This window comes from Nocardia testacea NBRC 100365, assembly GCF_000308775.1.
Classification (GTDB): Bacteria; Actinomycetota; Actinomycetes; order Mycobacteriales; family Mycobacteriaceae; genus Nocardia; species Nocardia testacea.
Genome location: NZ_BAGJ01000086.1, coordinates 54840 through 111318 on the forward strand (window position 1 = coordinate 54840; position 56479 = coordinate 111318).

Sequence of the window (56479 nt, forward strand, 5' to 3'; positions counted from 1 at the left end):
CACTGGTTGGCGCCGGCGGGGCTCTTGGTGAGCTCCCACTCGTAACCGAACAGGATCTCGAAGAAATCGTTGGTCCACTGGGTCGGTTTGGTGGTCCAGGTGACCTCCAGGCCGCTGGTGATCGCGTCGCTGGCCTTACCGGTGCCGTGCGTGCTCTTCCAGCCCAGACCCTGCTGCTCGATGAGCCCGCCCTCGGGTTCGGCACCGACCAGCGCGGCATCGCCGGCGCCGTGGGTCTTGCCGAAGGTGTGGCCGCCGGCGATCAGCGCGACGGTCTCCTCGTGGTCCATCGCCATCCGGCCGAAGGTTTCCTTGATGTCCACGGCCGATGCCAGCGGGTCCGGATTGCCGTTCGGGCCTTCGGGGTTCACGTAGATCAGGCCCATCTGGACCGCGCCCAGCGGGCTCTCCAGGTCACGGTCACCGGTGTAGCGCTCGTCTTCGAGCCATACCGATTCCGGGCCCCAGTACACGTCCTCGTCGGGCTCCCAAAGATCGGCGCGACCGCCGGCGAAGCCAAAGGTCTGGAATCCCATGGATTCCAGCGCGACGTTACCGGCGAAGATCATGAGGTCGGCCCAGGACAGCTTCTTGCCGTACTTCTTCTTGACCGGCCACAGCAGCCGGCGGGCCTTGTCCAGGTTGCCGTTGTCGGGCCAGCTGTTCAGCGGCGCGAACCGCTGCATACCGCCACCGGCGCCGCCGCGGCCGTCGATGGTGCGGTAGGTGCCGGCGCTGTGCCAGGCCATCCGGACCATCAGCGGACCGTAGTGACCGAAGTCGGCGGGCCACCAGTCCTGCGAGTCGGTCAGGATGGCGGTGATATCGCGGCGGACCTCGTTCAGGTCGAGGGTCTCGAACTCCGCCGCGTAGTCGAAGTCGGGCTCCATCGGATCCGAGGCGGGCGCGTTCTTGCGCAGGATCTTCAGGTTGAGCTGGTTCGGCCACCAGTCACGGTTGCCGGCACCCGTGGTCGGGTGTTTGGCCGCGAACGGGCACTGGCCTGCGGTGCTGTCGGACACTGCGTTCCTTCCGGTGAAACAGGGGTCATTTCGGGCTGGGCGATACGGAACAGTCGGGGCACAGGCCCCAGTAGATGACCTCGGCTTCCTCGATGGTGAAACCGTGGTCGTCGGCGGCGGTCAGGCAGGGGGCGGTGCCGGTGGCGCAGTCGACGTCGGCGATCGCGCCACAGCTCCGGCACACGAGATGGTGATGGTTGTCGGCGACCCGGGTCTCGTACCGGGCCACCGAACCGGTGGGTTGGATGCGGCGCAGCAGGCCGGCGGATGTGAGCGCGCGCAGCACGTCGTACACGGCTTGGTGCGACACCGCGCCCAGGGATTCGCGCACCCGTCCGATGATCGAGTCGGTATCGGCGTGCGGGCTCTCGTGCACCGCGCTCAGCACCGCCAGACGCGGTGCGGTCACACGGAGCGCGGCCTCGCGCAACATGTTCTCGAACTCCGCGGTCGTGGTCACGATTCGGAGCTTACCGTTTTTCTTGAATCAATCAAGTATTAGCTTGAATCAAGATCCGAGCGGTGTGGTGGGCCCGGTCCGATCCAGGTACCGGGGGATACGATGCCCACACTTCACGAACGACGCCGATCCGCCCGGAGGATATATGCGTTCCACAGTCCGCCGCAGGGTTATCGCCGCAATCGGTACGGCCGCTCTCGGCTGCGCCGGCACGGCGGCGACAGCGGCCGCGCAACCCACCTACTACGACCCCCGGATCAGTCACTGCGACCACCTGTTCCGCACCCCACTGGACGCGCCGAGGCCGGGTGCCGCGGTGTACTGGAGCCCGTTCGGCAGCACCGGAATCGTGTGCTACGACAACGGCACCGGGGTGGCGGACTACTACCAGCGCGACCCTTCCGGCGCCTGGCGCGATATGAACGAACTCCTGCCCGGCCAGTTCTTCTACAGCATCTTCACCACCGGGATACCGGACGCCGCCCACTGGGGCTGACGCTCCCGGACCGGCCGTCCGCCGCCGGATGACGCCGCCCGGAAAGATCACGACGTCACCGAGGTAATACCGAGGTATTATCGTGTCAGTCGTGGAGTACGAATGGCACGCATCCAGCGAACCGTTCCTTCGGCACTTCGAGGTCGCGGCCTGGGAAGTGGTGGAGGTGCTGTACTCGCCGCGGCGGTGGTCGCGTCCGGCGACCACCGCTCAGGGACTGGCGGTACTCACCGTGTGGGGCCGCACCGAGGACGGGCGGCCGCTGGTGGTGGTCCTGCGACCGCGTTCGCACCCCGACCGGTGGCAGATCCTCATGGCCGCACCCATGGGGGACCGCCAGCTCGCCGAATTCACCGCATGGGAGGCGACCCGAGATGAATAACGAACACGACCCCGGTTTCCCGCGCAGCACCGCCGAAGCCGAACAGTTCCTCGACGGACTGGCCTTCGACGACACCGCGCAGGTGCCGCCGCTCCCGCCGAGCACCGACGAGGTCGAACGCGGAATGGTCACGACCTCGCTCAAGCTCCCGCAGGAAATGCGCGAGCGCCTGCGGGAGGTCGCCGCCGCGCACTGCCTCACTCCGTCGATGCTGATCCGCCAGTACATCGAACTGGGCCTGTCCAGCGAACAGCCGGAGCGCATGATCCCGCTGTCGGACGCTATCCGGGTGCTGTCCAGCCTCCGGCCCACTGCCTGAGCCCTCTCGCCACCACCGCCGGGCGCGCGGCGATCGCGCGCGCCTCCCTCCGCCCGGCGGACATCCGTTCGCGTGTCGGCCGGGCCAGCGAATGGTATGCACCCGTGCCCCCTTCCGTGTCGCCCGTCGGCGACCGCCTGCGCCGGCACCGGCCGGTCCCGGCGTGGTGAGAAGCCGGCCCGCGCCCCCGCCCCTGGTCCGGTGAACCCCTACCCGAGCGCGGCTTCGGCCGATTGCCGACCCCTGCCCCCTCGTGCCGGGCACAGAGGTCCCGCTTTTCCACTTCCCGGGCCGTTCCGGGCGGCTTTTTGAAAGGCTCCAGAAACCGGCGTTGCGGACCTCGCTCGACCTCGCATATTATGGCGTTCCGAAGCTGGTCGTCGAGATTATCGAGAATGCACTTCGACGACTGCCGGTCCGATTGCCCGAATAGTGGGCAGATCGGCACGACCAAGGATTCTCCCGATTGTCGGGGTTGCGGAGAATCCACCGGGACAACAGACGTAAAGGTTAGCCACGGCCAGAAGGCGATTTGGTGCAGCCTATGAATACCGATGATGTTCTATTCCTGCTCAGCGACCCCGACGCAACTTCGAGCCACATCCGTGACCTGCATGTATCCCATCTCGGGGAAGGTAACGATGCGTGCACTCGCAGTGCGGACTCCGCCCGCGGCGGACTCGCCGGGTGGCGGTTACACAGTCACCCGGCCCGCCGAAGAACGGTGGAATACCTGATGCGCCTCGGCAGTTTCAGGTCTTATACGGCCGACCGGCGGGTGCGCGAGGGTTTTTATAACCGCCGGGTATAGATCATTCCGGATTATTTCTTTTCGGGATCGAATGCGGGCCCGTGGGCCCGCCGCCGTCATCGCTGACGGGCAAAAATCTCGATTCGACTACATAAATGTTGTTCCAATGAAATCCGCCTGCGCATTTCAGGAGTAGTGAACCGGCTTTATCGGCCGGTTTCCCCCGATGCCGGGAAAATGGAGGACAGGTGACCCAGTCCAAGCGCAATATAGACAGCGGCCGGGGTCGGTCGGACTCATCGGAGATCGGCCCGTCCACGACAACAGGAGACTCGGCGTCGGGTAACGGTTCGGATGCGCGGCCGGACGCCGTCGCCTTCACCGGCCCGCCCCACCGCGACATCCTCCGGCTGTCGGCCGCCCAGCGAGGGATCTGGTTCGCCCAGCATCTCGCGGGTTCGTCTCCGATCTCGGTGGCCCAATATGTCGAGATCGTCGGCGAACTGCAACCGGAACTGCTGTTGGAGGCCTGCCAGGCCGCCGACCGCGAATTCGGACCCGGGCACCTCCATCTGATCGAGGTCGACGGCGAACCGTGCCAGTACGTCGACGAGACCACCGGATCACCGGCCTCGGTGGTGGACCTGCGCCGCCGTGCCGATCCGGTCGCGACCGCGCATCGTCTCATGGTCGAGGACTATTCGGCGCCACTGGACCTGCTCCGCGACTACCTCATGAAATGCATCGTGTACCAGGTGGGCGACAACCACTACCTGTGGTATCAGCGCGCGCACCATATCGCGCTGGACGGGTTCGCCGCGGTGACGATGCTGCACCGCATCACCGAGCTGTACAACGCGTGGGTCCACGGCGAGGACGCGCCCCCGGCCACCGCGAAATACCTGGGCGAGATCATCGAACAGGACCTCGCCTACCGGGGATCGGAACGATTCGACAACGATCGCAAATACTGGACCGAACACCTCGCCGGCGCCCCACCCGTGGTCAGTCTCGCCGGACGGGTCAGCAAACCCACCATCCACCCCGAACTCGTGAGCGCCTCGCTGCCGGAGGACACCGCACGTCTGCTCGACAGCGTTGTCACCGAACGCGGCACCAGCGTCACCCCGATCGTCGTCGCGGCATTCGCCGCCTACCTGGCCCGGATGACCGGAAGCGACGAAGTGCTGCTGAGCCTGCCGGTATCGGGCAGGCATTCCGCGGTACTGCGCCGTTCGGGCGGCATGGTCGCCAATGTGGTGCCGCTGCGCGTGCAGGTCACCGACCGCACCGTCGGGGAACTGATCGACGCCACCCAGAGCGAACTGACCAGCGCACTGCGCCGGCAGCGTTACCGCCAGGAGGACATCTTCCACGACATGGGGATCGCCCGCGACGAGGCCGCCTCGTTCGGTCCGGCCGTCAACCTCATGATGGTGGACAACGAGATCGTGCTCGGGGAGACCACCGGCCGGCTGCACGTACTCACCTCCGGCCCGACCGCGGACCTGTTCGTCAACATCTATCCGGGCGCGGGCCGCGACAGCACCCATATCGATTTCCAGGGCAACCCGAACATCTACAGCGCCGACGAACTCGCCGGGCACCACCGCCGATTCCTCATGTTCCTGCACGAGTTCCTCGCCGGCGGAACAGAGAATTCGGTCACCGGGCTACCGTTGCTCGAAGCACGCGAGCGCGCCGCACTGCTACCCGTGCGGGGACCCCACGGCGCCGGAACCCGGCTGCTGCCCGACATCCTGGCCGACACCGCCCGCCGCCACGGTCCCGGCAACGCCATCTGCACGCCCGGCCGCACGGTGACCTACACCGAACTCGACACCAGGTCCTCCCAGTTGGCCCGCCACCTCATCACCCTCGGGGCCGGGCCGGAGACCGCGGTGGCGATCCTGCTGCGGCGCTCGGTGGAATCGGTGGTCGCGGCATGGGCGGTCGCCAAGACCGGCGCCGCCATCGTGCAGATCGATCCGGAGTACCCGCCCGCCCGTATCCAGCACATGGTCACCGACAGCGGCGCGTCCGTAGCGATCACCGTCGAGGAACACCGCGAACGGCTACCGCAGCAGGTACATCCGCTCATCCTCGACGACCCCGGCACCCAGCGGGAATACGAGTCCGCCGCGACCGGCCCGGTCACCGACGCCGACCGGGTCCGCCCGCTGCGTCCCGCCGACCTCGCCTATCTCACCTACACGTCGGGATCCACCGGGCTCCCGAAGGGCGTGCAGGTCACCCATACCGGGCTGGCGAACCTCATCGCCGACCGCGGCGACACCTACGGCATCGACGCGGACGCCCGGGTGTCCTACGCGCTCTCACCCAGTTTCGATGCCTCGCAGGAACAGTTCCTCACCTGCTTCGCCGCCGGCGCCACACTGGTGATCGTGCCGCCGGACGTGATCGGCGGCGAACCACTGACCCGGCTGCTCGCCGAAGAACGCGTCACCCACCTGACCCTGACCCCCGCCGTGCTGGCGACCGTCGACCCCCAACCGCTCACCGAACTGCGTGTCGTGGTGGTCGGTGGTGACGTGTGCCCGCCGCACGTCATCGAACGGTGGACCGGACCGTGGTCGATGTACAACGAATACGGCCCCACCGAGACCACCATCACCGCCGCCGGAGCGCCGATAGACCCCGATCGTGATCTCACCGTCGGCGGCCCGATCCGCGGCGTCGCCGCCATGGTGCTGGACCGGACCCTGCAACCGGTCCCCAAGGGCACCGCCGGCGAACTGTATCTGGCCGGACCGGGCCTGGCGCGCGGCTACAGCCACCGTTTCGGTGAAACCGCGGCACGTTTCGTCGCCGACCCCTACGGCGACCCGGGGGAGCGGATGTACCGCACCGGCGACCTCGCCCGCTGGTCCGGTGCCGGCGACGAGATGACACTGGAACTGATGGGCCGCAGCGATTTCCAGGTCAAGATCCGCGGCTACCGGATCGAACCGGGTGAGATCGACGCCGCGCTCAGCGGACACGCCGACGTGGATCTCTCGGTCACCGTGCCGGTGCGCAACAAGGCCGACGCGACCGTACTCGCCACCTATGTCGTTCCCGTGCACGGCCGCCGGATCGACACCGTCGAACTGCAGCGCTACGCCCGCGAATCCCTGCCCCCGCACATGGTTCCCGCGGTGATCCTGCCGCTGGACAGTCTGCCGGTGAACGCGTTCGGCAAACTGGACCGTAAAGCGCTACCCGAACCCGATTTCGGGACAGCCCCGGCCGGGCGGGCACCGGCCGGCCCCCGGGAGAACCTGCTGGCCGGCCTGTTCGCCGAGGTCCTCGGGGTCGCGCAGGCCGGAGCCGACGACAGCTTCTTCGCGCTCGGCGGCGACAGCATCCTGTCGATCCAACTGGTGGCGCGCGCCAAAGCGGCCGGGTTGAGCTTCTCCACCCAGGACGTGTTCGACGCCAAAACCGTCGCCGGGCTGGCCGCGGTGGCGACCGACGCCGGGGACGCGCCGCGACTGGCCGAACTGCCCGGCGGCGGCGTCGGGCCGATGCCGCTGTCGCCGATCATGCACGCCATGCTCGGCCGCGGCCACTACGACCGGTTCGCGCAGGCCTCCCTCGTGCAACTGCCGGACCACGTCGAACACGCGGACCTGGTCCGCGCCCTGCAGGCCGTGCTGGACCGGCACGACCTGCTGCGCGCGGTACTGCGCGGCGCCGAATCGGTGGACCGGTTCGTCGACGTCCTCGACCGCGGGACCGTCGACGCCGACACCGCGCTCACCGCGGTGACCCTGACCCGGCGCGACGCCGCCGAGGTCGACAGCCACCTGCAGGCGGCCGCCGACCGGCTGGACCCCGCCAACGGAGTACTGCTGCAAGCCGTCCGGCTGCAGGACCCCACCGGCCCCGACCTGCTGTGGCTGGTGATCCACCACCTCGCCGTCGACGCGGTGTCCTGGCGCATCCTGCTCACCGAGCTCGCGCAGGCATGGGCGCAGATATCCGAGGGCGGCGAACCACAGTTCCCGGCGCCCAGCACCTCGGTGCGACGCTGGGTCCACGGCCTGGTCGAACAGGCACCGGCCCGGCGCGCGAGCGAACTCGGGCTGTGGCGCGGCATCCACGAACTGGGCGACCGGCTACTCGGACCACGCCGCCTGGACCCGCAACGCGACGTGGTGGCGACGGCGGGCCGGGTCCGGATCCGGATTCCCGCCGATATCACCGAGGCGGTGCTCACCACCGTCCCGGCCCGCTACCACGGCAACGCCAACGACCCGCTGCTGACGGCACTGGCGCTGGCCCTGGGCGAATGGCGGCGCCGGCGCGGTATGGCCGCCGGCGCGGAACTGATCTCCCTGGAAGGCCACGGCCGCGAGGAACAGGCGGTACCGGGCGCCGATCTCAGCGCCACGGTGGGCTGGTTCACCACCCGGTTCCCGATCCGGCTCGAACTGCGCGATATCGACCCCGAGGAGGCGTTCGCCGGGGGTGCGGCCGCGGGCCGCGCCGTGGAGCAGGTGAAAGAGCAGCTGCGGGCGGTGCCCGACAACGGCATCGGCTACGGCATGCTGCGCTGCCTCGACCCGCAGGGCAACACCGAACTGGGGAGCTCACCGGAACCTCAGATCAGTTTCAACTATCTGGGGCGGGTGGGTGTCCGCGAACACTCGGGGGCGTGGACACCCACCCGTGAGTTCACCTCGCTGACCGCGACGAGCGACCCCCGGATGGCGCTGCCCGCGCTGCTCGATATCAACGCGATCGCCGAACCGGGACCCGACGGTCTCGAACTGGACGCGACCTGGGAGTTCGCCGCGCAGGTGCTCGACGCCGCGGAGGTCGACGAACTCGCCGGCCTGTGGGTGCGGGCGCTGCGCGCCCTGGCCGGCCATATCCGCTCCGAATCCGCGGGCGGCTTCACCCCCTCGGATTTCGCGCTGGTCACCGTGTCGCAGGACGAAATCGACGGCTGGCTGCGCGACTACCCGTCACTGACCGATGTGTGGCCGCTGACCGCCCTGCAGGCCGGGCTGCTGTTCCACGCCATCTACGACCGCGACACCACCGACGGGTACACGGTGCAGGCGGCGCTCACCTTCGCCGGGGATGTCGACACCGACCGGATGCGGCGGGCCGCCCAGGCACTCGTCGACCGGCATGACAGCCTGCGCACCGCGTTCGTCGAAAGCGCCGGCGGGCCCCGCCAGCTCGTGCTCGGCGACACCCGGGCCGACTGGCAGTACTCCGATCTCACCGAAATCCCCAGCGGCGAGGCACGCGATCATGCCTTCCAGGACCTCGCGGACGCGGCCACGGCACCGTTCGACCCGGCGCGTCCACCACTGCTGCGGTTCCATCTCGTGCGCACCGGCACCGACGAATACCGGCTCCTGGTCACCAACCATCACCTCGTGCTCGACGGCTGGTCGATGCCGCTGCTGATCCACGAACTACTCACGCTGTACGCCGCCGGTGACGAACCGGCCGACCTCGCCGCGCCCCGCTCCTACCGGGACTACCTGCAGTGGCTGCACGGCCAGGACCGCGACGCGGCCACCCAGGCGTGGCAGCGGATGCTCGCCGGTATCGAGAGCCCGACACGGGTCACCGGACCCGCCGACCGCGCGGTCACCGCGCCCAGCGGCGAAACCGGCCGCGCGCTCGACGCCGCGACCACCGCCGCGGTACTCGACCTCGGCCGCACCCACGGGATCACCCCCAATACCGCCATCCAGGTCGCGTGGGCCCTGCTGCTCACCGCCCTCACCGGCCGCTCCGACGTGGTATTCGGCAATACGGTCTCCGACCGGCCACCGCATATCCCGGGCGTCGAATACATGGTCGGACTGTTCATCAACACCCTGCCGGTGCGGGTCCGCACCGACCCGCACGAGACCGTCGCCGACCTGCTCACCCGCGTCCAATCCGAACAGGCGTCGATGCTGGAGCACCGGCACCTCGGACTGGCGGAACTACAACGCGCCACCGGCATCGCCGACATGTTCGACACGGTGACGGTGCTGGAGTCCTATCCGCTGGACCGCGAAGGCCTGTCCCGCGATCTCGGTACCGCCGGCCTGCGGCTGCTCGATATCGACGCCCAGGACGCCACCCCGTATCCACTGAGCCTGCAGGTGGCCCCGCCGTCGCGGGACGCCTCGGACACCGAGGAGAACAGCACCTACACGGTCACCTTGCGGTTCGCCACCGACCGCTTCGACACCGACACCGCCCGCATCCTGCTCGAACGATTCGAACTGCTGCTGACCCAGCTCGTCACCGACCCCGCCCGCCGGGTCGCCGCCGTATCCGCGACCCGCGACAGCGAACGCGCGGAACTGTTCTCGGTATCCGGCGCGCCCCCGGTCGGCGAACGCACCCTGCACGACATCCTGTCTGCCACCGCGCGCCGCTACCCGGAGGCGCCCGCCGTCCGGTCCGGCGACACCACCCTGACCTACCGGGAGCTGGAACAGCGCGCCGACGCCCTCGCCCACCGGCTCACCGAGCGCGGCGCCGCCCCCGAAACATTCGTGGCCCTGGCCCTGCCGAGATCTGCCGAACTGGTCGTCGCGATCTGGGCGGTGGCCCGCACCGGTGCGGCGTTCGTCCCCCTCGATCCCGCCAACCCACCCGAACGCCTCGCGGAACTGCTGGCCGATTCGGGAAGCGCGCTCGGCGTCACCACCGACCCGATCCTCCCGCGACTCCCGGCCGGCGTGGACTGGTCGATCACCGACATCACCGACCCGATCGATCCCGCCGCCGAACCGGTCACCCCCGTACCCCTGCACACCGCCGGCGCCGCCTACCTCATCTACACTTCCGGGTCGACCGGCAAACCGAAAGCAGTGCACATCGCCCACCGCGGCCTGGCCGATGTGGTCGCCGCGCAAGCCGAGGAGTTCGCCGCGACCACCGATTCGGTGGTGCTGCAGGTCGCCTCACCGGGCTTCGATGCCTGTGTTTCCGAACTGCTGCTGGCCCACAGCAGCGGCGCCTGCCTGCTGGTCGCGCCACCGGAGGTGTACGGCGGCAGCGACCTCGAAGAACTGTTGCGCGCCCAGCGGGTCACCCACGCCATCATCACCCCCTCGGTACTGGGCACCATGGATCCAGCCGGGCTGCCCGCGCTGAACACGATCGCGGTCGTCGGCGAGGCCACCGACGCCGACCTGGTGGACCGGTGGGCGCCCGGACGCCGGCTCATGAACCACTACGGGCCCACCGAAACAACCATCTGGGCGACCGCATCCGAGGCGCTGCGCCCCGGCGAACCGGTCACCATCGGCGGCCCGATCCGCGGCGTGACCGCCGCCGTGCTCGATATGTGGCTGCGCCCGGTACCGCTCGGGGTCGCCGGGGAACTGTATCTCGGCGGGCCCGGGCTGGCCCGCGGCTACTACGACCGGCCGGCCACCACCGCCTCCCGGTTCGTCGCCGACCCACGCTCACCCCACGGCGACCGCCTGTACCGCACCGGTGACTCGGTGCGCTGGGTGCGCGGCCGCACCGGCCCCGAACTGGAATACCTGGGCCGGGTCGACCAGCAGGTCAAAATACACGGCCTGCGCATCGAACCCGGCGAGATCGACGCCCACCTGGCCCGGCACCCGGCCGTGGCGCGGGCGGCCACCGTCGCCCAGGAGGGCCCGGCCGGCGAACCGGTGCTGGTGTCCTATGTCGTACCGGCCCCCGGTACGACCCTGGATGTGGCGGCACTGCACGAAGACCTGGCCGGTTCGCTCGCCCACTACATGAACCCCGCCGCGATCGTCGAACTCGACGCGATGCCACTGACCCCCGTCGGCAAAATCGACCGCCGCGCGCTGCGCGAACACACCTTCCACGCCGAAACCGCGGCCGGCCGGCCACCGTCCACCCCGGCCGAACGGGTGATGGCGCAACTGTTCACCGAAGTGCTGCACCTCGACACCGTCTCCGCCGACAGCAACTTCTTCACCCTCGGTGGCGACAGCATCGTCTCCATGCGTCTGGTGGCGCTGGCCCGCGCGGCCGGGCTGACCCTCACCCCGCGCGATGTGTTCGAGGGCAAAACCGTCGCCGCCCTCGCCGCGACGGCCCGCCACGAATCCGACGCCGCGACCACCGCGGACCTGCCCCGCGCCGCGCACCGCATCGAGGACCGCGCCTACCGGCCGGCGGATTTCCCGCTCGTCACCCTCACCCGGCCCGATATCGAACAACTCGAACAGCGCTACGACACCCTGGCCGATGTGTGGCCGCTGTCGCCCATGCAATCCGGGATCCACTTCCACTCCACCTTCGACCCCGATGCCGCGGACAACTACACCGTGCAGACGGCGATCGGCTTCACCGGCCGCGTCGACGGCCGACGCCTCCGGGCCGCCGCGCAGGCGGTGGTCGACCGGCACGACATCCTGCGGGCCGCGTTCACCGAAACCGCCGCCGGACCGTGCCAGATCGTGCTCGACCACGCCGAGGTCCGGTTCCAGGAAGTCGATCTCGCCGTCCGCGGCCACGACCTCACCGCCGAATGGGACCGCATCGCCGCCGCCGACGCGGCCGCCGGATTCGACCTGTCGGCACCGCCGCTGATCCGCTTCACCCTCATCCGCGCCGAATCCGGTGCCGCCCGGCTGCTGATCACCAACCACCATGTGATCCTGGACGGCTGGTCGATGCCGCTGCTGTTGCGAGAACTGCTCGACTACTACGGCGCACCCGAACACATCGGCGCCGCCGGCGCCGCCCCCTCCTACCGCGACTACCTGACCTGGCTCACCCGCCAGGACCTCACCGCGTCCAAAGCCGCCTGGGCACAGGCCTACGCCGACGTGGATTCACCCACCCGCGTCGCCCGCGACACCGGACCCACCGGCACCACAGCCGCCGAGGTCACCGCCGAACTGCCGGCCGAGCACCTCGCGCGCCTGCGCACCGTGGCCGCCGACGCCGCCGTCACCGTCAACACGGCCGTCGCCGCCGCGTGGGCACTGAACCTGCGCACCCTCACCGGCGAAACCGACGTGATCTTCGGTTCCGCCGTCTCCGGACGACCACCCGAACTACCGCGTGTCGACCAGACACTCGGCATGTTCCTCAACACCGTCCCCGTCCGCGTCCGGCTCGACCCGGCCTCCTCGCTGCGCGAATTGCTGACCCATCTGCAAGACCAGCACGCCCGCATGCTCGACCACCACTATGTCGGGCTCCCCGATATCCACCGCAGCGCCGGAACGACCGAACTGTTCGACACCGCGGTCGCTTTCCAGTCCTTCCCAGTGGACCGCACGGCCCTGCAGCAACTCGTCGAATCCGCCGGACTGCAGGTGGACGAGATCACCGGTGTCGACGCCACCCCCTACCCGTTGAGCCTGGTCGTCGCACCCAACCAGGACGAGCACGAGACCGGGCAGAGCCTGCACATCACCCTGCGGTTCCTCGACCACGCCTTCGACACCGCGCAGGCACGCGCCATCCTCGACCGCTTCGTCGAACTGCTGCACCGCATCGCCCACGACCCCGCCACCCGGCTCGGCGCGCTCACCCTGCCCGACCAGCGGGACCCGGTCCTGCCGGCACCGCGCAACAGGTATCTGCCCGCGGGCACCCTGGGCGACCTGTTCGCCGCCACTGTCGCCGCCCGTCCTGACGCCGTCGCGGCCACCGCCGGCCCGGTCGCCCTGACCTACCGGCAACTCGACGCCCGCGCGAACCGCCTCGCCCGGCTGCTGCTGCGCCGCGGCGGCCGCCCGGGCACCCTGGTCGCCGCCGCGCTGCCCCGGTCCCTCGACGCGATCGTCACCATCTGGGCCGCCACGAAAGCGGGCGCCGCGTTCCTGCCGATGGACCCGAACCTGCCCGCCGACCGCCTCGAATTCCTGCTGTCCGACTCCGGCGCCACCCTCGGCATCACCGACACCGCCTCCCGGCCGCGCCTACCCGACCACGTCGACTGGCTGATCGTGGACGCCGAAACCGACGGCGGCGACCCGGCACTGTCCGCGCCGGTCACCGACGCCGACCGCGGCGGACCGATCCACCCGGCGCATCCCGCGTACGTCATCTACACCTCCGGGTCCACCGGGACCCCCAAGGGTGTCCTGGTGGCCCACCGCGCCCTCGCCGATGTGGTGGCCGCCCAACGCCGGATACTCGGCGTCGGGCCCGCCGCGACCGTCCTGCAGGTCGCCTCACCCAATTTCGACGCCTCGGTGTTCGAACTGCTGATGTCGCACGGCTGCGGCGGCCGGCTGGTCATCGCGCCCCCGGACGTGTACGGCGGGCCCGAACTGGCCGCCCTGATCCGGCGCGAACACATCACCCACGCCCTGCTGACCCCCTCCGCGCTGGCGACCCTCCCGCACGAGGGCCTCGGCGAACTCCGGGTGCTCGCCAGCGCCGGTGAACCCGTCGGCCCCGAACTGGTCGAACGGTGGGCACCCGACCGCGCCATGGTCAACCTGTACGGTCCCAGCGAAACCACCATCTGGGCCACCGCGAACGCCGCCCTCACCCCCGGCGAACCGATCACCATCGGCGGACCGATCGGACCGGTGTCGGCCACGGTCCTCGACACCTGGCTGCGGCCGGTACCGGCCGGGGTCGCGGGCGAACTGTACCTGTTCGGGCACGGCCTGGCCGACGCCTACATCGGCCGCGCCGGACTCAGCGCCGCCCGCTTCGTGGCCTGCCCGTTCGGCGAGCCCGGCCACCGCATGTACCGCACCGGCGATATCGTGCGCCGCACCGACACCGACGAACTGGAATTCGTGGGACGCAACGACTTCCAGGTCAAGATCCGCGGCAACCGGATCGAACTGGGCGAAATCGACGCCGTACTCGGCGCACGCCCCGATGTGGCGTTCGCGGTCACCGTGCCGCGCACCACCGAGGACCGGCCGGCGCTGCTGGTGTCCTATGTGGTGCCCGCCGCCGGCCACACCGTGTTCGGCGACGACCTGACCGCCGCCCTCACCGAAGCCCTGCCCGCCTATATGGTGCCCGCCGCGGTCCTCGTCCTCGACGAACTCCCACTCACCGCCAACGGCAAACTGGACCGCAACCGGCTACCGGAACCCGTGTTCGCCACCCACGAATACCGGGCACCGTCCACACCGGTGGAAAACCTGGTCGCCGAAGCCTTCCAGCACGTACTCGGCATCGCCCGCGTCGGCGCCGACGACAACTTCTTCGAACTCGGCGGCGATTCGCTCAGCGCCTCACTGGTCGTGGCACGCGTCGGAGCCGCCCTGAACGTGCGGGTCCCGGTGCGGTCGATGTTCGAAACACCCACCGTCGCCGGACTCGCCGCCCACGCCGAAACACTCACCGGCGGCGACCGGATACCTCTCACCGCCGGAGTGCGCCCCGACCCCGTCCCGCTGTCGCTGGCACAACAGCGGATGTGGTTCCTCAACCGCTTCGAACCCGACTCCGCCGCCTACAACATCCCGGTGATGCTGCGGCTGACCGGCGATCTGGACACCGAAGCCCTCGCCACCGCCCTGCGCGACGTCGCCGCACGCCACGAAGTACTGCGGACCATCTACCCCGAGACCGCCGGCGAACCCGAACAGGTGACCCTCGACGAACCAGAGATCACCCTCGACCCCGTCCACGTCGACCCGTCCGTGATCCCCGACGCGGTCGCCGAATTCATGCGCCGCGGCTTCGACGTCACCGTGCAGGTGCCGATGCGCGTCGCACTGTTCGCCCTCGACACCGACGGTCACACCACGGAATACCTGCTGGTGCTGGTGGTGCACCATATCGCCGGCGACGGCCAGTCCATGGGCCCGCTGGCCCGCGACGTGATGCGCGCCTACGCCGCCCGCACCGCCGGGCACCCGCCGCTGTGGGAACCCCTGCCGGTGCAGTACGCCGACTTCGCACTGTGGCAACGCCGGACCCTGGGCTCCGCGCAGGACCCCGCCTCGCTCATGTCGGCGCAACTGGACTACTGGCGCACCACACTGGCCGGTGCACCCGACCGGATCGACCTACCCGCCGACCGGCCCCGCCCGCCCGTCGCCTCCCTCGCCGGCGGCCGCGTCCCGCTCGACATCGACGCCGACCTGCACAGCAAACTCACCGAACTCGCCCGCGTGCACGGAACATCCCTGTTCATGGTCCTGCACGCCGCGCTCGCGACCGTACTGAGCCGGCTGAGCAGCAGCGACGACGTGGTGATCGGCACCCCCGTCGCCGGCCGCACCGAACCCGGACTCGACGACCTCGTCGGCATGTTCGTCAACACCCTCGTCCTGCGCACCCCGATACACCCCGGCGAACCCTTCACCGACCTGCTGGCCCGCACGAAAGAAACCGACCTGCAGGCCTTCGAACACGCCGACGTCCCATTCGAACGGATCGTGGAAGAACTGAAACCGGAACGCTCCGCCGACCGGCATCCACTGTTCCAGATCGCGCTGGCTTTCCAGAACCTGTCCTCGGTCGACGTGGTGCTGCCCGACGTCACCGTATCCCGCGCCGACGTCGACACCGGTATGTGCCAGTTCGACCTGCAACTCGTCGTCGACGACAACTACGGCAGAGGTGGGGCGCCGCAAGGCATCTCCGGCATGCTGATGTTCGCCCGCGACCTGTTCGACGAACCGACGGTCACCGGGTTCGCCCAGCGACTGATCCGGATCCTGGACGCCGTCGCCGCCGACCCGGCCACACCGGTCGGCGACCTCGACTGGCTCGACACCGACGAACACACCGCCCTCGTCTCCCGCGTCGGACCGCGCCTCGAAGGCGCACCCGCCCTGCTACCGGACGCATTCGCCACCGCCGTCCGCGACAACGGCGACGGACTCGCCCTGATCGCCGGCGACACCACACTCACCTACACCGAACTCGACCTGCGATCGAACCGGCTGGCACGCGCCCTCATCGAACACGGCGCCGGCCCAGAGCATCCGGTACTCGTCGCCGCCACCCGATCCATCACCTCCGTGATCGCCTGGTGGGCCGTCGTCAAATCCGGCGCCACCTACGTGCCGGTGGATCCCCGCTACCCGGCGAGCCGCATGGAACAGATGGTGACCGACTCCGGCGCCACACTCGGGGTCACCGTCACCGCGGCCCGACCCGACCTCCCCGACTCCGTGAACTGGCTCGTCCTCGACGACGACACCGTCGCCGCGCGGATCGACGCCCTGCCCGGCGACCCCGTCACCGACGACGACCGGCACGCACCCCTGCGCGCCACCGACTCCGCCTACATCATCTTCACCTCCGGCTCCACCGGCGTACCCAAGGGCGTCGTCGTCGAGCACCGCGCAATCGCCGACTTCCTCGCCGGCCAGCACACCGCCCACCGCACCGGCCACACCTCCCGCATACTGCACTTCGCCTCCCCGTCCTTCGACGCCTCCCTGCTGGAGATCATGCTCGCCACCGGCGGCGCCTCAACCCTCGTCCTGGCCCCGGCCGGAATGTACGGCGGCAGCGAACTCGCCGACCTCCTGCGCACCCACCACGTCACCCACGCCTTCGTGACACCCGTGGCGCTCGCCTCCGTCGACCCCACCGGACTCGACGACCTGCAGGTCGTCATGTCCGGCGGTGAGGAAGTGCCCTCGGACCTGGTGAACCGGTGGGCCGGCACCGACCACGCCGGCACCCGCGAATTCCGGGTCCTGTACGGGCCGACCGAAACCTCGGTCGTGGCCACCGCCGCCCCGCACATGCTCCCCGGCGACCGGATCCGGATCGGTGCCCCCCGCGCCGGAATGCGCGCCCTCGTCCTGGACTCCCGGCTGCGACCGGTACCCGTCGGAGTGCCCGCGGAGCTCTACCTGGCCGGCCCCGGCCTGGCCCGCGGCTACCTGAACAGGACCGCCACCAGCGCCGCCCGATTCGTCGCCTGCCCCTACGGCGAACCCGGGCAGCGCATGTACCGCACCGGCGACGTCGTGCGCTGGAACGCCGACCACGACCTGGAATTCGTCGGACGCAACGACTTCCAGATCAAAGTTCGCGGCTTCCGGGTGGAACTCGGCGAAATCGACGCGGTCCTCAGCGCCCGCGCGGACATATCCTTCGCCGTGACCGTACCCCGCCGCGAAGGCGGGGGACCGGTACTGCTGGTGTCGTATGTGGTGCCGACTCCGGGCGCCACCGTCTCCAGCGAAGAACTCGTCACCGCCACCGCCGCCGCACTGCCGTCCTACATGGTGCCCGCCGCGGTGATGGTGCTCGACGCCATACCGCTGTCACCGAACGGCAAACTCGACCGCAAAGCCCTGCCGGCGCCGGTCTTGCAGGCCCGGCAGTTCCGGGCACCGTCCTCACCGGTCGAAGAGATCGTTGCCGGGGTGTACGCCGAGGTGCTCGGCACCGACGGACCCGTCGGCGCCGACGACGACTTCTTCGAACTGGGCGGCAACAGCCTCGTCGCCACCCGCGTCGCCGCCCGCATCGGCGCCGCGCTCGACGCCTCCGTACCCGTCGCGATGATCTTCGAAGCCCCCACCGTCGCGAAACTCGCCGCACGCGCCGAATCACACGCCGACACCGGCCGCATCGCACTCACCCCCCAACCCCGCCCCGAACACATCCCGCTGTCCTACGCCCAGCAGCGGATGTGGTTCCTGAACCGGTTCGAACCCGACTCCGCCGCCTACAGCATCCCGATCGTCATCCGGCTCACCGGCCGGCTCGACATCGACGCCCTGCACGCCGCCGTCGACGACGTCATGACCCGCCACGAAGTACTGCGCACCATCTACCCCCACCACGACGGCGAACCCGCGCAGGTGATCCTGCCCGCCGCCGACGCCGTACCACCCATGGCCGTCGCCCCCGTCGACCGATCCGAACTGGTGGACCGGCTGTCCACCTTCGTCTCCGCGGTATTCGACCTCACCACCGAAGTACCGTTCCGGGTACGGCTCTACGAACTCGACCACGACGAGTGGATCCTGGCCGTGGTACTGCACCACATCTCCGGCGACGGATCATCGCTGGGCCCGCTCGCCCGCGACATGATGGCCGCCTACTCGGCCCGGCTCCACCGCGAACCCCCCGCCTGGCCGCCGCTGTCGGTGCAGTACGCCGACTACGCGATCTGGCAGCACACCGTACTGGGCACCGAACAGGACACCGATTCGCTGCTGCGCGCCCAGATCGACTACTGGACCGGGCAGCTCGCCGACCTGCCCGCCCTGCTGGACCTGCCCACCGACCGGCCGCGCCCGCCCGCACCGACCTACGCGGGCGCCGGCGTGCCGATCGAACTCGACGCCGAACTCCACGCGAAACTCGAACGGGTCGCCCGCGCCCACAACACCACCTTGTTCATGGTGTTCCACGCGGCGCTGGCCGCCACCCTGGCCCGGCTCGCCAACACCGACGACCTCGCGATCGGCACCCCGTACGCGGGCCGCGGCGAACCCGAACTCGACGACCTCGTCGGCATGTTCGTCAACACCCTCGTCCTGCGCACCCGGCTCACCCCGGGCATGTCGTTCACCCAGCTGCTCGAACACGTACGCGGAACCGACCTGACCGCATTCGGGCACGCCGACGTCCCCTTCGAACGACTCGTCCAGGAACTCAACCCGGTACGCACCCCCGCACACCACCCGCTGTTCCAGGTGATGCTGGCCTTCCAGAACCTCACCACCACCGATTTCGAACTCCCGGACCTGTCGGTCTCGGCCGTCGAAGCAGACACCGGCACCTCCCTGTTCGACCTGCAGGTCACCGTCTCCGACACCTACGACGACGCCGGCGCACCGACCGGGATCAGCGGCGCCATCACCTACGCCACCGACCTGTTCGACAAAGCGACCGCCACCGGACTCGTCGACCGCCTGCTGCGGATGCTCGACGCGATGGCCACCGACCCCACCCGGCCCGTCCACGACGTCGACCTGCTCGACCCCACCGAACGCGACGCCGAACTGATCTGGTGCAACACCACCGACTATCACCTCGCCCGGAACGAGACGCTGCCGTCGGTGTTCACCGCCTCGGCGCGCAGACACGCCGACCTGCCCGCAGTGACCACCGCGGACGACCGGACGCTCACCTACGCGCAGTTCGCATCCCGCGTCAACCGGCTCGCCCGGCTGCTGATCACCCGCGGTGTCGGTCCCGAAACCCTGGTAGCGCTGCGGATGCCACGCTCACTGGACCAGGTCACCGCGATGTACGCGGTCCACGCCGCCGGCGGCGGCTACGTCCCGATCGACCCCGACCACCCCGCCGAACGCATCGACTACATGCTGAACACCGCGAACCCGGTCCTCGTCCTGTCCACCCTCGACGGCCTCGACTTCTCCGGCTTCGACGACGGACCCGTCACCGACCGTGAACGTCTCACACCGCTACGGCCGGACAACATCGCCTACGTCCTGTTCACCTCCGGCTCCACCGGACGCCCCAAAGGCGTAGCGGTATCGCACCGCGCGGTGCTCAACCAACTGCACTGGATCAACGGAGCCCACTCCCTGACACCGAACGACGTGGTCCTGCAGAAGACTCCCGCCACCTTCGACGTCTCGGTGTGGGAACTGTTCGCCACCCTGGTGGTCGGCGCGCGGATGATCATCGCGCAACCGTACGGACACACCGACCCCGCCTATCTCGCCGACACCATCGCCGCCCACCGGGTCACCCTCACCTCCTTCGTGCCCTCCATGCTCGCGGCGTTCGCCGAGACCGCTCCCGCCGGGGCCCTGACCTCACTGAGGGCTCTGCTCGTCGGCGGTGAGGCATTCGGTCAGGACGTCGTATCCGCCGCCCGCCGGGTGATGCCCGCTACCGAACTGCACAACCTGTACGGGCCGACCGAATTCACCCTGCACGCCACCGAACACCTGGTCACCGACGCCGACCACGGCAACGTCCCCATGGGCACGCCGGTCTGGAACGTCCGCGCCTACGTCCTGGACTCCCGGCTGCAACCCGCACCGCCCGGAGTGGCAGGCGACCTCTACCTGGCCGGTGACCAGGTCGCCCGCGGCTACCAAGATCGTCCCGGACTCACCGCCGAACGCTTCGTCGCCGACCCCTTCACCGCGGGCGAACGGCTCTACCGCACCGGTGACCTGGCACGACGCCTCCCCAACGGAGAACTGGAATACCTCGGCCGCACCGACTCGCAGGTGAAACTGCGCGGACTGCGTATCGAACTCGGCGAAATCGAAGCGGTACTCGCCGAACACGACAGCGTGGCCCGCGCGATCGTGGCGGTGCACACCGCTGCGGCCGGGGACCAGCTCGTCGCCTACCTCGTCCCCACGACCGGCGCCGCCCTCGACACCGCCGCGGTCCTCGCCCACGCCGCCACCGAACTGCCCGGCTACATGGTGCCCGGCACCGTCATGGTGCTCGACACCGTGCCCTACACGGCCTCGGGCAAACTCGACCGCGCGCGGCTACCCGAACCGGAGTTCGCGGTCGGTGAATACCGGGAACCGGCGTCCTGGCTGGAAAGCGAAGTAGTCCGTGCCTACGGGCACGTACTAGGCGTGGAACGCGTAGGGGCCGACGACGATTTCTACGCCCTCGGCGGCAACTCGCTGCGGTCGGTGCAGGTGGTCAGCGAACTGAAGAAGGAACTCGACTACGACGTTCCGGTCAGCTGGATCCTGTCCGACCCCAGCCCCGCCGACCTCGCCAAACGCATCGAGACAGGGATGCGCTCCGGGCACACCCGGCCCGACGCGGCCACCACCTTCGGTTTCGATGTGCTGCTGCCGATCCGGGCCGACGGTGACCTGCCACCGCTGTTCTGCATCCATCCCGCGTCGGGCCTGGCCTGGAGCTACCGCCCGTTCGCCGAGTACCTGGCACCCGGCCGGCCGATCTACGGCATCCAGGCGCCCCAGATCGGCGGGGAGGTCCCCGGACCGGCCACGATCGAGGACACCGCCCGCCGGTACTTCGCCGAGATCCGGGCCGTTCAGCCGCACGGGCCATACCATCTGCTCGGCTGGTCGCTGGGCGGGCAGATCGCGCAGGCGATCGCCGTCGAGATGCGGGCGGCGGGGGAGCAGGTCGACCTGCTGGCACTGCTGGACGCCGAAGCCGCCAATATCGATCCCGCCGAGGTCGTCACGGTCACCGCCGGAGAACTGATCAGCAATCTCGGACCGGTACTGGGTATCGACTTCGTGGACCAGGACGCGACCCCGCAGGAAGCGGCCGACCTGATCAGGCGCCACCTCGGTGCCGGCTTCCCGGTCGACGCCGACATGATCCAGCGGATGACCGACGCCTACAACCAGTCCATGCGGGCGGCGAGTATCTGGCGGCCACAAGTACTCGACGGCGATCTGCTGTACTTCACCGCGACGGTGGACCGCCGTCCCGACGCCACCGGCTGGGCGGGATGGGCACCGGTCGTCACCGGGCAGATCACCAATATCGATATCGATGCGCCCCACCTCGCCATGACCGAGCCGGCCGCGGTCGAGGAGATCGCCCGAATCATCGACGAACGGCTGGATCGGTGAAGCCGCAGAAAATACCGACCGTTTCGTAGGATAAATTTCCCGGCGAATTTTCAGCCAGGCGAAAGGTGACGCCGCGTCCGAATACGGCCAGGTCAACCGGGGATCCACAGAACGCCAGGTTATCGGCCTAGACCAATGATTGTGATTCTTCCCCATGAGACGGAAGAATGATTGTGGCACAATACTTTCCGTGTCCCGGTCGGTCAATGGCAACTCTGCGGCAACGATGATGTCGCACACTGGCCCGACCGCAAAATCGGCCCCACGGTGCCCCCACGCTACCGTCCGGCCGCCCCGCTCGGACCACCCCTCCCACCGGCCACCCCCGGCAAGACGGGTACCGCCCGCGGAAACATCTTCGCGACCCCCGCGATGCACCGGACCACACGACACTCGTCGACCGGACCGCGGTGAGAAGCCCCACATGAAGGTGGTGCATCGAGCTCTCGACAGGTGATCGCCCGACTCCGGCACTCCCGGCCCGCGCAACAGCGCGGCAAGGCCGGCACCCGCGCCGGTATTCGGCAGCGATGACCCAGCATGCCCAGCGGTGAACGAGAGACCGCTGGGATCGGAAATCAGTAGGAGGCGGTTATGGCTACCGACGCGTACGTGGAACAGACTTCGCTCGCCGAAATCATTCGGCACGGCAGTCCGGAGTTCCATCAGCAGTTGCAGAAGATCCTGAGCAACCCGGACTACGCGGTCACGGAGCAGCAGAGCCAGGAACAGCGGCGTCTCAACGCCTACGACCAGTTGGGCGACCTCGTCAGGCAGATCGGCACCCGCGCCGTCGCCACCGACCTCCCCAAACTGTTCGCCGTCTTCGACCAGTGCGCAGTGCTGGCCACCGACCTCATCCCACTCATCTCCGGCCACTACAACCTGGCCTCCGGCAGCCTCGCCACCCTCACCGACTCCGACTCCGCCGCGCCCTACCTGCTCGACCTCGACGACGCGACCAGCGTCGGTGTCATGCTGCTCACCGAATACGAATGCGGCTCCAACATCCAGTTCATGCGGACCACCGCCACCTGGGACGGCGACGGATTCGTGCTCAACACCCCCGACCCCAGAGCACGCAAATTCATGCCCAGCGTCGGCATCGAAGTAGCCCGGGTCTGCGTCATCGGCGCACGGTTCATCGACGCGGCCGGCGTCGACCAGGGCGTCCACCTCTTCACCGCGCGCCTGCGCGGCGCCGACGGCGCCCCCGCCCCCGGCGTGACCATCACCCAACTCGACCACCAGCCACTGGTGATCATGGACAACTCCGTCATCAGCTTCGACAACCTCCGGGTCGAACGCGCCGCCTGGCTGAGCAACGACCTCGCCACCATCGACGACAACGGCGTACTCACCTGGCGCGACGAAGCAAGCCGCAAGCGCGCCTTCGCCTCGGCGATCAGCCAGCTCACCGTCGGACGCCTGGCACTGTCCTCATGCCTGAACGCCGAAGCCCGCGCCTCGCTCTACATCGCCCTGAACTACGCGAGCAGGCGCATCGTGCCCATGACCCCGACCGACAAGCCCCACATGCTCGACGTCCCCCACGTCCGTGACACACTGCTCACCGACCTGGCCGGCACCGTCGCCCGCACCCTCTACGGCAACGCGGTGAAAACCCTGCTCGCCGACAGCAACCTCACCGCCCGCGACACCGTCGTATCGGTCATGCTGGCCAAGGACTTCATCCAACGGCACGCACTGCAGACAGTCACCGACTGCCGCGTGAAAATGGCCGCCCAGGGCATGTTCAGCGCCAACCGAGTCGCCAGCTACCTCGGTGTCTGTCATGCCGCGATGACCGGCGAAGGCGACGTCTCCGTCATGGGATCGGTCGCCGGTCGGGTACTGGCCAAACAATTCGCCGGCACACAACCGCCCGCACCCGTCCTCCACGACCCCGCCGACCCGGCAGACCGCGCCCGCCTGTTCAGCGCCCGGACCCTGACCATCGCCCAGGAAACACAACCGCACCTGAGCAACCCGGCACTGGAAGCCCGCCTCCAGGTCATCCCGGACGCCCTCGAACTCGCGGAAGCATACTGCGTCGAACAGGCACTCCGGGCACTCGACGAACACGCCGACCACCCGGAGATCGCGGCCGTCCGCGACGTCTTCGCCCTCGACCAGATCGACAAACACGCCTCCTGGTACCTCACCCACGGGCTACTCGACGTCGCCGCCGTGAAAGCTGTCAAACAGCAACTCCGCGGCGGCCTGCTCTACGAGGCCATCGACAACCTCGCCGCCAACCTCCCCACCCTGCTGGCCGCCTTCGAATTCGACGACGACGTCCTCGGCGCCCCGGTGCTCGCCGACGACCTCGCCGCCGCCTGGGACGCCCGCTGTCACGATCGGCCCCGTCGCTGATCATCCGGACACGCACCGCGGGCAGGCCACCCCACATGGGGGTGGCCTGCCCGCGGTGTTCGTCACACCCCGCACGACTCCACCGAAGTGGTGAATGCGACGGTGTCCGAAGCGCGGTCGACACGAATCCCGGTCGAAATCGGGCGATTTCGACCCTTACACCGACCCGCGAAATATGTTCGGATTGCCCGTAAGAAAGCCACAAATCCGTTGGCGGAGAACAGCATAGCCACCTGGCAGCCGTCGCCCGGCCCTCGCCTCGGTTAGTATTCCTCCGCAAACCGATAACAAGGAGATTACGTGTATCCGCAGTACACCCGCCAGGGTGCTGTCACCGGCTCACCGATCGCGGACGGTACTCGAACCCCGATCTACAGCATCGAGAACGGCCCCCGGGTCCCGATCTACAGCGAAGAGTTCGCCGCCGATCCCCATCGGGCCTACCGTCAGATGCGCGAAGCCTACGGCGCGCTGGTACCCGTCGAGATGTGGCCCGGAGTGCCCGCCACGCTGGTTATCAACTACGACACCGCCAAAGGCATACTCAGCGACAGCGACCGCTTTCCCGCCGACCCGAGTATCTGGCAGCGAGACATTCCCGACAACTGTCCGATCAAACCGATGGTCGAATACCGGCCCAACGCAATTCGCACCAGCGGCGAGCAGCACCGGCGACTCCGCAAAAACGTGGTCGAGGCACTCGAACAGGGAATCGACCTGAATACGGTACGCCCCATGGTGGAACGATCCGCCTTCCCGCTCATCAACACATTCTGCGAAACCGGCCGCGCCGACATACTGAACCAATACGCCCTTCCACTGGTCTTCTCGGTGCTGTGCCAGGTACTCGGCTGCCCCGAGGACATCGGTCAGCGCGTCGCCGCCGCCAGCGCCCAGATGTTCGACAGCGTCGACACCGCGCAGGTCAACATGGCCTTCGGTCAGGCTCTGCTCGAACTCACACTCCTCAAGCGAGCAAACCCGGGCGACGACGTCACCACCAAGATGATCCAGGACCCGGCCGGCCTCACCGACGAAGAAGTAGTGAACCAACTGGTTCTCCTGTTCGCCGCCGGAGTCGAGCCGCCCGTCAACCTGATCGCCAACACCCTGGTGCTGATGCTCACCGACGAGCGATACACCAGCTACGGCGGCGACGGTCACCTGACGACGAAAACCGCACTGGAGGAGCGGCTGGCCACCGACCCGCCGATGGCCAACTACTGCATCACCTACCCCCGCCAGCCCATCTACGTCGAAGGCCAATTCCTGCCGGCCAACCAACCGGTGATCATCAGCATGGCCGCCTGCAACACCGACCCCCAGAAGAACACCGGCGAATTCATCGACAACGGCTGGAACCTGGCATGGAGCACCGGTCCACACGCCTGCCCCGCGCACGCCCGGCCGTTCTCACTGCTCCTCGCGCAGGAGATCATCGACCAGCTACTGGACGCACTCCCCGAACTGCAGCTGGAAGTACCCCAGGAACGACTCGTCTGGCGCCCTGGTCCGTTCCACCGCGCATTGACATCCCTGCCCGTCGTATTCCCCCCTTCTCCACCGCTCAGCGCCTGACCTCGCCGTTCCCGTCGAACACAACGCCGATGAGCAACCCGCAGCGTGGTGAACCGCGCTGAGAGCCGAACGCTGAGGCGCGGGCGGTGCTGCGACCGGAGACCTCGGGAGTCACCCGGAACCACTGCGCCCGCCCGACGCCACAGCCGGTCGATCCCGCGCGCCGCCTACGTCAGCAACACCGGCAGGCGAGCGTGCCCGTTCGCGATGAAACCCGGCACCGAACCGAGTTCAGCGGGGGAGACGGCGAACTTCATTCGCGGCAACCGCTCGAAAAGCGCCGGTAGCGCCACCCCGGCCTCCAGCCGGGCCAAGTGCGCGCCCGGACAGCGGTGCGGACCATACCCGAACGCCAAATGCTCTTTATTCTTCCGGCCCGGGTCGAACTCGTCCGCGCTGTCGCCGTAGACCGCGGGATCTCGGTTGGCGCCTGCGGGCAGGAGAGTATGGGGTCGCCCTCGGCGATCGCCACGCCGCCGAGAACGAGATCCTTCACCGCATAGCGCAGCGGGGCGTGCGCGACGGACGGTTCGAACCGCAGCACCTCCTCGATCACATCCGTCCATCCCAGGCTCCCGTCGAGCGCGGCGGCCAACTAATCCGGGTTGGTGAGCAGCAGATATATCGCCTGGTCGATGAGATCGACCGTTGTCTCGTGACCGGCATTGATCGTCAGATGCCCGGGCTCATACAGGAGCTGGTCGGATATCGTCGTGCGAACCCCGCCGAGGATATGACCAGCACGCTTATCTCCCACGCCGACGATCCTGGGAGGGATTTCGGTATGGAGGAACGCGTCGGGACGCTCGAGGAGCGGAAAGTCGCTGCCGATCTCCCCGTTCCGGAAAGCCGGCCAGTGCCGCCGCGGATCTTTGGAAACCTCGGAGCCGGAGAGGACTTCCATGAGCACGGCCGCGTCGGTCACCGACCGCGCCGGCACCCCGCCCGGGAGCACAACCGGTGACCGGGCCGTGTGCCCGGATCCGGGCGATCTCACCCTGGATGTCGGAACCCTCGGGATCTATGACGATGGGGTCGGTGTGATTGCTCATGCGAACTCCGATCTGACCGCGAATCGCGGGCGGAGGCATGCGTTCTACCCCCTCTGCCCCTGAGGCCCACACCACGGTAACCGCCGAAAACGATTGGTCGGTCTCTACCATTTTTCGGCCAATAACCGATGTTCTCTCGACACCCGTGCAGCCGGGGAGGGGACAAGTGCCGGAGAATCGATGATGTCGTCCTCTTCCTGCATATTCGGCCGGACCAGAGCTGGCAGGCGTAGAGTTGGCAACTCGATGCGGCAGGAGTTGACGATGTCCAAACGCGCCAGACCAGCGATAGCCCGGATAGCTGCGATCACTGCGGCCGTGGGTGCCGCCACTGTTTTCGGCACGGCCGGTCGAGCAGTCGCCGACGTCGAGCCCGGCGTCTATACGTCCACGACGTGGTCGTCCGGCATCGTGCTCCTGCAACGCGACGGGCGCGTCGAGGGCGGGGACCTGGTCTTGATAGGCCGTTACCCAATTCATTCGACGCCCGACGGCGGTTACGTGGACCTATTTCCCGGTCACCGAGTCGTACTGACCAGCGACGGACATGGCGGGTACAGGGGCCCGGCGTATTTGGGTGGGGTGCTGATCGGCGCCATCACGCTGACGCCCCAACGCTGACCGCCAACTCCCGACGGTGGCGGCGTACATACGACGGATTCAGATCGTTGGCGCGTTCGCCCTGGGACAAACAGGCGCAGGGCCGGCGCCGAGGTGCTCGGGGGAGGTAGGCCTGACTCAACTGATGCACTACGCAGGCGATTACTTGACATAATGTAGATTATCGGCGTTCTTGAGCGGGCGGGTCCCAGCTGGTGCGCCATCGTCGTCGCGTACCGTGACGACCACACATCCAGTACCAACCTTCTCGACAAGCAGTCCGGAGCGACCCCGTCGGGGTGCGAACAGTGGCACACTTCCGATGTCCGGCTTACTGATTCATCTCGCGACAAAAGGGCTCCCCATCCATTATTTCGTCACATGACGTATTGAGACGAAGGAAAGGAGGCCTACCCGCGGAGGCCGGAGGGTGCCCGAGCCGTCGACCACCGAATACAAGCGCGCCGTTCGGCCGCCGACGTCGCCTCTGCTTCGACGCCATCCCATGACCCAGCGCCACGCATGTCCTCGCGCTCATACCTGGGCCAGGCGACTGGCTTCGGCAGACCAGGCCTGGGCCGCGGGGGCCACCTGCAGCGAACCATCTCGGCGGTGTCGGACCCGATCGCGGGCAGCGAATCGAGCGTCGAAATCGTTGTCGTCCCGGCCGGCTCGTCGATGTCCCGCCAATGGCGCCTACGCGGCTTTCCGCAATCTGACGGATCCATCGAGGCACCCCGCCGCAGCCCGCCTCTCCCCCGCTCACATCGGTCCGCAGACTGTACCCGCCCCTGTAAATAGCCTCTTCCTTTGTTTTTTCGGATTCGAGATCTAGCGCGAGGTCGCCGGGTCAATAATAGATCGTTAGATGCGCATATCGCCGTACGGCGATTATTAAATTCTGTCGCCGCCTGCACAGGCACAGCTTGTCCGAGGTTCGTCACGGTAACCGGCGCTCCGCCCAAGTGCGGAGGCGCCGCGAATATTCCCCTTCCCACTCCCCGGCCCCGTCGGCTCGGGTATGAGTGCGCGGGGTGCGTGCCTCCGGGCGCGGTGCCCCTCCCCTGTGCTCCCCCGGGCCGGAAACACCGCCTGCCGCGTACCGGGTGCGGAGGTGAGCGGGAGTTAGGCTCGGAGCGGACTGGGCTCGTGTCAGCGACGACCTCCCGGAGGCGAGAGCTATGCGCAGACGTCGGCTGGTAGTTCTCTGTGTCTCCGTGGTGGCCGCCGCGGGGCTGGTATCGGGCTGCGGGGACCGGGAGCCGACACCGGTGCCGGGGGCGGCCGCACCCTCGACCTCACCGTCGGATCTGGGACCCGAGCAGGCGGCCGGAGTCGCCATACCGCGCGGACGGGTGGAACATATCCTGGGCACGCTCGAATATCGCGCCGAGGAACTGATGCGCGACACCGGCATTCCGGGGATGGCGGTCGCCGTCGTCTACGACGGCGAGGTGGTGTTCCAGAAGGGGTTCGGAGTGCGTGATGTCGACGGGCAGCAGCCGGTGAAACCGGAGACGGTGTTCCAGTTGGCGTCGCTGTCGAAACCGGTGGGTGCCACGGTGGTCGCTCGTCAGGTGCAGCAGGGCGCGGTGCAGTGGGATACACCGGTACACGACCCGGCGCCGTGGTTCGCGTTGAACGACCCTTATGTCAGCGACCATGTGACCATCGGCGATCTGTACGCACACCGGTCGGGTCTGCCCGAACACGCCGGGGACAAGCTGGAGGATCTGGGATTCGACCGGACCACGATTCTCCAACGGTTGCGGATGCTGCCGTTGGCACCGTTCCGCGATTCCTATGCCTATACGAATTTCGGGCTCACCGCGGCGGCGATCGCGGTCGCCGCCGCGGCGAGGCAGCGCTGGTCGGCGCTGTCGGAGCAGAGCATCTATCGTCCGCTGGGTATGTCGTCGACCAGTTCCCGGTACGCCGATTTCGTCGGGGCGCCCGACCGCGCGTCCGGTCATGTATTAGTGGACGGTGAGTACCGGCCGGCGCAGCCGGGACGGCAGCCGGATGCCCAGTCCCCCGCCGGAGGCGTCAGTTCATCGGTGACGGATATGGCGCAGTGGATGATGATGGTGCTGGCGAACGGGAAGCACGGCGGTGAGCAGGTTGTGGCGCCCGAGGCGCTGCTACCGGCGCTGACACCGCAGTCGGTGTCGTCGCCGCCGGCCGCGCCGGATGCGCGGGCGGGTCAGTACGGGTTCGGTTTCAATGTCGGTGATTCGGCGGCGGGCCGGGTGGTGTTGAGTCATTCGGGGGCGTTCGATCAGGGGGCGGCGACCGCGATGACGATGATTCCGTCGGCGAACGTGGGCATCGTGACGCTGACCAATGCCGCGCCGATCGGGGTGCCGGAGACATTGAACGCGGAGTTCGCCGATCTGGTGCAGTTCGGTGAGGTGCGCCAGAACTGGTGGGAGCTGTATTCGAAGGCGTTCGAGCAGTTGAACGCGCCGGTCGGTGAGCTGGTGGGGGTTCCGCCGCCGCCGGCTGCGGCGCCGGCTCGGCCGCTGGAGGACTACGCGGGTGAGTACGGGAACGACTATTTCGGTCCGGCGGCGGTGGCGGTGGACGGTGACGGGCTGCTGTTGACGATGGGGCCGCGCCACGTCGCGATGCCGTTGCGGCATCGCGACGGAGACACGTTCGTCTTCACCCCGGTGGGTGAGAGCGCGAATCCGGGCAGCATTTCGCAGGCCCGGTTCGACGGGGACCGGTTGTGGCTGGAGTTCTACGACTCCGACGGCTGCGGTACGTTCGTGCGCTGATTCCGGGTCAGGCGCCGACGTAGGCGGCGAGGTGTTCACCGGTGAGGGTGGAGCGGGCGGCGACCAGTTCGGCGGGGGTGCCTTCGAAGACGATGCGGCCGCCGTCGTGTCCGGCGCCGGGGCCGAGGTCGATGATCCAGTCGGCGTGGGCCATCACTGCCTGGTGGTGTTCGATGACGATGACCGATTTTCCGGAGTCGACGAGCCGGTCGAGAAGTCCGAGCAGTTGTTCGACATCGGCGAGGTGCAGGCCCGTGGTGGGTTCGTCGAGGATGTAGATTCCGCCTTTTTCGGCCATCTGGGTGGCGAGTTTGATGCGCTGCCGTTCACCGCCGGAGAGGGTGGTGAGTTGCTGGCCGAGGCGCAGGTAGCCGAGGCCGACGTCGGCGAGCCGGTCGAGGATCTTGTGGGCGGCGGGGATGCGGGCGTCGCCGGAGCCGAAGAACTGTTCGGCTTCGGCCACCGACATATCGAGCACTTCGGCGATATTGCGGCCGCCGAGGGTGTATTCGAGCACCGCGGCCTGGAAGCGTTTGCCTTCGCATTCCTCGCAGGTGGATTCGACGGTGGCCATGACGCCGAGGTCGGTGTAGATTACGCCGGCGCCGTTGCAGGTGGGGCAGGCGCCTTCGGAGTTGGAGCTGAAGAGGGCGGGTTTGACGCTGTTGGCTTTGGCGAACGCTTTGCGGATGGGGTCGAGGAGGCCGGTGTAGGTGGCGGGGTTGCTGCGGCGGGAGCCGCGGATGGCGCCCTGGTCGATGGTGACGACGCCGTCGCGTCCGGAGACCGAGCCGGTGATGAGTGAGCTCTTGCCGGAGCCGGCGACGCCGGTGACGACGACGAGGGCGCCGAGCGGGATGTCGACGTCGACATTGCGCAGGTTGTGGGAGTCGGCGCCGCGGATTTCGAGGGCGCCCGACGGTGTGCGCACGGATTTCTTGAGGGCGGCGCGGTCGTCGAGGTGGCGGCCGGTGAGGGTACCGCTGGCGCGGAGGCCGTCGACGGTGCCTTCGAAGACGATCTCGCCGCCGTCGCTGCCGGCGCGGGGGCCGATATCAACGATGTGGTCGGCGATTTCGATGGCTTCGGGTTTGTGCTCGACGACCAGGACGGTGTTGCCTTTGTCGCGGAGTTGGCGCAGCAGGTCGTTCATCCGCTGGATGTCGTGCGGGTGCAGGCCGATGGTGGGTTCGTCGAAGACGTAGGTGACGTCGGTGAGTGAGGAGCCGAGGTGGCGGATCATCTTGGTGCGTTGGGCCTCTCCCCCGGACAGGGTGCCGGAGGGGCGTTCCAGGGAGAGGTAGCCGAGCCCGATATCGGTGAACGAGTCGAGCAGGTGCTGCAGGCCTTTGAGGAGTGGAGCGACCGAGGGTTCGTCGAGTTCGCGTACCCATTCGGCGAGGTCGCTGATCTGCATGGCGCACAGGTCGGCGATGTTCTTGCCGTTGATCTTGGAGGCGAGTGCTTCCTTGGTGAGCCGGGTGCCGCCGCATTCGGGGCAGGTGGTGAAGGTGACGGCGCGTTCGACGAAGGCCCGGATATGGGGTTGCATGGCGTCGACGTCTTTGGACAGGAAGGATTTCTGGATGCGCGGGATGAGGCCTTCGTAGGTGACGTTGATGCCTTCGACCTTGATCCTGGTGGGCTCTTTGTAGAGCAGGTCGTGCAGTTGTTTCTTGGTGAACTTCTTGATGGGCTTGTCGGGGTCGAAGTAGCCGCAGCCGCGGAAGATGCGGCCGTACCAGCCGTCCATGCTGTAGCCGGGGATGGTGAGGGCGCCTTCGTTGAGGGAGAGGCTGTCGTCGTAGAGGGCGGTGAGGTCGAAGTCGGTGACCGAGCCCATTCCTTCGCAGCGGGGACACATGCCGCCGAGGCGGCTGAAGGTGGCTTTTTCGGCGACGGTTTTGGCGCCGCGCTGGACGGTGATGGCGCCGCTGGCGGTCACCGAGGGCATATTGAAGGAGTAGGCGTTGGGTGAGCCGATATGCGGGTCGCCGAGCCGGCTGAACAGGATGCGCAGCATGGCGTTGGCGTCGGTGGCTGTGCCGACGGTGGAGCGGGGGTTGGAGCCCATGCGTTCCTGGTCGACGATGATGGCGGTGGTGAGGCCTTCGAGGAGGTCTACGTCGGGCCGGGACAGGGTGGGCATGAAACCTTGGACGAAGGCGCTGTAGGTTTCGTTGATCATCCGCTGGGATTCGGCGGCGATGGTGGCGAAGACCAGGGAGCTCTTGCCGGAGCCGGAGACGCCGGTGAACACGGTGAGCCGGCGTTTGGGGATTTCCACGCTGACGTCTTTGAGGTTGTTGACGCGCGCGCCCTGTACCCGGATGAGGTCGTGGCTGTCGGCGGCGTGTGGCGCGGACGTCCGCGTTCCGGTCTTCGTGGCGGTGCTCATCTGTCTCCCTCTGAGGTGGTCGCGGTCCTCGACATCGGCCTGTTCGGTTCCCGGCGGTCGAGCGTTACCGGCCGGCCCGTCCGATGGGGCGGGCCGGTGTGCGGGCCGGATCGGTGGGTGGGCCGCTGGTCAGCGCAGTTGCTGGATGCGGATCATATTGCCCGCGGGGTCGCGGACGGCGCAGTCGCGGATGCCGTAGGGCTGTTCGGTCGGTTCCTGGACCACTTCGACGTCACCGGCCTGGAGGCGTTCGAAGGTGCCGTCGAGGTCTTCGGTGGCGAGGTTGATGCCGGCGTAGGTGCCCTTGGCCATCATTTCGGTGATGGTTTTGCGTTCCTCGTCGGTGATGCCGGGGTCGGCGGCCGGTGGGTGCAGGACGATGGAGGTTCCGGGTTGGCCGACGGGGCCGACGGTGATCCAGCGCAGGCCGTTGTAGCCGACATCGTTGCGGATTTCGAAGCCGAGGGTGTCGCGGTAGAACCCGATGGCGGCTTCGGGATCGTCCTGGGGCAGGTAGCTGGCGTGAATGGTGATGTCCATGCCGATCACGCTAACTGCGGGGTGGTTACCGGGGCTTCTCGATTCCTGATCGGTCTGGTCACCTGTTTGGCGGTGCAGGACGGGATGCCGGCGGTGGCGTCGGCTTGTTGCCGCCGGTAGGCGCTGGGCGGCATGCCGACGAGTTCGGTGAAGCGGGTGCTGAAGGTGCCCAGTGAGGAGCAGCCGACGGCGAAGCAGACTTCGGTGACGGTGAGGTCGCCGCGGCGCAGCAGGGCCATCGCGCGTTCGATGCGGCGGGTCATCAGGTATCCGTACGGCGATTCGCCGTAGGCGAGCCGGAACTGGCGGCTGAGGTGTCCGGCGGACATGTTGACGCCACGGGCGAGCGCTTCGACGTCGAGTGGTTGTGCGTATTCGCGGTCCATCCGGTCGCGGACGCGGCGTAACAGCGCGAGGTCGCGGAGGTGTTGGTCCGCGGTGGGTCTGCTGGTCACGTGGCCGATCGTCCCATATCGTGCCGGAGTTGCCCAGTTCCCGGGGGTGGGTTGCCGGCATCGTCGGCGGTGCCGAGCCAGGCGAGCGCGGCGACGACGAGGGCGGTGATGCCGGTGTCGAGGGTGGGTTGCAGGACGGGGGCGAAGCGGGAGCTGTGGTTGACCGGGATGTCTTTGAAGAGGGTGCCTTTTTCGGCGGCCGCGGCGAAGACGTCCGGGTCGGTGCCGCCGAGCCCCCAGTAGGTGAACGGGACGCCGAAGGCGGCGGGTATCTCGCTGATGTCCTCGCTGGCGGTCTGCGGTTCGAGGGTGTGGGCGTCGGATCCGAAGGCGGTGGCGAATGCCGCGGCGACCCGGCGGGTGGTTTCGGGGTCGTTGACGGTCGGCGGGAAGGCGGTGATCTGCTCGAATTCGGGTTCGCGGGGGGGCGCCTGCAGCGGCGGTCTCGGCGCGCACGATCCGTTCGATGGCGTGCAGGACGTGCTCGCGGACCTGCGGTTCGTAGGTGCGGACATTGATTTCGAGTACGGCGTCGTCGGGGATGAGGTTGGGTCCGGTGCCGGCGTGGATGCTGCCGACGGTCACGACCGCCGGGGTGGTGGGCGCGATCTCCCGGGAGACCACTGTCTGAAGTCGCAGCACGCACATGGCCGCCATGACGACGGGGTCGACGGAGGCCTGGGGTTGGGAGCCGTGGGCGCCGCGACCGTGCAGCGTGACGCGCAGGCTGTCGGCGGCGGACAGGAACGGGCCGGGGCAGGTACCGACGGTGCCCGCGGGATAGGGCAGGACATGTTGGCCGAGGACGACGTCGGGGGCGGGGATGGTGTGGGTGAGTCCGTCGGCGACCATGGCGCGGGCGCCGTCGCCGTTCTCTTCGGAGGGCTGGAACAGCGCGATGATCGTGCCGTGCCAGGCGTGCCGGGCGGCGGCCATCAGGCGGGCGGAGCCGAGGAGGCAGGCGACGTGGACGTCGTGCCCGCACGCGTGCATGACCGGTTGGGCGACGCCGTCGCGGTCGACGGTGGCGGTGGAGGCGTAGGGCAGGCCGGTGGCTTCGCGTACCGGAAGGGCGTCCATATCGGCGCGCAGCAGCACGGTGGGTCCGGGGCCGTTGCGGAGGACGCCGGTGACTCCGGTTCCGGCGATGCCGGTGGTGACCTGGTACCCGTAGTCGCGCAGCGCGGTGGCGGCGAGTGCGGCGGTGCGGTGTTCGCTCATGCCGAGTTCGGGGTGGGCGTGCAGGTCGCGGTAGTGGTTCTCGATCTCCTCGCGGGCGGCGTCGAGTCCGGTCAGAACAGTGGCGGCGTCACGATTCATCGGTAGTGCCTCTCTGCTCGGGGTCGGGTGTCAGCTGCTGTCTTCGGTGCCGCGGGTGCGGCCGCGGCGGGTGGTGCGGACGCCGCGGACGGCGGCGGCCAGGCGGGTGTGCGGCTGCCAGTCGAGGCCGTTGGGCAGGCCCCAGCCGTACCGGACGGCGGCGAGGCGGAGTGCGAGGGAGAAGACGATGCCGGCGACGATGCCGATCGCGGGTGCGCCGAGGTAGGTGCAGACGACCATGGTGCCGGCGACCACGGCGGCGACGGTGGCGTAGAGGCCGTTGCCGCCGAAGACGGTTGGGACTCGTCGCAGGAGGACGTCGCGGGTGGCGCCGCCGCCGACGGCGGTGGTGATGCCGAGCAGTACGGCGGGGAGCCAGCCGAGGCCGGCGGCGAGGGTTTTCTGGGCGCCGGTGACGGCCCAGAATCCGATGACCGCGGCGTCGAGAGCGGTGAAGAGGCGGTCCCAGGCGTGTTCGCTGAGGTGGATGAGGAAGGAGATGAGGGTGCCGGCCACGGCGGTGGGCAGGTAGGCGTAGTCGGTGAGCGCTACCGGGGGGCCTTGCTGGAGGAGGGTGTCGCGGATGATGCCGCCGCCGAGCCCGGATACGATTCCGACGACGAGGAACCCGAAGAGGTCGAGTTTTTCGGTGCGGGAGACGGCGCCGCCGAGCATCGCGCAGGCGAAGACGCCGGCGAGGTCGAGATAGCGTGTGACCTGGTCGATGGTTTCGGCGGGTGCGGTCACCGCAGCAAACTAACACGCGAATGCGCGGGTTCTCGGCGGTGACGTGGGCCGGTGGGCCTGCCGCTCCCGGTGCCGCGGACTGGGCGGCGTCCGCGGCGCGGGGAGCTGTGGTCAGACCCGTGGTTTCACCGGCGCTCCCCCACCGGCCGCCAGCCGCATGAGGTCGGTGTCGAGGTCGACGGTGGTTTCGCTACCGCCGGCGCTGCCGAAGCTGTGCTGGTAGCTGGTCCACGATTCCTCTTTGACCTTGTGCGCGAAACCGCTCTCCATCAGCAGCACCAGTTCGAGGGCGGCGCGGTCGATGCGTTTGTCGAGGTCGGTGTCGCTCCAGTCCTCGGAGGCGGCGAACAGGGAGGTGGGCACGGTCATGGTGCGCAGGAACGCGAACAGGGCCCGCATCTGTTCGTCGACGACCAGGGCGTGCCGGGAGGTACCGGCGGTGGCGGCCAGGATCACCGGTTTGGCGATGAGCAGGTCGTTGTCGAGGACGTGGAAGAAGGAGGTGAGCAGGCCGCTGGGGGCGGCCTTGTAGACGGGGGCGGCGACGATCAGGCCGTCGGCGGCGGCGAGGGCTTCGACGGCGGCGGTCATCTTGGGGCCCATGAGCTGGGAGACCAGCGCGGTGGTGATCTCGGTGGCGAGTTCGCGCAGGTCGATGATGTGCACGGTGGCGGTGGCGCCGCGGTGGCGGGCGAGGGTGCCGACGCGGGCGGCGACCCGGTCGGCGAGCATGCGGGTCGAGGACGGGTTGCTGGTGCCACCGCTGACCACGACCAGCCGGTAGGGGGTCGTGCCCTGGCCGTTGGTGGTGTTCATATCTCGTTCCTTTGTGTGGTGTCGGCGAGTTTGCCGCAGAGCTGTTCGAGGGTGCGTAGTTCGTCGTCGGTGAGGGCGCCGGTGAGGGCGCGGGCGACGCCGACGGCGTGGCGGCCGCCGATGCTGCGTTGCCGGGCCCGGCCCTCGTCGGTGAGCGAGAGCCGGACCCCGCGGCCGTCGTGCGGGTCGGGGGTGCGTTGCACGAGACCGCGGTCGACGAGCCGGTCCACCATCCGCGACAGCGCCGGTTGGGTGAGCAGGACGTGCCGGTTGAGTTCGGCGGGGCGGATGGGTTCGGGGCATTTGGACAGCGTGTAGAGGACGTCGTACTCGCGCATGGTGAGTCCCTGCCATACGTCCTGGGCCGCGAACTGTTTCATCAGCACCGCGTGGGCGGTGAGTACCGCTTCCCAGGCGTCGTTGGCGAGCCGTCCGCTGGTTCTGGTCACTTGTCGGCCAGGGTTTTCGCGGTGTCCTGGTAGGGGCTGGCACCGGCCAGGTTGTCGCCCTGGTTGGCGTTGGGGCGGGCCTGCCGGGCGGGCCGGTCGCCGTATTCGGCGGCGACGCGGGCCCGATGGGTGGGCGCCGGGGCCGATTCGGGGTCGCGGCGGGCGTCCAGTTCCTTGCGCAGGACCGGCACGACTTCCTCGCCGAGCAGGTCGAGCTGGTTCAGTACGGTTTTCAGTGGCAGTCCGGCGTGGTCCATCAGCCACAGCTGGCGCTGGTAGTCGCCGAAGGTGTCGTGGAAGGTGAGGGTTTTGTCGATGATCTCCTGCGGGCTGCCGACCGACAGCGGGGTCATTTCGGCGAAGTCCTCCAGGGAGGGGCCGTGACCGTAGACGGGCGCCTCGTTGAAGTAGGGCCGGAACTCGTTCCAGGCGTCCTGGGATTTCTTGGCGATATAAGCCTGTCCGCCGAGTCCGACGATGGCCTGCTTCTTGGTGCCGTGACCGTAGTGTTCGAAACGCTGCCGGTAGAACTCGATGAGCTGCAGCGAGTGCGCGGTGGGCCAGAAGATGTGGTTGGCGAAGAAACCGTTGCCGTAGTAGGCGGCCTGTTCGGCGATCTCCGGGGTGCGGATGGAGCCGTGCCAGACGAACGGCGGCACACCGTCGAGCGGCCGCGGGGTGGCGGTGAAGCCCTGCAGCGGGGTGCGGTAGCTGCCTTCCCAGTCGACGACGTCCTCGCGCCACAGCCGGTGCAGGAGGTTGTAGTTCTCCAAGGCCAGCGGCAGGCCCGCGCGGATGTCCTTACCGAACCACGGATAGACGGGGCCGGTGTTGCCGCGGCCGAGCATCAGGTCCATGCGGCCCTTGGACAGGTGTTGCAGCATGGCGTAGTCCTCGGCGATCTTCACCGGGTCGTTGGTGGTGATCAGGGTGGTCGCCGTGGTGAGGATGATCCGCTCGGTGATGGCGGCGATATGGCCGAGCAGGGTGGTGGGTGAGGAGGAGAAAAACGGCGGGTTGTGGTGCTCGCCGATGGCGAAGACGTCGAGGCCGACTTCTTCGGTTTTGCGGGCGATCTGCACGATCGCGTCGATCCGTTCGGCCTCGCTGGGCGTCACGCCGGTCACCGGGTCGCGGGTGATATCGCTGACCGAGAAGATTCCGAACTGCATCGTGTGTCACTCCCACCGTAGGTTCTATGCGTTTGCATCTACCTGAACGGAGGCGGCGGCCGGGTTATTCCTCATGCGTCTACGGGCCGCGGAGCGCGGTGCTCCACTCCCCTACCCGGAGCAGGAACACCGCGCGGCGGCTACCCGGCGGTCGGCGGCAGCGGCGCGGGTTGCTGCGTGAGCGAATCCAGGTCGCGGATCGCGGCGCAGCTGCGGCGGATCATGGTGGTGAACATGGCGTCGCCGCGCGCGGACGGTGATCCGTAGGCGGCACCGAACACCGCCACCAGCGGGCCCTGGAGCGCGGCGAACCGATAGTCCTGCCAGCAGTCCGCGGCGGTGTATCCGCCGACTCCCAGTTCGCAGAGGCGCCGGTGGTAGGCGGCGACCAGGTCCTGTTCGGCGTCGCGCCGGATACCGGGGTCCAGGCCGGTCGTGATGAAGTAGGCCAGGTCGCGGGCCGGAAGTCCCAGGTTGACGGTCTGCCAGTCGACGGCGGTCACCTGCGGCGGGTCGGCGTCGTCGAACAGCAGATTGTCCAGTCGGTAGTCGCCGTGCACCAGTCCGAAGCGTTCGGGGCGGGCGACCAGCCAGTCGGCGATGACCTCACCACAGGCACGGACGGTGTCGTGGTCTTCGGCGGTGAGACGGTCCCCGAGGCGGTCCAGGAAGATATCGGTGGTGGGGCCGTAGAGTTCGCGCAGCGTATCGGCTTCCTCCGGGCCGTTTCGGCTGAACCCCTCGATATCGAGCAGGGTGGCGTCACACCAGCGGGGGGCGTGCAGGCCCGCTAGCTCGGTGAGGGCCGGGTAGGCGTGGGCGACGGGGCAGCCGCCGATCTGATCGCCTTGGCGGGCAGGGGCCAGGTCTTCCAGCAGGAGGACGAACTCGGCGCCGTCGCCGTGTATCTCGGCGTGGTGACAGCGCGGGGTGCGGACCGCGACCGTGGCGGCGATTTCGGTGTAGAAGCGGACTTCCTGGCGGTAGGCGCCGGCCAGCATGGCGCGGACGCCGGGGGCGGCGGCGGGCAGTTTCGCCAAGAGGCGTTGCGGGATCCCGTCGCCGGTGAGCCGTAGCCGGTGCACGGTGCCGATCTGTCCGGTGCCGACGGCTTCGGCGGTCACGGCGGTGACGGGACGACCGAGGGCGGCGGTGAGCCATTCGGGGGTGAGGTGGGCGATATCGGTGGGGGCGGTCATCGGTGGCTCCTGCCCGGGTTGGCCGGCAGGTGGGCGAACCGGCCGGGGTCGCGGTGGCGCCGCCACGCGTCGAGAACCGGTGCGAGTTCGGTGGGGGTGTTGCCGTGCAGGATCACGCCGTCGGCGCCGGCGGCGAACTGGTCGGCGATCCGGGTCGCGCAGTGTTCGGGGCTGCCGGTGGCGGAGGCGGCCGTCCATTCCGCCGGGAGCAGTTCTTCCACGGCCGCGAGGGTGGTGGCGTCGGCTACGGCGTCGAGGGCGCCTCCGGCGCCGGTGACCAGGGGGTGCGCGCGGAAGTCGGCGAGGACCTGCGGGTCCCAGTCGTTGACCTGGACCAGGATGTCGCCGTAACCCTGCAGGTAGGTGCCGAGGCGTCCGCCGAGTTTGCGCAGCCGGGCCGATTCGCCCTGGGTGTCGTCGACCACGGCCAGCACCGCCCAGATACGGATGGACGCCGGGTCCCGGCCGGCATCCGCGGCGGCGGCACGGACTGTCCGTATGGCGCGTGCGGTGGTGTCGTCGGTGAAGAAGGTGTGCAGCACGACGGCGTCGGCGATCTTCCCGGCCAGGCGCAGGGTGTTGGCGCCGATCGCGGTGAGGGTGACCGGGATGGCTTCGTCGTAGGTGGGGTCGAGGTGCAGGATGGGGTATTTTCCGGCGGGCCCGTCGTGGCCGACGACGGTGTCTCCGCGCCACAGGCGGCGGTAGAGCTCGGTGGCGTCGCGGAGTTGGGCGGAGGTGATCCGGGGCAGGCCGATCACGTCGAAGAGGGCACCGAATCCGCGGCCGAGACCGAGGCTGTAGCGGCCGCGGGTGAGCCGGTGCAGGGTGACCGCGCCCGCGGCGGTGATCAGAGGGTGGCGGGTGTTGTGGTTGGTGGCGGCGGTGCAGATACCGAGATCGGTGGTGACCGCGCCCGCGGCGGCGGCGAGAGCGAAGGCTTCTTTGGTGTTGAACCGTTCGGACAGGAATATGGCGCCGAGACCGAGGCGTTCGGCGGCGCGGGCTTCGTCGAGCAGGATATGCGGATCGGTGGCGTGGCCGGCGAGGCCGTAGCAGCCCAGTTCGGGGAATTCGGTCACTGCCCGGCCTCGGCGTCGTGGCCGGCGATCATGCGGTGCAGTTCGTCCTGGGTCCAGGGCGGGGTGTCGTTGTGGTCGCGGAAGCCGAGGATGGTGGGGGTGGGGCGGTCGTAGCGGCCGACGAATCCGCCCGCGGCCACGAAGATCTGGCCGGTGACCCGCTCGGCGGCCGTACCGGCCAGGTACAGGTAGAGCTGGGCGACGTAGTCGGCGGGTGGGGCGTCGAGGGCGGCGTCCTTGCTGATCTCGTCGAGCATGCCGCGCCGGTAGAGCTCCATGATCTTGGCTTCGTAGGCGAACCCGCTGGAGAGCCGGGTCTTGGCGCCGGGGCAGACGACATTGGCGCGGACCTTGTGCTCGGCCAGTTCGGCGGCGATGGCGAGGGTGAGGGAGTTGACCGCGCCCTTCCCGGCGGCGTATCCGGTGCCGCCGTAGTCGCCGAGGTAGGCGAAGGAACTGGTGTTGATGATGCTGCCGCGGCCCTGGGCGACCATTTTCGGTGCGGCGGCACGGCAGGTGTTGAACGTGGTGGTGAGGTGGGAGTCGAGCAGGGCACGCCAGTCGCGGGTGCTGACGTCGAGGATGGAGGAGCCGGCGGGTTCGGCGATTCCGGCGCAGTTGACGAGTACGTCGACGGCGCCGAAGGTGCGAATACAGGTGTCGACGAGTTCGGTGGCGGTGGATTCGTCGGCGGCGCTGCCGGCGACGCCGACCGCGCGGTGACCGGCGAGGGTCAGGGAATTGACGGTGCGTTCGACCGCGGGCGCGTTGCGTCCGTTGACCACCACGCCGGCGCCGTGCCCGGCCAGCGCGTGCGCGACGGCGTGGCCGATGCCGCTGGTGGCGCCGACGACCACGGCGCCGCGTCCCCACAGGGTCTGGTTTCCGCTCATGGACCTGTTCTCGCTCACTTCTCTCGACCGAACACCATTCCGTACAGGTGTCTGAACAGCATGGCAATCTGACAGCGCGCCGGGGCGGAGGCAGGCTGCGTGCCTTGCCTGTACGCAATACCCCGTAGTACTGTCCAGACAGGTGTCTACCATAGATCCTGGACAGTAATCTGGGGAAGGATTTCCACATGACTTCGGTGAAACCGCCGCGGGTGTCCGGAGGCGAACACGAACACGGTCACCTGGAGGAATTCCGCACCGACCCGATCGCGCTGATGCGCCGGGTGCGGGAGGAATGCGGTGACGTCGGCCAGTTCGAGCTCGCCGGACGCCATGTCGTCCTGCTCACCGGCGCCGAAGCGAACGAATTCTTCTTCCGCGCCGCCGACGAGGACCTCGACCAGGCCGCGGCCTACCCCTTCATGAAGCCGATCTTCGGTGAAGGCGTGGTGTTCGACGCCAGCCCGGAACGGCGCAAGGAGATGCTGCACAACTCCGCACTGCGCGGTGACCAGATGCGCGGGCACGCGGCGACCATCGAAAAAGAGGTCGACCGGATGCTGGCGGGCTGGGGGGAGGAAGGCGAGATCGATCTGCTCGATTTCTTCGCCGAGCTCACCATCTACACCTCCTCGGCCTGCCTGATCGGGACGAAATTCCGCGAGGAACTCGACAGCCGGTTCGCGCACCTCTACCACAATCTGGAACGCGGTACCGACGCGCTGGCGTACGTGGACCCGTACATGCCGATCGAGAGCTTCCGCATCCGCGACGAATCCCGGGCCGCCCTGGTCGAACTCGTCCAGGAGATCATGAACGGGCGGATCGCGAACCCGCCCGCGGACAAGGAGGACCGCGACCTGCTCGATGTGCTGGTCTCGGTGAAAAAAGAGGACGGCACCCCGCATTTCAGCGCCAGCGAGGTCACCGGCATCTTCATCTCGATGATGTTCGCCGGCCACCACACCACCTCCGGTACCGCCGCCTGGTCGGTGATCGAACTGCTGCGGCATCCGGAGGTGTTGTCCGGCGTCGTGAAGGAACTCGACGAGCTCTACGCCGACGGCCAGGAAGTGAGCTTCCACGCCCTGCGCCAGATTCCGCAGCTGGAGGCGGTGCTCAAGGAGACGCTGCGGCTGCATCCGCCGCTCATCATCTTGATGCGGGTCGCCCAGGGTGAGTTCGAAGTGTGTGGGAACCGGATCGAGCCCGGCGATCACGTGGCGGCGACCCCGGCGATCTCCAACCGGCTGCCCGAGGATTTCCCGAACCCGGACAGTTTCGATCCCGGCCGCTATATCGACCCCAACCAGGAAGACCTGGTCAACCGCTGGACATGGATCCCGTTCGGCGCCGGACGCCACCGCTGCGTCGGCGCCGCGTTCGCCCTGATGCAGCTCAAGGCGATCTTCTCGGTACTGCTGCGGGACTGGGAATTCGAGATGGTGCAACCGTCGGAGTCCTACCGCAACGATCATTCGAAGATGGTGGTGCAGTTGCAGCAGCCGTGCCGGGTCCGGTATCGCCGCCGGCAGAAGGCGTGAGCTCCGATGGCCTACGTCATCACCCAGCGCTGCTGCAATGACGCCAGTTGCGTGGCCGAATGTCCGGTGGACTGTATCCGGCCCCGCCCCGGCGACCCGCAGTTCGCGTCCGCGGAGATGCTCTACATCGACCCGGACACCTGCATCGACTGCGGGGCCTGCTACGAGGCCTGCCCGGTGGACGCCATCTACGCCGAAGAGGACCTGCCCGCCCACCTCGCCGGATTCCGGGACGTCAACGCGGGCTTCTTCGCCCGGCACCCGCTGGAACCGGATATGGCCGCCCCGCCGCCGGTGCGGCGCCTGGCGAAGGATCTCGGGACCTTGCGGGTCGCCATCGTGGGCACCGGCCCGGCCGCCTGCTACGCCGCCGAACAATTGCTCGTCGCGGGGACGGTCGAAGTGGAGATGTTCGACCGGCTACCCACCCCCTGGGGCCTGGCCCGCTACGGGGTCGCACCGGATCACGCCCAGACCCGCGGTGTCACCGATATGTTCGCCTCCGCGTTCAAACGCGATGCGCTGCAGATGTATCTGAACACCGAGATCGGCACCCATATCGGCCACGCCGAACTGCGGGAGAGCGTGCACGCGGTGATCTACGCGGTCGGTACGCCCGCCGACCGGCGCCTCGATATCCCCGGGGAGGTACTGGCGGGCAGTATCTCGGCCACCGAGTTCGTCGCCTGGTACAACGGGAACCCCGGCTACGCCGACCGGGTATTCGATCTGTCCGGTGAACGCGCCGTGATCGTCGGCAACGGGAACGTGGCCCTGGATATCGCACGGGTACTCACCATGGACCCCGACGAACTGGCCAGAACCGATATCGCCGACCACGCGCTGGCCGCGTTACGCGAGAGCGCGATCCGTGAGGTCGTGATCCTCGGCCGGCGCGGGCTGCTGCAGGCGGCCTACACCGCGCCGGAGTTCCGGGCACTCGCCCGGCTCGACGGCGTCGATATCGTCGTGGACCCGGGCGACCTGGTGTTCGACGAGGCCGCGCAGGCCTACCGGACCGGCGCCGAGGCACCGTACGAGCTCGGGTTGAAACTGGCGGCGGCCGAAGAGTTCGCGGGCCGCCCGCCGCGGGCCGGCAACAAACGGATCGTGTTCCGATACTGCGTCTCCCTCACCGAAATCGTGGGCACCGACCGGGTGAACTCGCTACGGTACGTGCGCAACGAGCTCACCGGCCCGGTCGATGCGCCCACCGCACGGCCGACCGGGGAGACCGGTGAACTCGACACGTCACTGGTCCTACGGGCGGTCGGGTACCGGGGTGAACCGGTCGGTGATCTGCCGTTCGACGACGAGCGGGGTGTGCTGCCCACGATCGACGGGCGGGTGGTCGACGCGGCGGGTGCGCCGGTGCCCGGTGTGTACGCGGCGGGCTGGATCAAACGGGGGCCGCGCGGGGTGATCGGCTCCAACCGGGCCGATGCCGAGGAAACGGTGGCCGCGATCCTCGACGATTTCCGGGCCGGTGTGCTGCCCACCCCGGTGCGGGACCGGGCGGCGCTGTCGGATCTGGTGCGCGACCGGCAACCCCAGGTGGTCGACCGCACCGCGTGGCAGGCGGTGGACCGGGCCGAACGCGCCGCGGGTGCGGCGGCGGGACGCCCCCGGGTGAAGCTGGCGACCGTGGCCGAACTACTCGCCACGGCACGCCGCGGCTGAACCCGGCCGGCCCGCGCTGAGTCGAGAGGGGGCGCGGGCCGGCCGGGTTCAGTTCGTCACGGCACGGCGGGCGTAGGCACGGACATCGGCGTCCGGGTCGTCGACTGCCCGGCGGAGTAGCTCCCGGGCCGCTTCGTGGCCGGGCCATGAGGCCAGGCTGAGGACCGCGGCCTTGCGCACATCCAGATGAGGGTCGGTGAGCGCACCGGCCAGTTCGGTGACGGCCGCGCCGGGTTCGGCACCGGCCAGCCCTTTGGCCGCACCCACCCGCACCTGCCAGGCGGTGTCCCGCAGCGCCGCGGCGCACGACGCGATATCGGATACGGTGGCGCCGATCTCGGCGAACGCGGCCAGCGCCGCCGCCCGGACCAGCGGGTCACGATCGGTCACCAGGCCACGGACGGTGTCCGCGCCGCCGGTGCCGATGGTGGCCAGGCCCTGGGCGGCCGCGATCCGCACCTCACGGTTGGTGTCGGCGGCCGCGGCCGCCAGGGCGTCGTATTCGTCGAGCGAGACCAGTGCGCGCACCGCGGCGATCCGCACCCGGTGGTCGGGGTCGGCCAGGGCCGCCCGGTAGTCGGCGGCCGCACCGGCGCGTGCCGCGCGCAGCAGGTCGAGAACCGCCGCCCGCACGACCGGGTCGGGCGACGTCAGCCGTTCGGTGAGACCGTCGGCGGACGGCAGCACCTCCACAAGTTCGCGCAGTGCGGCCGCGGCGGCGGCCCGCACCGGCGCCGCGCCGTCGTCGAGCGCGCCGACCAGCAGCGCCGCGAAACCATCCGGGGTGTTCTCGGTGAGTGCCGCGATCGCGGCGACCCGGACCCGTTCGTCGGTATCGGACAGGTAGGCCGATAGTTGCCCGGCGGTGGGCTCGTCCAGCGCCAGCAGCGCGAGCAGCCGGGGTGAGGCGGCCGGGGCCTGTTCCGGGACCGCGGCCCGGGACGTAGGCGCCGCGACGCTCGGGGCGCGGCGGTGACCGACGAGTTCGGGTTGCTCGACCGGCACCGGCTCCCCCTGCGACGGCAGATCGTCCAGCCCGGGCACGGGCACCAGATACGGTGCGACCGGCCGTTTGAGGAACTCCATGCTGCCGTCGGCGGCCTTACGCAGATTCAAGTGATAGCGCCAGGTGTCGTCGTCGCGTTCCGGGAGGTCGGCGCGTTCGTGGTAGAGACCCCACCGGGATTCGGTGCGGGTCAGCGAACTGCGGGCGGCCATTTCCGCGCAATCACGGATGAAGGAGACCTCGGCGGCCCGCATGAGTTCGTGCGGGGTGCGGGCACCCATCTCGGCGAGATCGCCGCGCATCCGTTCGAAGGTTTCCACCGCCAGCGATAGTTTCGCGGCCGTTTTCGGCGGCGCCACATAGTCGTTGACGAACCGGCGCAGTTTGTATTCGACCTGCGGTTGCGGTGGGCCGTCGGGATGCCGCAGGGGCCGATACACCAGTTCGTGCGCGGCGGCGATCTGATCGGCGGGCAGTTCGGCGGGCGCCGCGGTCTCGGCGAGGCCGGTGGCGGCATGCGCGCCGGCGAGTTCACCGAAGACGAACGCCCCGATCATGTAGTTGTGCGGGACGCACGCCAGATCACCGGCCGCGTACAGGCCGGGCACCGTGGTGCGGGCGTTCTCGTCCACCCAGACCCCGGAGGCGGAATGCCCACCGCACAAACCGATCTCGGAGATGTGCATCTCGATATCGTGGGTGCGGTAGTCGTGGCCGCGATTGGCGTGGAAAGTGCCGCGGGTGGGACGTTCGGTGGTGTGCAGGATGTCCTCGAGCGCGGTCAGGGTCTCGTCGGGCAGATGCGACACCTTCAGGTAGATGGGTCCACGCGCGGAATCGATCTCTCGTTTGACCTCGGCGATCATCTGCCCCGACCAGTAGTCGGAATCGACGAACCGCTCCCCCTGCGCATTGACCTGATATCCGCCGAACGGGTTGGCGACATAGGCGCAGGCGGGACCGTTGTAATCCTTGATCAGCGGGTTGATCTGGAAGCATTCGATACCGCTGAGCTCGGCGCCCGCGTGATAGGCCATCGAATAGCCGTCGCCGGCGTTGGTGGGGTTCTCGTAGGTGCCGTACAGGTAACCCGACGCCGGAAGTCCGAGTCGCCCGCACGGGCCCGTCGCGAGGATCACGGCTTTCGCCCCGACCGTGACGAATTCACCGGTGCGCGTGTTGAGTGCCGCCGCCCCGACCGCCCGGCCGTCGTCGGTGAGCACCCGTACCGGCATCAGCCGGTTCTCGATCCGGATCTTCTCCCGCATCTTCCGTTGCCGCAACACCCGGTAGAGGGCCTTCTTCACATCCTTGCCCTCGGGCATCGGCAGCACATAGGAGCCCGAACGGTGCACTCGGCGGACCGCGTACTCGCCGTATTCGTCCTTCTCGAATTTGACGCCGTACTTCTCCAGCCGCTGGACCATCGCGAAACCGCGGGTCGCGGTCTGGTAGACGGTGCGCTGGTCGACGATTCCGTCGTTGGCCCGGGTGATCTCGGCGACGTAGTCCTCGGGTTCGGCCTTCCCCGGGATGACGGCATTGTTGACGCCGTCCATACCCATGGCGAGCGCACCGGAATGCCGCACGTGGGCTTTTTCCAGGAGCAGCACGTTCGCGCCCTGTTCGGCGGCGGTGAGCGCGGCCATGGTTCCGGCGGTGCCGCCGCCGATGACCAGCACATCGCAGTCCAGGCGCACGGTGTCGGCGAGATCGGGCGCCGCGAACAGGGTGGGTGCGGTCACGACAGGGCCTCCACGAGTCGGTCGCGCTGCGGCTGCCGACCGGCGGCCGCGCGCGGATTCGGAACATCGATCAGGGCGCGCAACGGTTTCCCGGCGCGGCCCAGCACGGCGACCCGGTCGCCGAGCAGCAGCGCCTCGTCCACATCGTGGGTGACGAACACTATCGTCGTGGGATGGGTGCGCCAGGTCTCGATCAGCAGCCGCTGCATGGTGGCGCGGGTCTGGGTGTCCAGCGCGCCGAACGGTTCGTCCATCATCACCGCGCGCGGGGCGCCGGCCAGGCCGCGGGCGAGCTGCACGCGTTGCCGCATACCCCCGGACAGGCTCTTCGGGAGGAAATCGGCGAACCCGCCGAGCCCGACCTCCTCGATCCAGCGGTCGGCCGCGGCGCGGCGCCCCGCCTTCGGTTCACCTCGTAACCGCAACGCCAATTCGATATTGGCGCGCACACTGCGCCACGGCAGCAGGGCATTGTCCTGGAACACCACCGCGCGATCGCGGGAGGTGGTGGTGACGGGTTCGCCGTCGGCGAGGACACGGCCGGAGTCCGGGGGCAGCAGCCCGGCCAGAGCGCGCAGGACCGTGGACTTCCCGCAGCCGGACGGCCCGGTGAGTACGAGGATCTCGCCGGGCCGCACGTCCAGCGACAACCGGTCGATCACCGGGTCGCCGGTGTAGGACAGCGAGATCTCGTCGAGGCGCAGGCTCATTCCCGGCGCACCGGTGCCGGACGCGGGGGTTTCGGTGGTCAGGGTGGTGGTCATCGGTTGTTCTCCTCTCCCCGCGGCAGCCAGCGGGTGACCCGCCGGCCGAGTAGTTCGATCGCCGCGGAGGTGCCGAACCCGAGGACGCCGATCGTGATGATCCCGACGAAAACACCCGGATAGTCGACGATGGTGTAGGCCTGCCAGGTGCGGTAGCCGACCCCGAGCCGGCCGGAGATCATCTCCGCGGACACCAGGCAGATCCAGGCGACTCCGATACCGACCGACAGCCCGCCGAAGATTCCGGGTAGCGCACCGGGAAGCACCACCCGCAGCAGCACATCCCACCGGTTGCCGCCGAGCGTGCGCACCGAGTCCTCCCACAGTGTCGGTAGCGCGCGGACCGCGTGGCGGGTACTGACCATGATCGGGAAATAGGCGGCCAGGCCGGTGATGAACACGATGCCGGCTTCGTCGTCGGGGAACAGCAGGATGGCGATCGGGACCACCGCGATGGCCGGGACGGGACGGGCCAGTTCGGTGAGCGGGCCGAGGATTCCGGCGAACAGGCGGGACCGGCCCAGGGCGATACCGCTGGTCACGCCGAGCACGGTGGCGATACCGAATCCGGTGAGGATGCGGAGGAGCGACTGCGCCAGGTCCAGGTAGTAGACATCGGTGCCGAGCTGCCGGCCGAACGCGGTGAGCACCTCGGTCACCGAGGGCAGGGTGTCGAATCGCAGCCACAGCCGGATATCGGCGGTGGTCAGCACCTGCCAGAGGAGGATGGCGGCCAGTACGGAACCGACCCGCAGCAGCCGGCCCGGCCACACCGAGCGCCCGGGCCGCCGCGACGAGGCGGGCGCCGTGGCGGCCGGGGCGGGTGCGAGGGTGGCCGCGGTCATGACCGGACCTCGGCGACGGCCCGGTCATAGGCCACCGGGACGGCCGCGGGATGGGACTGCCGGTAGCGTTGCGCTGCCGCCTGGGTGGTGAACGGCAAGAAGGTGTCTCCGTCGCGCAGCCAGACCGCCTTGTCCGCGAACCAGCGGGTGCCGAGTTCGGTGTCGGCGATATAGGCGGCACGAACCTGTGTGCCCGCGGCGCGGGCCGCGGCGACTGCGCGCAACAGTTCGTTCGGGTTGACGGCGGGGCGCGTGGTGTCCTGGCCGTCGAGCCATAGTTCGGTACCGGAACCGGCGGTGTGGTTGGCGGTGTCGGCGAGCGCGGTGTCGTAGTTCTGGCCACGGGCGGCGAATACCGCGCGCAGGCGCTGGTCGTCGACGAAACCGTCGATATCGAGGTCGGCGAAATCGCCGATCGACTTCAGATACCGCACATCGTCTTTGAAGGCCGAGATCAGGCTCGGTTTCAGGGTGGTATCGAACGAGGTGCCGCCCGGGCCGTTGTAGAGGTACACGACCTCCTGCGGCAGGTCCGAGGCCTCGGCCACGATCCGGGCCGCCTCCAGCGGCTGCTGCCACAGGAATTCGGTGGCGTCGAGCTGGGCCTGCAGGAAGGCGTCCACCACCTCGGGATGTTCGGCGGTGTAGTGCTCACGGGCGACCACGCCGTGGAAGGTCGGCACATTCAGTTCGGCGCCGTCGTAGAGCAGTTTCGCCTTGTCCTGGAATACCAGCAGGCCCGGCCACGCCACGAACTGGGACAGGGCGGCGACCTGACCCGATTCCAGCGCCGAGGCCCCCACCTGCGGCTGCTGGTTCAGTACCTCCACGCCGGCGACCGGATCGACCCCGGCGCGGGTCAGGGCCTGCACCAGGGTGCCGTGCCCGGCGGAACCGACACTGGCCGACACCTTCTTCCCGGCCAGATCGGCGACACCGGTGAGCGGCGAGTCCGGCGGTACGACCACCATGTTCAGCGCGCCCCTGGGGTTGTAGCCGGTGACCGAGAGGAACTCGGTGCGGGACCGTTCGCCGGCCTGGGTGCGGGAGCCGTTGATCAACAGCGGATAGTCGCCCATGGAGCCGATATCGATCTTCTCGGCCACCATCTGGGCGGTGATCGGGGCGCCGGTGTCGTAATCCTGCCATTCGACCTTGTACGCGGGTCCGCCGTCTTCGGTGAGCCGCCGCAACCGTTGCTCCAGGTATCCCTGGGCGCGCAACAGGGTGCCGGCGGTGACGGTGTTGATGGTCTTGGACTGGTAGCCGACGACGACGGTGACGGTATCGCCGGCGGCGGCTTCTTCCAGCGAGCACCCGGTGAGGGCCAGCGCCGCGGTGGCGGCCAGGACGGCCAGGCGTTTCAGAGTGGGCATGAGAGATCTACCTCAGGAGATACGGCATGTTGACAGTGACGGCGCCGGTGGGACAGCGGGCGGCGCAGGGCCCGCAGTACCAGCATTCGTCGACGTGCATGAAAGCCTTCCCGTTGTCCGGGTTGATGGCCAGGGAATCGAGCGGGCAGATCTCCACGCACAGTGTGCAGCCTTCGATACACAGGGATTCGTCGATGGTCACGGGGATATCGGTGCGCTGGTTCGCCAATGCCATCTAGAGGACCTTCCATTCGGGGATGCCGCGGGAGAGACTGCCGCGCAGCGTGATCCGGTCACCGCGCATCCGGACGTATTCCAGGTCGACGGGGGTTCCGTCGTCGAGCCGGGTGAGACGTTCGAGCATGAGCAGCGGTGCTCCGTCGGGGACGTCGAGGGTGGCGGCGGTGTGCCGGTCGGCGGGTATCGCCTCCACGGTGAGGTCGGCCGAGCCGAGGGACCGGCCGCTGAGCTGTTCGAGCAGGACGAACACATCGGTGTGCGCGAGATCGTGGTCGAGGACGCGCACGCCGATCTCGGGAGCGAGGTAGGTCAGATCGAGGCTCAGCGGTTGCTCACCGAGATACCGCAGCCGCTCCAGGTAGACGACCTGCTCGCCGGGGGCCGCCCCGAGCCGCCGGGCCACCGCCGGCGGTGCCGTGATGAGCTGGCCGGCGCGCACCTCGTTGCGGACGGTGCCGCGGCCCTCCAGGGTCTCCTGCAGGCCCAGCAGCGCGTCCAGCCCGTGGTCGTATTTGCGGGCGGTCACCCGGGTGCCCACGCGCGGCGCGCGGTCGATCAGGCCTTCGTCGCGTAGCAGCGCCAGGGCGTCGCGGATGGTGTTGCGGGAGGTGTCGTGCTCGGCGGCCAGCCGCTGTTCGCTGGGCAGGGTATCGCCCAAGGTGCCGGCGTGGATTTGGTGGCGGAGGATATCGGCAATGCGCCGGGCCTGGTCGGCCCGGAGCCGGCGGACACCGGCCGTACCGCCTGCCCGCTCGGTGTTCGTATCGCTGACCTGCATGAACGCTGACGATAGCGGCGTTTCGGGACGGTTCCGGCCCACCGGCGGGCGGCAGCTCGACAGCTCGGCGCAATTCGCCGGGCACCGACGGACGCGACCAGCGCGGATCCGGGCCGATCTCGCCATTACGCCACCCGCGCGCGGGCCACCGGGGTTGGGATCAGGCCGATTCGAATGATCGACCGCGCGCCCGGGAACCGCAGCGGCAGAGTGCCCGGGCGACGCGGCGGAAACCGTAACGGGACGCCGCGGTATCGGGCCGGATACATCCTCCGACCCGCCCGCCACGGCTTGACCTGGAGCGCTCTCCAGGTCGTAGCGTATGTGCGACGGATAATCCACCACGGCAAGGGGAGACGACTCCGATGGAACTCGGGTTGCACATTCCGATCTTCGAGATCGACGGCGGTACCGGCGCCATCGCCGGTGAACTGGCACTCGTCGGCGCGGCAGCGGAGGCGGCCGGGGCGACCTGGCTGTCGTTCATGGACCATTTCTTCCAGATCGAACCGACCGGGCTGCCCGCCGAGGCGAACATGCTGGAGGGCTACACCAGCCTGGGATACATGGCCGCGCACACCTCCACGATCGAACTCGGCCTGCTGGTCACCGGCGTGACCTACCGGCACCCCGGTCTGCTGGCCAAGATCGTCACCACCCTCGATGTGCTCTCCGGCGGCCGCGCCGCGCTCGGGATCGGGGCCGCCTGGTTCGACCGGGAGCACCACGGGCTCGGGGTGCCGTATCCACCGGTCGGGGAACGGTTCGACCGGCTGGAGGAGACGCTGCGGATCTGCGCGCAGATGTGGGATCCGCAGAACAACGGGCCGTTCGAGGGCAAGCACTATCAACTGGCGGAAACCCTGTGTTCGCCGCAGCCGCTACACCGGCCCACCGTGCTGATCGGCGGCGGCGGGGAGAAGCGCACGCTGCGGCTGGTGGCCCGCTACGGCGACGCCTGCAACCTGTTCGCCTCGAGCACCGAGGAAGTGGCACACAAACTCGATGTGCTGCGCCGCCATTGCGATGATCTGGGCACCGATTACGACCGGATCCGCAAAACCGTACTGGCGGGCAGCCCGGACCCCACCGCGCACGACGATTTCGTCCGCGAGATGGCGGGCTACGCCGAACTCGGCGTGCACACCGCGATCGTCATGCCGCCCGGTGGCTCCCCGGCCGGGTGGGTGGACACACTCGCCCCGGTGGTGCCGAAGCTCGCCGAACTCTAAGCGGCGGCGCCGTCCCGGCCGTCAGCCGGTGACCCGTACGGGCACCGCCCGCCCCGGGACGGCGTCGGCGGCGAGATCGCGGAAGATCCCGTTGCCGGCGCTGGTCCGGGACAGGGCGTCCGCGGCCAGGATCACCGCGGCGCCGGTCCAGGTGGTGCGTTCCACCGGCCAGCGTTTCCCGTCCGCGTACACCAGCCCGGTCCAGTAGGACCCGTCGGTCTCCCGCAGGTGCTGGATGCTGGCCAGCAGGGCCACGGCGCGGTCGCGGTCGCCCAGGGCGTCCAGGGACAGCACGAGTTCGCAGGTTTCGGCGCCGGTGACCCAGGGCCGGTCGCTGACACAGCGGATACCGATATTGCCGACCACGAAGGTGTCCCACCGTTCGGCGATACGGTCGGATCCGGCGCGTCCGCGCAGCGCCCCGCCCAGGACCGGGTAGTACCAGTCCATGGAATAGCGGTCCTTGCGAGTGAAGGCCTCCGGGTGGTCGCGCAGTGCGACGCCGAGCCGGTCGCGGGCGGTCTTCCACTCCGGGCGGGGGTCGCCGAGCCGGCGCGCGAGCGCCAGGGCGGCGCCGATGCTGTGGTACATACTGGCCGAACCGGTCACCAGCGCCTCGGGCAGGACTTTGTCGCCGTCACGCAGCCAATAGATCTCACCGTGCTCACCCTGGCTCGCGACGACCAGATCGATCGCGGCGGCCACCACCGGCCACAGATCGGCCGCGAACCCGGTATCGCCGGTGACCGCGAGGTAGTGCCAGATCCCGGTGGCGAGATAGGCGCAGAAGTTCACATCGGTGGCCGGGTCCTCGATCTCGCCGGCGCGGAACTGCCGGGGCCACGACCCGTCGGGGCGCTGGGTGCGCGCCGACCAGGTGTAGGCGGCGACGGCCTCGTCGCGCAGTCCCGCGACGGTGAGCGCCATCGCCGATTCGATGTGATCCCAGGGGTCGGTGTGCCCGCCCGGGAACCACGGGATCGCGCCGTCCGGTTCCTGCGCGGCGGCGATGGACTGCGCGGTCTGCAGGATCTGACGGCGGGTGAGAACCGAAGGGACCGAGGGGAGTTCACCCGCCGGCACGGGTCACCGCCGGCTTGCTGAAGTATAACGCCACGCTCTTGCCGACCAGCGGGTCGAGCAGGCGTTCCGCGGTCCGGGTCAGCGCCGGCTGTTTCATCATGTCCCACACCAGCATCCGGTGGTAGGCGCGTACCAGCGGATGCTCGGTCTTGTGGACGCCGACCGCGCATTTGATCCACCAGTACGGCGAGTGCAGGGCGTGCACATGGGTGCGGTGGGTGTGCCGCAGGCCGCGCGCGGTGATCTTGTCCCGCAGTTCGTCGGCCTTGTAGATGCGGATATGCCCGCCCTCGTTGGCGTGGTATTCGTCCGACAGCGCCCAGCACACCCGCTCGGGCAGCCACCGCGGCACGGTCACCACCAGCTGCCCGCCCGGGCGCAGTACCCGCACGAGTTCGGCGATGGCGGCGTCGTCGGCGGGGACGTGCTCCAGGATCTCCGAGGCGATGACGACATCGAACTCCCCGGCGCCGTAGGGCAGGTCGAGCGCGTCACCGTGCACGGCCTCGGCCTTCGCCCCGGCGGGTGCTTCCCCGGCCTGCGCCATGGCCTCGAACATGGTGGCGACCCCGGCGAGTTCGGGAGCGTCCTGGTCGAAGGCGACCACATCGGCGCCGCGGCGGTAGGCCTCGAACGAATGCCGGCCGGCTCCGCAGCCCACATCGATGACCCGGGTGCCCGGGCCGATTCCGGCGCGGTCGAAGTCGACGGTCAGCACGAGACGCCTCCTGTGATGAATTCTGCCGATCCGGTGTGCCGGGCGATGGCCCGCTCGTACACCTGCACGGTCTGTGCGGCCACTGATTCCCAGCTGAACACCGAGACGGCGCGGTCCCGGGCGGCGGTCTGCATCCGCTGCCGGGTCTGCGGGGAATCCAGCAGCTGCCCGATCACCCGGGCCAGTTCGGCGGAATCGCCGGGTTCGGTGAGTTCAGCGCAGACTCCCGGCTCGCCGACAACCTCCGGAAGCGCACCGGTCCGGCTGACCACCAGCGGGGTCCCCGATGCCATGGCCTCCACCGCGGGCAGCGAGAAGCCCTCGTAGAGGGACGGGATGCAGGCGATCTCCGCCGACGCCAGCACTTCGGCGAGTTCGGTATCGCTGAGCCCGGGACGGACGGTGACGATATCGGAGAGGCCGAGTTCGGCGATCTGCTTCTCGGTGGGCCCGTTGGGCTCCAATTTCGCCACGAGCTGCAGTTCGACCCGGTGGGTGATCCGCAGCCGGGTCAGCGCCTGCAGCAGATGTGTGATGCCCTTCAGCGGTTTGTCGGCGCTGGCGACGGCGACGATTCGGCCGGGCACCCGCGGACCGCGCGGCGCGAACAGTTCGGTATCCACACCGAGCGGCACGACATTGAGCTGACCGGGGTCGACACCGAAATCGTCGGCGATATCGGTGGCCGACGACGAGGAGACGGTGAGCAGATCGGGGATCCGCCGGGCGATACGCTCCTGCATCCCCAGGAAGCCGTACCAGCGGCGCACCAGGGGCTTGCGCCGCCAGATGGCGGCCGCCAGGTCCACTTCGCGGTCCTTGGTGATGGGGTGATGCACCGTGGCGACCAGCGGCAGCCGTTTCGCGATATCGAGCAGCCCGCTGCCCAGACACTGGTTGTCGTGCACGACGTCGAAATCGTCGACCCGTCCACGCAGCAGCCGGGCGGCGCGCATGCTGAAGGTGCGCGGTTCCGGGAAGCCCGCGGTCCACATGGTGGCCAGTTCCAGCAGATCGATCCGGTCCCGGATCTCGCGGGGATGCGGCGTGCGGAACGGGTCGTCGTCGCGATAGAGGTCCAGGCTGGGCACCTCGGTCAGGGTTACGCGCGGATCCAGGTCGGCGGGATAGGGCTGACCGGAGAAGACCTCCACGTCGTGGCCGAGTTCGGCCAGTCCGGCGCTGAGGCGGCGCACGTAGACCCCCTGCCCACCGCAATGAGGCTTGCTGCGGTAGGACAACAGGGCTATCCGCACTAGCTGTCCTCGCCCGTCTCGGTGATCGAATTCATGCTTCGCAGTTTGCCAGCCAGCCGTTCGAGATAGGCACGCACCTCCGGTTCGCCCTTGTCCGGCAATCCGTACAGCACATCGGTGACACCGTCGGCGGCCCAGGAGGCCAGGCGTTCGGCGTCGGGCTTGAAATCCAGGGCGACCACCCGCGGCGCGCCCTCGCGACCGGCGTCGGCCCATGCCTTCTTCAGCGTCGCCAGACTGCCCGAGATATCGTTCTCCCCCGGGGTGGTGATCCAGCCGTCGGCGTGTTTCGCGATCCAGGCGCAGGTGCGTTCGGTACCGGCCGCGCCGATCAGGACGGGGACCGAGCGGTCGACGGGCTTGGGCCAGGCCCAGCTGGGCCCGAACTTCACGAAGTCGCCGTCGTAGGCGGCCTCGTCGTCACGCCACAGCGCCCGCATGGCCTCCAGGTACTCCCGCAGGGCCGTGCGCCGTTTGTTGCCGGGGATGCCGTGGTCGGCCAGCTCATCGGTGTTCCAGCCGAAACCGGCGCCGAGTGTGACGCGGCCGCCGGAGAGGTGGTCGAGCGAGGCGATGGTCTTGGCGAGGGTGATCGGGTCGTGTTCGACCGGCAGCGCGACCGCGGTGGCCAGTTCGATCCGTTCGGTGACCGCGGCGGCGGTGGCGAGCGCGACCCACGGGTCGAGGGTGCGCATATAGCGGTCGTCCGGCAGGGACGCGTCGCCGGTCTGTGGATGCGCGGCCTCGCGCTTCACCGGGATATGGGTGTGTTCGGGGACGTAGAACGAGGAGAATTCGTGGTCCTCGGCGGCCCGGGCCGCGGCGGCGGGGGTGATCCCGCGGTCACTGGTGAACAGAACGATGCCGAAACGCATACCT

General features: G+C 68.8%; 35 protein-coding genes and 1 pseudogene (1 of these 36 running past the window's edge). 11 read left to right on the forward strand and 25 right to left on the reverse strand.

Annotation, left to right across the window (positions count from 1 at the left end; genetic code table 11):
• Both katG and ON38_RS11045 read right to left on the reverse strand, forming a co-directional pair.
• A protein-coding gene (gene katG / locus ON38_RS11040; RefSeq protein ID WP_039824542.1) for a catalase/peroxidase HPI crosses the window boundary here: on the reverse strand, positions 1 to 1022 show its beginning. 1159 nt of this gene lie to the left of the window's left edge; only the first 1022 of its 2181 coding nucleotides appear in the window; its start codon is at positions 1020 to 1022; the stop codon falls past the left edge of the window.
• Between the two features lie 25 nt (positions 1023 to 1047).
• Entirely contained in the window at positions 1048 to 1455 is a 408-nt protein-coding gene (locus ON38_RS11045; RefSeq protein WP_435828085.1) for a Fur family transcriptional regulator, read from the reverse strand.
• Positions 1456 to 1627: 172 nt separating this feature from the next.
• Between ON38_RS11045 and ON38_RS11050 the strand changes: the two genes are divergently transcribed.
• The 6 genes from ON38_RS11050 to ON38_RS11075 all read left to right on the forward strand — a co-directional run bounded on the left by ON38_RS11050 (position 1628) and on the right by ON38_RS11075 (position 25830).
• Entirely contained in the window at positions 1628 to 1978 is a 351-nt protein-coding gene (locus ON38_RS11050; protein WP_039824545.1) for a hypothetical protein, read from the forward strand.
• 82 nt (positions 1979 to 2060) lie between these two features.
• Positions 2061 to 2360, forward strand: coding sequence for a hypothetical protein (locus ON38_RS11055; protein WP_157181729.1), 300 nt, complete (start codon positions 2061 to 2063; stop codon positions 2358 to 2360).
• Positions 2353 to 2679, forward strand: a complete 327-nt coding sequence (locus tag ON38_RS11060) for a hypothetical protein (RefSeq protein WP_039824546.1) — start codon at positions 2353 to 2355, stop codon at positions 2677 to 2679. Before ON38_RS11055 ends, ON38_RS11060 begins: the two co-directional genes overlap by 8 nt.
• Positions 2680 to 3678: 999 nt before the next feature.
• Entirely contained in the window at positions 3679 to 21876 is an 18198-nt protein-coding gene (locus tag ON38_RS11065) for a non-ribosomal peptide synthetase (protein WP_245563999.1), read from the forward strand.
• Between the two features lie 594 nt (positions 21877 to 22470).
• Positions 22471 to 24252 carry an acyl-CoA dehydrogenase family protein gene (locus ON38_RS11070; protein WP_039824547.1) on the forward strand — a complete coding sequence of 594 codons (1782 nt, stop codon included), beginning with the start codon at positions 22471 to 22473 and terminating at the stop codon, positions 24250 to 24252.
• 300 nt (positions 24253 to 24552) lie between these two features.
• A complete protein-coding gene (locus ON38_RS11075; protein ID WP_245564000.1) occupies positions 24553 to 25830 on the forward strand; it encodes a cytochrome P450 family protein in 1278 nt (425 codons plus the stop codon).
• Positions 25831 to 25997: 167 nt separating this feature from the next.
• Here the strand turns inward: ON38_RS11075 and ON38_RS37455 are convergent, their stop codons facing one another.
• Together ON38_RS37455 and ON38_RS37460 are read right to left on the reverse strand one after the other, a co-directional pair.
• Complete coding sequence (locus ON38_RS37455; RefSeq protein ID WP_245564001.1) at positions 25998 to 26396, reverse strand: cytochrome P450; 399 nt, start codon at positions 26394 to 26396, stop codon at positions 25998 to 26000.
• A gap of 29 nt (positions 26397 to 26425) precedes the next feature.
• Positions 26426 to 26755: a cytochrome P450 gene (locus ON38_RS37460; RefSeq protein ID WP_245564002.1), complete on the reverse strand. Its 330-nt coding sequence runs from the start codon at positions 26753 to 26755 to the stop codon at positions 26426 to 26428.
• Between the two features lie 391 nt (positions 26756 to 27146).
• Between ON38_RS37460 and ON38_RS11090 the strand changes: the two genes are divergently transcribed.
• Together ON38_RS11090 and ON38_RS11100 are read left to right on the forward strand one after the other, a co-directional pair.
• A complete protein-coding gene (locus tag ON38_RS11090) occupies positions 27147 to 27503 on the forward strand; it encodes a hypothetical protein (protein WP_039824600.1) in 357 nt (118 codons plus the stop codon).
• A 1160-nt stretch (positions 27504 to 28663) separates the two neighbouring features.
• Entirely contained in the window at positions 28664 to 30262 is a 1599-nt protein-coding gene (locus ON38_RS11100; RefSeq protein WP_039824551.1) for a serine hydrolase, read from the forward strand.
• Between the two features lie 7 nt (positions 30263 to 30269).
• Here the strand turns inward: ON38_RS11100 and ON38_RS11105 are convergent, their stop codons facing one another.
• From ON38_RS11105 to ON38_RS11155, 11 genes and pseudogenes are all read right to left on the reverse strand, one after another.
• The gene (locus ON38_RS11105; protein ID WP_039824552.1) at positions 30270 to 32660 is read right to left on the reverse strand and encodes an ATP-binding cassette domain-containing protein; all 2391 of its coding nucleotides are present in this window, start codon (positions 32658 to 32660) and stop codon (positions 30270 to 30272) included.
• 129 nt (positions 32661 to 32789) lie between these two features.
• Positions 32790 to 33200 carry a VOC family protein gene (locus tag ON38_RS11110; protein WP_039824602.1) on the reverse strand — a complete coding sequence of 137 codons (411 nt, stop codon included), beginning with the start codon at positions 33198 to 33200 and terminating at the stop codon, positions 32790 to 32792.
• Between the two features lie 5 nt (positions 33201 to 33205).
• Positions 33206 to 33655: a helix-turn-helix transcriptional regulator gene (locus tag ON38_RS11115; RefSeq protein ID WP_039824553.1), complete on the reverse strand. Its 450-nt coding sequence runs from the start codon at positions 33653 to 33655 to the stop codon at positions 33206 to 33208.
• A gap of 65 nt (positions 33656 to 33720) precedes the next feature.
• Positions 33721 to 34975: pseudogene (locus ON38_RS11120) on the reverse strand (amidohydrolase); the annotation flags it as partial.
• A 30-nt stretch (positions 34976 to 35005) separates the two neighbouring features.
• On the reverse strand, positions 35006 to 35722 hold the full coding sequence (locus tag ON38_RS11125) for a trimeric intracellular cation channel family protein (protein ID WP_039824555.1): 717 nt from the start codon (positions 35720 to 35722) through the stop codon (positions 35006 to 35008).
• A gap of 111 nt (positions 35723 to 35833) precedes the next feature.
• Positions 35834 to 36538: a CE1759 family FMN reductase gene (locus ON38_RS11130; protein WP_039824557.1), complete on the reverse strand. Its 705-nt coding sequence runs from the start codon at positions 36536 to 36538 to the stop codon at positions 35834 to 35836.
• Entirely contained in the window at positions 36535 to 36987 is a 453-nt protein-coding gene (locus ON38_RS11135; protein ID WP_039824558.1) for a MarR family winged helix-turn-helix transcriptional regulator, read from the reverse strand. Before ON38_RS11135 ends, ON38_RS11130 begins: the two co-directional genes overlap by 4 nt.
• Positions 36984 to 38159: an LLM class flavin-dependent oxidoreductase gene (locus ON38_RS11140; protein WP_039824559.1), complete on the reverse strand. Its 1176-nt coding sequence runs from the start codon at positions 38157 to 38159 to the stop codon at positions 36984 to 36986. The genes ON38_RS11135 and ON38_RS11140 overlap by 4 nt, the downstream gene beginning before the upstream one ends.
• A 140-nt stretch (positions 38160 to 38299) precedes the next feature.
• Positions 38300 to 39358 carry a phosphotransferase gene (locus ON38_RS11145; protein WP_051164598.1) on the reverse strand — a complete coding sequence of 353 codons (1059 nt, stop codon included), beginning with the start codon at positions 39356 to 39358 and terminating at the stop codon, positions 38300 to 38302.
• A complete protein-coding gene (locus ON38_RS11150; RefSeq protein WP_039824561.1) occupies positions 39355 to 40440 on the reverse strand; it encodes a TIGR03857 family LLM class F420-dependent oxidoreductase in 1086 nt (361 codons plus the stop codon). The genes ON38_RS11145 and ON38_RS11150 overlap by 4 nt, the downstream gene beginning before the upstream one ends.
• On the reverse strand, positions 40437 to 41333 hold the full coding sequence (locus ON38_RS11155; RefSeq protein WP_085995391.1) for an SDR family NAD(P)-dependent oxidoreductase: 897 nt from the start codon (positions 41331 to 41333) through the stop codon (positions 40437 to 40439). Before ON38_RS11155 ends, ON38_RS11150 begins: the two co-directional genes overlap by 4 nt.
• 188 nt (positions 41334 to 41521) lie before the next feature.
• Between ON38_RS11155 and cyp51 the strand changes: the two genes are divergently transcribed.
• Both cyp51 and ON38_RS11165 read left to right on the forward strand, forming a co-directional pair.
• Positions 41522 to 42877 carry a lanosterol 14-alpha demethylase gene (gene cyp51 / locus ON38_RS11160; RefSeq protein WP_039824562.1) on the forward strand — a complete coding sequence of 452 codons (1356 nt, stop codon included), beginning with the start codon at positions 41522 to 41524 and terminating at the stop codon, positions 42875 to 42877.
• A gap of 6 nt (positions 42878 to 42883) precedes the next feature.
• Entirely contained in the window at positions 42884 to 44557 is a 1674-nt protein-coding gene (locus ON38_RS11165) for a 4Fe-4S binding protein (protein WP_039824563.1), read from the forward strand.
• 48 nt (positions 44558 to 44605) lie between these two features.
• On the opposite strand, the gene ON38_RS11170 is transcribed toward ON38_RS11165, so the two are convergent.
• From ON38_RS11170 to ON38_RS11195, 6 genes are read right to left on the reverse strand one after another with little or no spacing between them, the layout of a single operon-like run.
• Positions 44606 to 47308 carry a fumarate reductase/succinate dehydrogenase flavoprotein subunit gene (locus ON38_RS11170; RefSeq protein ID WP_051164599.1) on the reverse strand — a complete coding sequence of 901 codons (2703 nt, stop codon included), beginning with the start codon at positions 47306 to 47308 and terminating at the stop codon, positions 44606 to 44608.
• Positions 47305 to 48072: an ABC transporter ATP-binding protein gene (locus ON38_RS11175; RefSeq protein ID WP_051164600.1), complete on the reverse strand. Its 768-nt coding sequence runs from the start codon at positions 48070 to 48072 to the stop codon at positions 47305 to 47307. The genes ON38_RS11170 and ON38_RS11175 overlap by 4 nt, the downstream gene beginning before the upstream one ends.
• Positions 48069 to 48917 carry an ABC transporter permease gene (locus tag ON38_RS11180; protein WP_039824564.1) on the reverse strand — a complete coding sequence of 283 codons (849 nt, stop codon included), beginning with the start codon at positions 48915 to 48917 and terminating at the stop codon, positions 48069 to 48071. The genes ON38_RS11175 and ON38_RS11180 overlap by 4 nt, the downstream gene beginning before the upstream one ends.
• Complete coding sequence (locus ON38_RS11185; RefSeq protein WP_373281208.1) at positions 48914 to 50284, reverse strand: ABC transporter substrate-binding protein; 1371 nt, start codon at positions 50282 to 50284, stop codon at positions 48914 to 48916. The genes ON38_RS11180 and ON38_RS11185 overlap by 4 nt, the downstream gene beginning before the upstream one ends.
• A 16-nt stretch (positions 50285 to 50300) precedes the next feature.
• Entirely contained in the window at positions 50301 to 50528 is a 228-nt protein-coding gene (locus tag ON38_RS11190; RefSeq protein WP_033246130.1) for a 4Fe-4S dicluster domain-containing protein, read from the reverse strand.
• Entirely contained in the window at positions 50529 to 51311 is a 783-nt protein-coding gene (locus ON38_RS11195; RefSeq protein ID WP_039824567.1) for a GntR family transcriptional regulator, read from the reverse strand. It abuts the gene before it with no gap.
• Between the two features lie 365 nt (positions 51312 to 51676).
• Between ON38_RS11195 and ON38_RS11200 the strand changes: the two genes are divergently transcribed.
• Positions 51677 to 52543, forward strand: a complete 867-nt coding sequence (locus ON38_RS11200) for an LLM class F420-dependent oxidoreductase (protein WP_039824568.1) — start codon at positions 51677 to 51679, stop codon at positions 52541 to 52543.
• Between the two features lie 21 nt (positions 52544 to 52564).
• Here ON38_RS11200 and ON38_RS11205 read toward each other — a convergent pair whose 3' ends face one another.
• Genes ON38_RS11205 through ON38_RS11220 form a run of 4 tightly spaced genes read right to left on the reverse strand, consistent with a single transcriptional unit; the run spans position 52565 to position 56475 of the window.
• Positions 52565 to 53626, reverse strand: a complete 1062-nt coding sequence (locus ON38_RS11205) for a glucosidase family protein (protein WP_039824570.1) — start codon at positions 53624 to 53626, stop codon at positions 52565 to 52567.
• Positions 53613 to 54344: a class I SAM-dependent methyltransferase gene (locus ON38_RS11210; protein ID WP_039824572.1), complete on the reverse strand. Its 732-nt coding sequence runs from the start codon at positions 54342 to 54344 to the stop codon at positions 53613 to 53615. Before ON38_RS11210 ends, ON38_RS11205 begins: the two co-directional genes overlap by 14 nt.
• On the reverse strand, positions 54338 to 55600 hold the full coding sequence (locus ON38_RS11215) for a glycosyltransferase family 4 protein (protein ID WP_051164601.1): 1263 nt from the start codon (positions 55598 to 55600) through the stop codon (positions 54338 to 54340). The genes ON38_RS11210 and ON38_RS11215 overlap by 7 nt, the downstream gene beginning before the upstream one ends.
• Positions 55600 to 56475, reverse strand: coding sequence for a TIGR03619 family F420-dependent LLM class oxidoreductase (locus ON38_RS11220; RefSeq protein ID WP_039824574.1), 876 nt, complete (start codon positions 56473 to 56475; stop codon positions 55600 to 55602). The genes ON38_RS11215 and ON38_RS11220 overlap by 1 nt, the downstream gene beginning before the upstream one ends.
• Positions 56476 to 56479 lie beyond the last annotated feature (4 nt).

Excerpts from the sequence above, each read along its gene's own strand:
- ON38_RS37455 (WP_245564001.1), bottom strand. The coding sequence starts at position 26,396 with ATGGACGGATGTGATCGAGGAGGTGCTGCGGTTCGAACCGTCCGTCGC.
- ON38_RS11105 (WP_039824552.1), bottom strand. The coding sequence starts at position 32,660 with ATGAGCACCGCCACGAAGACCGGAACGCGGACGTCCGCGCCACACGCC.
- ON38_RS11100 (WP_039824551.1), top strand. The coding sequence starts at position 28,664 with ATGCGCAGACGTCGGCTGGTAGTTCTCTGTGTCTCCGTGGTGGCCGCC.
- ON38_RS11145 (WP_051164598.1), bottom strand. The coding sequence starts at position 39,358 with ATGACCGCCCCCACCGATATCGCCCACCTCACCCCCGAATGGCTCACC.
- ON38_RS11110 (WP_039824602.1), bottom strand. The coding sequence starts at position 33,200 with ATGGACATCACCATTCACGCCAGCTACCTGCCCCAGGACGATCCCGAA.
- cyp51 (WP_039824562.1), top strand. The coding sequence starts at position 41,522 with ATGACTTCGGTGAAACCGCCGCGGGTGTCCGGAGGCGAACACGAACAC.
- ON38_RS11045 (WP_435828085.1), bottom strand. The coding sequence starts at position 1,455 with ATGTTGCGCGAGGCCGCGCTCCGTGTGACCGCACCGCGTCTGGCGGTG.
- ON38_RS11070 (WP_039824547.1), top strand. The coding sequence starts at position 22,471 with ATGGCTACCGACGCGTACGTGGAACAGACTTCGCTCGCCGAAATCATT.
- ON38_RS11200 (WP_039824568.1), top strand. The coding sequence starts at position 51,677 with ATGGAACTCGGGTTGCACATTCCGATCTTCGAGATCGACGGCGGTACC.
- ON38_RS11220 (WP_039824574.1), bottom strand. The coding sequence starts at position 56,475 with ATGCGTTTCGGCATCGTTCTGTTCACCAGTGACCGCGGGATCACCCCC.
- ON38_RS11090 (WP_039824600.1), top strand. The coding sequence starts at position 27,147 with ATGTCCAAACGCGCCAGACCAGCGATAGCCCGGATAGCTGCGATCACT.
- ON38_RS11165 (WP_039824563.1), top strand. The coding sequence starts at position 42,884 with ATGGCCTACGTCATCACCCAGCGCTGCTGCAATGACGCCAGTTGCGTG.
- ON38_RS11180 (WP_039824564.1), bottom strand. The coding sequence starts at position 48,917 with ATGACCGCGGCCACCCTCGCACCCGCCCCGGCCGCCACGGCGCCCGCC.
- ON38_RS11175 (WP_051164600.1), bottom strand. The coding sequence starts at position 48,072 with ATGACCACCACCCTGACCACCGAAACCCCCGCGTCCGGCACCGGTGCG.
- ON38_RS11050 (WP_039824545.1), top strand. The coding sequence starts at position 1,628 with ATGCGTTCCACAGTCCGCCGCAGGGTTATCGCCGCAATCGGTACGGCC.
- ON38_RS11195 (WP_039824567.1), bottom strand. The coding sequence starts at position 51,311 with ATGCAGGTCAGCGATACGAACACCGAGCGGGCAGGCGGTACGGCCGGT.
- ON38_RS11140 (WP_039824559.1), bottom strand. The coding sequence starts at position 38,159 with ATGCAGTTCGGAATCTTCTCGGTCAGCGATATCACCCGCGACCCGGTG.
- ON38_RS11060 (WP_039824546.1), top strand. The coding sequence starts at position 2,353 with ATGAATAACGAACACGACCCCGGTTTCCCGCGCAGCACCGCCGAAGCC.
- ON38_RS11155 (WP_085995391.1), bottom strand. The coding sequence starts at position 41,333 with ATGAGCGGAAACCAGACCCTGTGGGGACGCGGCGCCGTGGTCGTCGGC.
- ON38_RS11130 (WP_039824557.1), bottom strand. The coding sequence starts at position 36,538 with ATGAACACCACCAACGGCCAGGGCACGACCCCCTACCGGCTGGTCGTG.
- ON38_RS11190 (WP_033246130.1), bottom strand. The coding sequence starts at position 50,528 with ATGGCATTGGCGAACCAGCGCACCGATATCCCCGTGACCATCGACGAA.